49 protein-coding genes and 4 pseudogenes (1 of these 53 running past the window's edge) are annotated in these 46,024 nt (G+C 61.6%); 32 read left to right on the plus strand and 21 right to left on the minus strand.

Annotation, left to right across the window (positions count from 1 at the left end; all coding sequences use genetic code 11):
- The 4 genes in view from CO676_RS25350 to CO676_RS25365 are tightly spaced (at most 7 nt apart) and all read right to left on the minus strand, a layout consistent with a single transcriptional unit that may run on beyond the window.
- Window positions 1–591 carry the 5' portion of a DUF6602 domain-containing protein gene (locus tag CO676_RS25350; RefSeq protein WP_097523110.1) on the minus strand. Its footprint begins 132 nt before the window's first position, so the window shows 591 of its 723 coding nt (coding positions 1–591); it begins with the start codon at window positions 589–591; the stop codon falls past the left edge of the window.
- Window positions 588–1,526, minus strand: coding sequence for an AAA family ATPase (locus tag CO676_RS25355; RefSeq protein ID WP_097523111.1), 939 nt, complete (start codon window positions 1,524–1,526; stop codon window positions 588–590). The genes CO676_RS25350 and CO676_RS25355 overlap by 4 nt, the downstream gene beginning before the upstream one ends.
- Window positions 1,526–2,038 (minus strand): hypothetical protein, encoded by a 513-nt coding sequence (locus CO676_RS25360; RefSeq protein ID WP_097523145.1) that lies wholly within the window; start codon window positions 2,036–2,038, stop codon window positions 1,526–1,528. The genes CO676_RS25355 and CO676_RS25360 overlap by 1 nt, the downstream gene beginning before the upstream one ends.
- Window positions 2,039–2,045: 7 nt before the next feature.
- Window positions 2,046–3,011 carry a CBASS oligonucleotide cyclase gene (locus CO676_RS25365; protein WP_097523112.1) on the minus strand — a complete coding sequence of 322 codons (966 nt, stop codon included), beginning with the start codon at window positions 3,009–3,011 and terminating at the stop codon, window positions 2,046–2,048.
- Window positions 3,012–3,110: 99 nt separating this feature from the next.
- On the opposite strand from CO676_RS25365, the gene CO676_RS25370 reads away from it, so the two are divergent.
- The 4 genes and pseudogenes from CO676_RS25370 to panD all read left to right on the plus strand — a co-directional run bounded on the left by CO676_RS25370 (window position 3,111) and on the right by panD (window position 5,780).
- Entirely contained in the window at window positions 3,111–3,470 is a 360-nt protein-coding gene (locus CO676_RS25370; protein WP_097523113.1) for a helix-turn-helix transcriptional regulator, read from the plus strand.
- The gene (locus CO676_RS25375) at window positions 3,467–4,348 is read left to right on the plus strand and encodes an ImmA/IrrE family metallo-endopeptidase (protein ID WP_097523114.1); all 882 of its coding nucleotides are present in this window, start codon (window positions 3,467–3,469) and stop codon (window positions 4,346–4,348) included. The genes CO676_RS25370 and CO676_RS25375 overlap by 4 nt, the downstream gene beginning before the upstream one ends.
- Before the next feature lie 307 nt (window positions 4,349–4,655).
- Window positions 4,656–5,247, plus strand: a pseudogene (gene pmtA / locus CO676_RS25380) (phospholipid N-methyltransferase PmtA).
- Between the two features lie 59 nt (window positions 5,248–5,306).
- Window positions 5,307–5,780: an aspartate 1-decarboxylase gene (gene panD / locus CO676_RS25385; protein WP_097523115.1), complete on the plus strand. Its 474-nt coding sequence runs from the start codon at window positions 5,307–5,309 to the stop codon at window positions 5,778–5,780.
- Window positions 5,781–5,969: 189 nt separating this feature from the next.
- On the opposite strand, the gene CO676_RS25390 is transcribed toward panD, so the two are convergent.
- Window positions 5,970–6,173 carry a cold-shock protein gene (locus tag CO676_RS25390; RefSeq protein WP_097523116.1) on the minus strand — a complete coding sequence of 68 codons (204 nt, stop codon included), beginning with the start codon at window positions 6,171–6,173 and terminating at the stop codon, window positions 5,970–5,972.
- Window positions 6,174–6,603: 430 nt separating this feature from the next.
- Between CO676_RS25390 and CO676_RS25400 the strand changes: the two genes are divergently transcribed.
- The 5 genes from CO676_RS25400 (at window position 6,604) to CO676_RS25420 (ending at window position 14,336) form a co-directional block, all read left to right on the plus strand.
- Complete coding sequence (locus CO676_RS25400) at window positions 6,604–6,789, plus strand: hypothetical protein (protein ID WP_097523117.1); 186 nt, start codon at window positions 6,604–6,606, stop codon at window positions 6,787–6,789.
- Window positions 6,790–7,007: 218 nt separating this feature from the next.
- Window positions 7,008–7,973, plus strand: coding sequence for a DUF3991 and toprim domain-containing protein (locus tag CO676_RS25405; RefSeq protein WP_097523118.1), 966 nt, complete (start codon window positions 7,008–7,010; stop codon window positions 7,971–7,973).
- Window positions 7,974–8,113: 140 nt separating this feature from the next.
- Window positions 8,114–8,716 (plus strand): DUF1419 domain-containing protein, encoded by a 603-nt coding sequence (locus CO676_RS25410; protein ID WP_097523119.1) that lies wholly within the window; start codon window positions 8,114–8,116, stop codon window positions 8,714–8,716.
- A gap of 12 nt (window positions 8,717–8,728) precedes the next feature.
- Window positions 8,729–9,127 carry a DUF3085 domain-containing protein gene (locus CO676_RS25415; protein WP_097523120.1) on the plus strand — a complete coding sequence of 133 codons (399 nt, stop codon included), beginning with the start codon at window positions 8,729–8,731 and terminating at the stop codon, window positions 9,125–9,127.
- A 106-nt stretch (window positions 9,128–9,233) separates the two neighbouring features.
- Entirely contained in the window at window positions 9,234–14,336 is a 5,103-nt protein-coding gene (locus CO676_RS25420; RefSeq protein WP_097523121.1) for a helicase-related protein, read from the plus strand.
- 345 nt (window positions 14,337–14,681) lie between these two features.
- Here CO676_RS25420 and CO676_RS25425 read toward each other — a convergent pair whose 3' ends face one another.
- The 3 genes from CO676_RS25425 to CO676_RS34775 form a co-directional block, all read right to left on the minus strand.
- Window positions 14,682–14,975: a hypothetical protein gene (locus CO676_RS25425; RefSeq protein ID WP_348628076.1), complete on the minus strand. Its 294-nt coding sequence runs from the start codon at window positions 14,973–14,975 to the stop codon at window positions 14,682–14,684.
- Window positions 14,965–15,288, minus strand: coding sequence for a hypothetical protein (locus CO676_RS25430; RefSeq protein WP_097523122.1), 324 nt, complete (start codon window positions 15,286–15,288; stop codon window positions 14,965–14,967). Before CO676_RS25430 ends, CO676_RS25425 begins: the two co-directional genes overlap by 11 nt.
- A 105-nt stretch (window positions 15,289–15,393) precedes the next feature.
- Window positions 15,394–15,654 carry a hypothetical protein gene (locus CO676_RS34775; RefSeq protein WP_144340193.1) on the minus strand — a complete coding sequence of 87 codons (261 nt, stop codon included), beginning with the start codon at window positions 15,652–15,654 and terminating at the stop codon, window positions 15,394–15,396.
- Between the two features lie 184 nt (window positions 15,655–15,838).
- Here CO676_RS34775 and CO676_RS25435 point away from each other — a divergent pair, with 184 nt between their 5' ends.
- From CO676_RS25435 to CO676_RS25465, 7 genes are all read left to right on the plus strand, one after another.
- Window positions 15,839–17,608: a ParB/RepB/Spo0J family partition protein gene (locus CO676_RS25435; protein ID WP_097523123.1), complete on the plus strand. Its 1,770-nt coding sequence runs from the start codon at window positions 15,839–15,841 to the stop codon at window positions 17,606–17,608.
- A gap of 96 nt (window positions 17,609–17,704) precedes the next feature.
- Window positions 17,705–18,181: a hypothetical protein gene (locus CO676_RS25440; RefSeq protein ID WP_097523124.1), complete on the plus strand. Its 477-nt coding sequence runs from the start codon at window positions 17,705–17,707 to the stop codon at window positions 18,179–18,181.
- Window positions 18,178–19,071 carry a hypothetical protein gene (locus CO676_RS25445; RefSeq protein WP_097523125.1) on the plus strand — a complete coding sequence of 298 codons (894 nt, stop codon included), beginning with the start codon at window positions 18,178–18,180 and terminating at the stop codon, window positions 19,069–19,071. The genes CO676_RS25440 and CO676_RS25445 overlap by 4 nt, the downstream gene beginning before the upstream one ends.
- Entirely contained in the window at window positions 19,068–19,412 is a 345-nt protein-coding gene (locus CO676_RS25450) for a hypothetical protein (RefSeq protein ID WP_097523126.1), read from the plus strand. The genes CO676_RS25445 and CO676_RS25450 overlap by 4 nt, the downstream gene beginning before the upstream one ends.
- 4 nt (window positions 19,413–19,416) lie before the next feature.
- On the plus strand, window positions 19,417–19,737 hold the full coding sequence (locus CO676_RS25455) for a hypothetical protein (protein ID WP_245424450.1): 321 nt from the start codon (window positions 19,417–19,419) through the stop codon (window positions 19,735–19,737).
- Between the two features lie 480 nt (window positions 19,738–20,217).
- Window positions 20,218–20,826 (plus strand): hypothetical protein, encoded by a 609-nt coding sequence (locus tag CO676_RS25460; RefSeq protein WP_097523127.1) that lies wholly within the window; start codon window positions 20,218–20,220, stop codon window positions 20,824–20,826.
- 324 nt (window positions 20,827–21,150) lie between these two features.
- Complete coding sequence (locus CO676_RS25465; protein ID WP_097523128.1) at window positions 21,151–22,077, plus strand: zincin-like metallopeptidase domain-containing protein; 927 nt, start codon at window positions 21,151–21,153, stop codon at window positions 22,075–22,077.
- 51 nt (window positions 22,078–22,128) lie between these two features.
- On the opposite strand, the gene CO676_RS25470 is transcribed toward CO676_RS25465, so the two are convergent.
- Window positions 22,129–22,386, minus strand: coding sequence for a hypothetical protein (locus CO676_RS25470; protein ID WP_097523129.1), 258 nt, complete (start codon window positions 22,384–22,386; stop codon window positions 22,129–22,131).
- 732 nt (window positions 22,387–23,118) lie between these two features.
- Here CO676_RS25470 and CO676_RS25475 point away from each other — a divergent pair.
- The 4 genes from CO676_RS25475 (at window position 23,119) to CO676_RS25490 (ending at window position 25,133) form a co-directional block, all read left to right on the plus strand.
- A complete protein-coding gene (locus CO676_RS25475; RefSeq protein ID WP_097523130.1) occupies window positions 23,119–23,436 on the plus strand; it encodes a DUF736 domain-containing protein in 318 nt (105 codons plus the stop codon).
- 179 nt (window positions 23,437–23,615) lie between these two features.
- Window positions 23,616–23,870, plus strand: coding sequence for a type II toxin-antitoxin system prevent-host-death family antitoxin (locus CO676_RS25480; RefSeq protein WP_097523131.1), 255 nt, complete (start codon window positions 23,616–23,618; stop codon window positions 23,868–23,870).
- Window positions 23,863–24,291, plus strand: a complete 429-nt coding sequence (locus tag CO676_RS25485) for a hypothetical protein (protein WP_144340194.1) — start codon at window positions 23,863–23,865, stop codon at window positions 24,289–24,291. The genes CO676_RS25480 and CO676_RS25485 overlap by 8 nt, the downstream gene beginning before the upstream one ends.
- Before the next feature lie 524 nt (window positions 24,292–24,815).
- Complete coding sequence (locus tag CO676_RS25490) at window positions 24,816–25,133, plus strand: DUF736 domain-containing protein (protein ID WP_097523133.1); 318 nt, start codon at window positions 24,816–24,818, stop codon at window positions 25,131–25,133.
- Window positions 25,134–25,157: 24 nt separating this feature from the next.
- Here the strand turns inward: CO676_RS25490 and CO676_RS25495 are convergent, their stop codons facing one another.
- The gene (locus tag CO676_RS25495) at window positions 25,158–25,352 is read right to left on the minus strand and encodes a hypothetical protein (protein WP_144340195.1); all 195 of its coding nucleotides are present in this window, start codon (window positions 25,350–25,352) and stop codon (window positions 25,158–25,160) included.
- Window positions 25,353–25,465: 113 nt separating this feature from the next.
- On the opposite strand from CO676_RS25495, the gene CO676_RS35435 reads away from it, so the two are divergent.
- Window positions 25,466–25,636 carry a hypothetical protein gene (locus CO676_RS35435; RefSeq protein ID WP_179875644.1) on the plus strand — a complete coding sequence of 57 codons (171 nt, stop codon included), beginning with the start codon at window positions 25,466–25,468 and terminating at the stop codon, window positions 25,634–25,636.
- Between the two features lie 42 nt (window positions 25,637–25,678).
- Here CO676_RS35435 and CO676_RS25500 read toward each other — a convergent pair whose 3' ends face one another.
- On the minus strand, window positions 25,679–25,957 hold the full coding sequence (locus CO676_RS25500) for an HU family DNA-binding protein (protein WP_097523146.1): 279 nt from the start codon (window positions 25,955–25,957) through the stop codon (window positions 25,679–25,681).
- 139 nt (window positions 25,958–26,096) lie between these two features.
- On the minus strand, window positions 26,097–26,354 hold the full coding sequence (locus tag CO676_RS25505) for a WGR domain-containing protein (RefSeq protein WP_097523147.1): 258 nt from the start codon (window positions 26,352–26,354) through the stop codon (window positions 26,097–26,099).
- Between the two features lie 148 nt (window positions 26,355–26,502).
- Here CO676_RS25505 and CO676_RS25510 point away from each other — a divergent pair, with 148 nt between their 5' ends.
- Window positions 26,503–26,730, plus strand: coding sequence for a hypothetical protein (locus tag CO676_RS25510; RefSeq protein ID WP_097523135.1), 228 nt, complete (start codon window positions 26,503–26,505; stop codon window positions 26,728–26,730).
- Window positions 26,731–26,740: 10 nt separating this feature from the next.
- On the opposite strand, the gene traG is transcribed toward CO676_RS25510, so the two are convergent.
- The 3 genes from traG to traC are packed head-to-tail and all read right to left on the minus strand — an operon-like array spanning window position 26,741 to window position 29,172.
- Window positions 26,741–28,669 carry a Ti-type conjugative transfer system protein TraG gene (traG, locus tag CO676_RS25515; protein WP_097523136.1) on the minus strand — a complete coding sequence of 643 codons (1,929 nt, stop codon included), beginning with the start codon at window positions 28,667–28,669 and terminating at the stop codon, window positions 26,741–26,743.
- Window positions 28,656–28,871: a type IV conjugative transfer system coupling protein TraD gene (locus CO676_RS25520; protein ID WP_179875645.1), complete on the minus strand. Its 216-nt coding sequence runs from the start codon at window positions 28,869–28,871 to the stop codon at window positions 28,656–28,658. Before CO676_RS25520 ends, traG begins: the two co-directional genes overlap by 14 nt.
- 4 nt (window positions 28,872–28,875) lie before the next feature.
- Entirely contained in the window at window positions 28,876–29,172 is a 297-nt protein-coding gene (gene traC, locus CO676_RS25525; protein WP_097523148.1) for a conjugal transfer protein TraC, read from the minus strand.
- A gap of 257 nt (window positions 29,173–29,429) precedes the next feature.
- Here traC and traA point away from each other — a divergent pair, with 257 nt between their 5' ends.
- From traA to CO676_RS25550, 5 genes are all read left to right on the plus strand, one after another.
- The gene (traA, locus tag CO676_RS25530) at window positions 29,430–32,732 is read left to right on the plus strand and encodes a Ti-type conjugative transfer relaxase TraA (RefSeq protein ID WP_097523137.1); all 3,303 of its coding nucleotides are present in this window, start codon (window positions 29,430–29,432) and stop codon (window positions 32,730–32,732) included.
- On the plus strand, window positions 32,729–33,259 hold the full coding sequence (gene traF, locus CO676_RS25535; protein WP_097523138.1) for a conjugative transfer signal peptidase TraF: 531 nt from the start codon (window positions 32,729–32,731) through the stop codon (window positions 33,257–33,259). Before traA ends, traF begins: the two co-directional genes overlap by 4 nt.
- On the plus strand, window positions 33,252–34,469 hold the full coding sequence (locus CO676_RS25540; protein ID WP_280952048.1) for a conjugal transfer protein TraB: 1,218 nt from the start codon (window positions 33,252–33,254) through the stop codon (window positions 34,467–34,469). Before traF ends, CO676_RS25540 begins: the two co-directional genes overlap by 8 nt.
- Before the next feature lie 13 nt (window positions 34,470–34,482).
- Entirely contained in the window at window positions 34,483–35,109 is a 627-nt protein-coding gene (locus CO676_RS25545; RefSeq protein WP_097523140.1) for a TraH family protein, read from the plus strand.
- Window positions 35,110–35,421: 312 nt separating this feature from the next.
- The gene (locus tag CO676_RS25550; RefSeq protein WP_097523141.1) at window positions 35,422–35,724 is read left to right on the plus strand and encodes a transcriptional repressor TraM; all 303 of its coding nucleotides are present in this window, start codon (window positions 35,422–35,424) and stop codon (window positions 35,722–35,724) included.
- A 3-nt stretch (window positions 35,725–35,727) separates the two neighbouring features.
- Here the strand turns inward: CO676_RS25550 and traR are convergent, their stop codons facing one another.
- The 6 genes and pseudogenes from traR to CO676_RS37045 all read right to left on the minus strand — a co-directional run.
- Window positions 35,728–36,432 carry a transcriptional regulator TraR gene (gene traR / locus CO676_RS25555; protein WP_097523142.1) on the minus strand — a complete coding sequence of 235 codons (705 nt, stop codon included), beginning with the start codon at window positions 36,430–36,432 and terminating at the stop codon, window positions 35,728–35,730.
- Window positions 36,433–36,882: 450 nt separating this feature from the next.
- Window positions 36,883–37,414 (minus strand): annotated as a pseudogene (locus tag CO676_RS25560) (UPF0262 family protein).
- 392 nt (window positions 37,415–37,806) lie between these two features.
- On the minus strand, window positions 37,807–38,229 hold the full coding sequence (locus CO676_RS36295) for a DUF3422 family protein (RefSeq protein WP_348628077.1): 423 nt from the start codon (window positions 38,227–38,229) through the stop codon (window positions 37,807–37,809).
- On the minus strand, window positions 38,132–38,605 hold the full coding sequence (locus CO676_RS36300) for a DUF3422 family protein (RefSeq protein ID WP_245424456.1): 474 nt from the start codon (window positions 38,603–38,605) through the stop codon (window positions 38,132–38,134). The genes CO676_RS36295 and CO676_RS36300 overlap by 98 nt, the downstream gene beginning before the upstream one ends.
- Window positions 38,606–38,829: 224 nt before the next feature.
- On the minus strand, window positions 38,830–39,024 hold the full coding sequence (locus CO676_RS36305) for a hypothetical protein (RefSeq protein ID WP_245424464.1): 195 nt from the start codon (window positions 39,022–39,024) through the stop codon (window positions 38,830–38,832).
- Window positions 39,025–39,100: 76 nt separating this feature from the next.
- A pseudogene (locus CO676_RS37045) lies at window positions 39,101–39,301 on the minus strand (glutamate dehydrogenase); the annotation flags it as partial.
- Between the two features lie 122 nt (window positions 39,302–39,423).
- On the opposite strand from CO676_RS37045, the pseudogene CO676_RS25575 reads away from it, so the two are divergent.
- The 5 genes and pseudogenes from CO676_RS25575 to CO676_RS25590 all read left to right on the plus strand — a co-directional run.
- Window positions 39,424–42,113: pseudogene (locus CO676_RS25575) on the plus strand (Tn3 family transposase); the annotation flags it as partial.
- A 19-nt stretch (window positions 42,114–42,132) separates the two neighbouring features.
- Complete coding sequence (locus CO676_RS35440; protein ID WP_179875638.1) at window positions 42,133–42,384, plus strand: hypothetical protein; 252 nt, start codon at window positions 42,133–42,135, stop codon at window positions 42,382–42,384.
- 184 nt (window positions 42,385–42,568) lie between these two features.
- Window positions 42,569–43,441 carry a diaminopimelate epimerase gene (gene dapF, locus CO676_RS25580; RefSeq protein WP_245424458.1) on the plus strand — a complete coding sequence of 291 codons (873 nt, stop codon included), beginning with the start codon at window positions 42,569–42,571 and terminating at the stop codon, window positions 43,439–43,441.
- Between the two features lie 716 nt (window positions 43,442–44,157).
- The gene (locus CO676_RS25585) at window positions 44,158–45,255 is read left to right on the plus strand and encodes a D-alanine--D-alanine ligase (RefSeq protein ID WP_097523151.1); all 1,098 of its coding nucleotides are present in this window, start codon (window positions 44,158–44,160) and stop codon (window positions 45,253–45,255) included.
- A gap of 90 nt (window positions 45,256–45,345) precedes the next feature.
- On the plus strand, window positions 45,346–46,024 hold a 679-nt coding region (locus CO676_RS25590), incomplete at its 3' end, for a saccharopine dehydrogenase NADP-binding domain-containing protein (protein ID WP_179875646.1).

Here is a 46,024-nt window from a genome sequence, read left to right on the forward strand (position 1 = left end):
CGTCTCGCCTACGAGTTGGAAATGGCCATGGGCGGCCACGCAGCCGAGGTTCAGAGCCTCTTCGGCAGGTGACTTCTCCAAGGCGGAGATCAACGATTGGCCCAGAGGCGGATTCCAGTCGCTTTCGAATGTAAGCAAGCCTCCAAGGATGGGAATGAGCGGCTTGGCGGGATAGACGCCACCTGCATGGGGGATCGGTAGGCTTGTACGGTGCAGGCGCCGAACACTGGCGATCTTTTTCTGAGCGTACTCGATCTGCTCCGCATTGATCGACTGTTTGGCCTCGAAAACGGCGTAGACGCTCTCTGCAGGTACGATCAGCTGTTTCTGGTAGTTGAAAATGAACGGCGAATACTGTCGGTCGAAGACAACGATGTCGATCTGATCGCTGAACTCGCCGTTACTATCGACGACGTGTGCGGTTTCAGCCTGATATCGCTTTGGAAGATACTCTTGCAGCATCTTCAGCCATGCCTCTTCGCTTGCATCCCCCTTTGCGACGGGATGGCCGAAAGCCTGTCGAGAAATCTCCAACCTTTGCTGCACATCTCGGTGCAGGCCATCGAGAAGTGTAGCGAGAGACCATTTCATCCCTGTTTTCCTTCCTGGAACGGAGGGGTTGGCGACATCGCGTATGCCAGTTCAAGCATGCGGTCGGGCCGAACGGCTCCGGATGGATAGGCGTCAAGAATGATCGAGGGGAGCAGGCGCTGCGTCAGATCAGAGAAGGTGAAGCCGTAATCGATCTTGCCCCGAGGCCCCGTGATAGCGACGAGCCTATCAAGGTCGGCTTTGTTGAAGCCCAGTTCAGCCAGCGGGCCGGACAGCAGCGCACGCCGTTGGTCATCGTCAGGCCGACCAAATGCAAGGATGTCGGCTGCCCGGCGCTTTACCGCGGGGTCGAGCGCGCCGAGCCTGTTGGTGCACATCACCACGGCCATCGGCAGCGCACCATTGGCGACACGGTCGATCCCGCGAATAAAGGCGTTCACGCCCGCGCGATCCTCGTGATGCATCTGTGCATTCTCTCGGGATTGAGCAAGCGCATCGGCCTCGTCGACCAGCAAAATGATGCCGCCCCGCGCCCGTCCCGCTCCCTTGAGCTTCGCGGCCTCCGAGATCGCAAAATCGAAAGCCGACGTGATCAATTGCGTCATTTCCCCGACACGCCCCTGTCCTCGGGCGGAAAGGCTGAGAGGCAGCAGCGTCAGGTCTATGTCCTCCTGGCGGGCAACGGCGTCCCCGATCGTTTCCGCGAGCTCAGTCTTTCCAGATCCGACATCGCCTGCCAATACGACGAGCGGTGGGCGGCGCAGCACGGTCTTAAGCAGACCGTTAAGGTTAGGGTGATGCTTGCGCGCCCAGCTTTCGAGCCCCGCCGGGTTCACAAGCAGTGACAGGATCTTCACAAGGCGGGATTTCTGATCATCCAGGCCGACGAGCCGGGCGAGCCGGTCTTGGGCCGCAAAATCAGGATAGGTAATCCGGCGCTCGAAAAATTCGTCCGATCCAGTGCGTGTGTTCATCAGAAGCTCCTGACGCTTGCGCGATTGAGAGAACGGCCGCCGGCCGAATAGGTACGGTCGTCCGAAAAATATCCGGCGACGCTGGGCTCGTCAGCATCGCCACGGTTGAGCGGAAGGCCCTTCTTGAACTGATCGCGTTCGCTCGGCGAAAGCTTGTCCCAGGCCGGGTTATAGGTCAGATACGAATAGAAGGTAGCGCCGTTGACATTGGCTCCGGGCCGGATACGTCCGGGGTCGTCGTCTCCCATCCCGAGCGCCAGCTCGTGTGCGGTATATCGAACCGTCGGTTCGATCCATTCTCCCTGCCTCTTGAAGCCGTAGGTGACCGTGCCGAGATACCCTGCCTTGAGCAACTGAACGACTTCCTCCTCATAGGTGGAGATTTTGTCGTCGGAGGGGGCTCCGTACAGACGCTGCAGCCGCTTGAGGTCGGTCGCCACCTTGGCTGCCATATGCTTGGCATGGGTGAGCGTGAAACTCGTCGAAATTGAAACTGTATAGCTCTGGCTCATTGTCACCTTAGACCTGAAACGTGGAACCGAAGACCTTCTGCCAATAATAGATCGTGAGCTGCTTTGTCGGCGCGGCCAGGGCCGCGTCGATCGCGTCACCTGCGTCCAGCGCGGCCTCGACGATCATGTCTGCCTGCTGGCTGGTATAGAGCCGGCTAACGTTGTTTTCCGCGTTGACCGGGTCGATGATTTGCACTGGATCGGACAGTTTTCCGATTGAGCTCAGGGAATAGTAATCGCCGAAAGCGATGCGCTCGCGGAAATTGCTGGTCGCTATGTAGGTGAAGAACTCCTGCAAGGCGTTGGGATAGTCGGAGAAGTCGGCGCCCTTATCCTGCAGATGCGCAAGGACCATCTCGACCATGAAGGACTTGAAGCGGAACCCATCTCGCTCTCGCTTCATGATGCGCGTCCAAAATTTTGCAAGCCGCACAACCTGCGCAAAGTGAACTTTCTGCGCGGCTTTGCGCTTGGCGGCGAATTCGAGGTGGCGCGGAATGCTCGTTCTCAGAAAAGAGCCATCGTCCTGGCTGACCAGATTGCCGTACCAGTTCGGGTCGCCGTCGTAGAGGATCGGAACGACGTCGACATCGAGCCCGGTCCCCTTGAATGACACAGTCACGCTATACGTCTGCGGCTTAACCTGATCGGGAGAAAAATTTGGGAACGCGCGCCGGAGGCGCTCGGCCAGATATTCGAGAAGTTCGCTAACCTGGTGAGGTGCATTTGCCCCGCTGACATAGCATGCGACATCGATGTCGTTCAGCGAGCGAAGCGCCGTCCCTTTAGCCAGGCTCCCGGAGAGCAGCATTTTGCGAAGCGAGAAATCGGGGTGCTCCGAAAGATAGCTTTCGAGTCGCTCGCGAAGACGTCGAGCCTGCGCGCGGTATTCCAGTGCTTTATCGGCGGGAAGATTAACCCGATCTTCCGCGAAGCGGACAATATCCGCGTGATCCACGTGCAACCGGCTCATCAACTACGTCCTTGCGCTTGTCGGGTTAGACATGAGATAATTGTCTAACCATATAAGATGTGGTTTACAACTCGTCAAGTTTTACATGACGGAGTAGACATGGCAGAAGATCGAAACCCCTCTGAGGTATTTCAAGAGCGCCTGAAAAGTGCAAGGAATTTAAGGGGTTATAACCAAGAAGAGCTTGCGAAGAAAGCTGGGATGCCCGCGAGTTCGATAGCGCATTTTGAGACAGGAACGCGCAAGCCGTCATTCGACTCACTGCGCAGACTTGCCAACGCTCTGGAGATCACCACCGACTATCTGCTTGGTCGCGTCGACAACCCCGAGCTCGCAAGGGAGGGGGATCCGTTGTTCCGGCATATAGGCAATCTCTCGGGAAACGACAGGGAAATCGCCAATGATTTTCTGGAAATGCTCGCGCGTCGCGCTGCCGCCAAAAAGGAGTCTGACAAGTGAGCAAAGTCTTCAGCCTAAAGCTGGCGAAACAGTCGGCTGAGGCACTTCTGAAGGAGGACGGGCTCTTGGCACTTCCCGTAGATCCGTTTGCGATCGCCGCAAGCCGGGAAATCGTAGTCGAGGGAAAGCCCGAGGCCGTCGACGGAGTGTCAGGCATGCTTCTGCGTCACGGTAATGACTTCGGCATCGTCTATGCGACCCATATCAAAAGCAAAGGATTTCAGAGGTTCAGCGTGGCACACGAGCTCGGACATTATTTTTTGCCGGGTCACGTAGACCAGGTGATCAAGGGCGGTATCCACGTTTCCCGCGCTGGCTTTGTGACCAATGATCCTTTCGAGCTCGAGGCTGACCACTTTGCTGCCGGCCTGTTGATGCCTGAGCAACCATTCCGGAAAGAGGTTGATCGGTACGAACCTGGCCTCATCGCAATCGAAGCCATTGCCAGCCATTGCGTGACCTCGCTAACAGCGGCCGCGATTCGATACGCGGAAGTTGGCAGAATGGCTTCGGCAATAGTCATGAGCACTGGCGGAATCGTCGATTATTGCTTTGTCTCCGATATGATGAAATCTCTTCCGAGACTGCAGTATCTTCGAAAGGGATCTCGCCTACCCATTGGTTCGGTATCATCGGCCCTGGCGGCTGACCCAACACTTGTCGCCGCAGGCCAGCGATTTCGCGACGATGTCGACGTTCGAGACTGGTTTGGAGGCGAGACCAAGGCGACAGTTGTCGAAGAGGCTGTCGGTCTCGGTTCCTATGGGAAAGTACTCACGGTTTTGACGTCGTCGAAGATCGGCCAGGACCTGGAGCCTGATGACGATGATGAAGAACAGGAATTGATTGAGAGCTGGACCCCTCGCTTCAATAAATAGTCAACGTGGCCTTTCGCGAGGAAACGATGCCGAGCGGCCGGGTGACGGCGGCACCGATATTTCGAAATCGGAATAGCGATCGTTCCGTGTGGCAGTGAGTTCGGCCATGCTCGAGTCTTTGGCAGCCAAAAACCCGAAAATCTCCATCTCTTCAGACCGCTTGTCATTCACCACGCAAACAATTGCGCGACAAAGCGTCGTTTGGAGCAGAAACAGGGTCGTAAATGGGCTTGTAAATGTCGCAGCCATTCGACACAACGCGCTCGCGAATGTCCGCTGATACGCAGCCATAACATAGGGAGTGAGTATGGTATTCCGACTGAAGGAGCGCCTCGGCAAGAGGTTTGAGGAAGAGGTGCAATTCTTCAAGGGCTGGCAGAAGGACAAGAAGGGCGTTGGCGCCGTCATCCCAACCTCCATCCACACGGCGCGCCGGATGGCAAGCGTGGTCAATCCGCAGTCCGGGCTACCTGTCCTGGAGCTCGGCGCCGGAACCGGCGTCATCACCAAGGCAATCCTGGAGAGGGGTATCAAGCCTCGCCAATTGGTGTCCGTCGAATATTCCCGGCATTTCTACGATGGCCTGACGCGCCGTTTCCCGCAGGTGGACGTCCGGTTGGGCGATGCATTTGGACGAAGTTCTTGGCGATCGCGCAGGTCAGCAATTCGACTGCGTCGTCAGTGCCGTGCCGATGTTAAGTTTTCCGATGGACCGGCGGGTTGGCTTGCTCGAGGATCTGCTTGCCCGCATGCCGATCGGCCGACCGGTCATCCAGATCACCTATGGTCCGCTGTCGCCGGTGATCAAGATGCCCGACCGCTATGTGGTTTCACACTATGATTTTGTGGTCCGCAACATCCCGCCGGCGCAGCTTTGGACTTACCGGCGCGCGGTTTGACCCCATCCACCAGGCGAAATGGCGTCGGTGCGCAAACTTCCCGGAAAAGGAAACACACTTTGGAACAATATGTGAGCGCCAAACTTCACGGCATCAGGGTGACGGATGCGAAGCTCAACTATCACGGATCGATCACGATCGATGCGGACTTCTGCAGGGCCGTCGGGCTGAAACCGCTCGAATATGTCGACATCTGGAACAAGATGTCGGGCGCGAGAATCAGCACCTACGTGCTCTATGGAGACGCGGGCTCCAGATGTTGCATTCTCAACGGGGCCGCCGCGCGCACGTGCCAGCAAGGCGATGAGATCATCATCGCATCCAGCATTTTCGGCGAGGTCGACGACATCATCCGGCTCAAACCCCGCGTTCTCGTTTTCGGTCCGCAGAACGAGATCATCGACAGAATCTCCTATGAGGTGTTCCGCCGTCCGGACGGCTCACTCGACATGGCGGTGAACACCGAAACTGCCGACAACGACTACGGATTTCCCGGATCGTTGACCGCGGACCGGTGTGCGGCGGCAAAATAAGGCAGACCTGCGGTCGCTCATGCCGCCGCAGGTTTGTTTCGACCTTGTGCTTGGTGGCGTTCTCATGAGCAGTCGTGTTCAAGATCATCGGCGGCGCTTTGCGCTAGCCACTTTCCGATGCGTCTGGCGATGAGCTCCGAGGCGCCGGAAGCGAGCGACGCAAATGGCTAACCTTTGGCGTGTAACAGATCAAATTGATCTGACGCTTTCCGCCTTCGACTTTCCGGTTTTGCGGTCCTGGCCAAGCTCGTAGCTGATTTTTTGGCCGTCGCGAAGCGGTGCAGAGCCTTCGACCGCCGATACATGGACGAACACATCTGCCCCGCCGTTGTCAGGCGTGATGAAACCAAAACCTTTGTCCTGGTTGAAAAACTTGACGGTACCGGTTGCCATGAACATCCTCGTGAGCTGAGCGGCGTGGATGCCGCAGGCAGAGCTTATTCACCGCGGCGTCTTCCCGCAACCGGGCAGTCCGACCGGCATTCCTCGAAGCCGCGGCCAGAGCTTCGAACGCACGATCCGGTTCAGAACTGCGTGCATCTCCCCATCGCGTGATCTGCGCCATAAGGCGGATGCGGTGGCAGCGCGTCTCTTCCGGAAAGATCGGCCTGGCATAGAGGGGCTCCAGCGAAGGCAACTCATTCCCGCTCTTGATGGATGGCGTCCTGGACCAGCCCCGGATCTTCCACGATCAACCCGCTGCGGGGTCCGCTACGCCAAGCGTGCGGCCACTCGGCTTCGCCTTCGCGGTGATCGCGACCGTTCCCGGTCCTTCGAGGAGCCATCGAGCGGGAATGGCCTGCTCCGGACGGAGGTTTCTCACATGGCACAGGATCTTGCACTCGCTCAGTCTCACGCTTTCGCACTTTCCCGCACACTCATGGTTCCGGTCACACTGTTCAGGGCAGCCGGCGAGTACGGCGTCGTACCGAGCGACGAAATCGAAGCCGACGACGATCTGGACATCATTCACGAATTCGACCCGTACGATCGCCGGCCGGCTCATTGAGCCGGCATTTCCCCTTTTTGGGTGCCGCTTGCGAGCGGCAGGCGGCAAGGGAGGCTTCGCCGCGGCCGGCACGGACCGTCGGCGCGAAGGTGCAGATCTGCAGATTGCTAAGGCGCGCCCTTGCCCCCTTTGCTCTTCGCGGCCCGGGGCAGGCGGTCCCGCAAACTGTGGGAAGAGAAATCGGACAAGAAAGGCGGACGCGAAAGCGCGGCAAACAGATGAGAAAAGAAGAGCTGGAAGACCTCAGGAACCGGGTTCCGTGCGCCGCCGTGCTGGAGCAGGCGGGCTTTGCGGTGGACAGACAGGAAAGCACACGCAGGGCCATCAAATTCCGGCGCGGTGCGGAAATCGTCATCGTCATCCATGAGGGGCGGGGATGGTTCGATCCCCTCTCCGACGCGAAAGGCGACGTCTTCAGCCTTGCCGGGCATCTCGACGGCGTCGCTTTCGTCGATGCACTGGACCGCGTCGCCTCACTGGTCGGCTTCGTGTCCAGGGAGCCGGTCTGGATCCGATCCGCGGACCCGCCCATGCCGCTCAGAGCCATCGAGGACCGCTGGGAGCAACGCCGCCAACCATGGCGAGGCTCCATGACCTGGCGCTATCTGCGGGACGAGCGATGCCTGCCTGAGGCGATCATCCGCGAGGCCATCCGGCTCAACGTGCTGCGGGAAGGCCCGCATGGCAGCATGTGGGCGGCCCATGTCGATGATGACGGCGTCGTCACCGGCTGGGAGGAACGTGGCCCCGACTGGCGTGGTTTTGCAACCGGCGGCTCGAAGGTCCTCTTCCGGTTCGGACAGCGAGACGCCTTGCGACTGTGCGTGACGGAGGCGGCGATTGACGCCATGAGCTTGGCTGCGTTCGAAGGGTTGCGGGAGGGCAGTCTCTATCTCAGCACGGGCGGGGGATGGTCGCCGACGACAGAAATCGCAGTTCGCCTGCTCGCCGCACGTCCCGGCGCCCAGCTCGTCGCCGCGACGGACGCCAACGACCAGGGCGAGACCTTTGCTGGCCGGCTGCGCGACATCGCCGATGCGGCCGGTTGCGACTGGCTGCGTCTGATGCCGCCGGTCGAGGACTGGAACGACGCGCTCAGGGCGCGGGAGAAGGAAAAGAAGACCCGGAGCAGGGAGAGAAGCGGAAGAGGCCTGCCGCATGCCCGCCGACCGCGTCAAGGGTGAAGCTTCGCCCGGCCTTGCCGGCCCTTGACCCGTCCGGACGGAGAGGCGGCCTGGGGGAGGGGTCAGGAAGGGCTGAAGATGAATGGCGACCATGAGGATCCGCCGCGCCTCGGCCCGGACGAGGCTGAAGGAGCCCGCTCATGACCCTCTCTCCCATCCGCAAAGTCTTCCAGGGCATCGCCGACCGGCATCAGATGTTCCGCATGTTCGACCGTCATGCCGGGCGCCCGAACCGGTGGGAGGGCGACGACGGCGCGCTCTATCGCGGCGAGTGGTTCGAGCTCGGCGAGCGCGAACATGACTATATGTTCGAGATCCTGCCGCCGCTCTTCATGCGCGGCGAGATGTTCGCCATGCGCGAATTCCTCACCGGCTCGATCACCAGCATCTTTTTCACACTGTCGATCGACGGGCGGATCCGGCACTTCCATGGGTATTGCGACCTTTCCGACAAGGGGTCGTGCGAGCGCATGCGCGCCGCAATCGTCGAGCGCGAATCCCGTCCCGTCCGCGCGATGACGCGGGAGGAGCGTCTTGAGCATATCTGGTCGAGCACGGCTGACGATTATCGCGGCTATGCTGGCGAGCGTTGGCCGGAGGCCGATCGCGGCAAGCGCACGGTCATGTTCTTCGCCAAGCCAGGCGGCAAGACGCTGAAGCTGCTGGATACCCTTACCGACGCTGAGATCGCGGCAAAGCTGCCGGTGCATCTGCGTTACCTGCCCGACGCCATCGCAGCGTGAGGGAGGCTGACCATGTTCACCTTCTCCGTCACCGACATTCGCGCCGTGCTCGACCGCGGCCGCGCCGACGCCATGACCAATGGCGGATATCGCCTTCCGTACCGGGGGATATCTTCGGAAACGGACGCAAGAGCCGGCCTGTGGCTGGTCGGCGACGAAGGCGTCTATGTGATGTCCTCCGGCAAACTCGCCGAGGGACAACGTCCGCTCGTCGTCTACGCCGAGGAATGCGATCCGAAAACCAATCCCGACTATTGGCACTACAAGCGCCGATATTTTGGAGGCGATGACGGGGTCGAATTCATCGACGCCGTCGAACTCGAACGGCTGACCGCCGCCGCGCCCGACGCGGCGCATCTTCAGATCACCGTGGACGATACGTCCCTGTCTCTCCGCCTGATGCGCCGCTGACAGCGGCGTCTTGACTTCACCCAACCAGCACCACGCGCGACCGAACCGCCTGCAGATCATTGCCGGCGGGCAAGCCGGCGCGCCTTCACACAGGAGAACCTTGCAAATGGCGCATGACGATCCCTTCACCCTCGACATGTTCGGCTCGAGCGCGCTCACCGCGGGTCTCGGCCTCGGTGCCACCGGCTTCGGTGGTTTCGCACCGGAGCCGGCGAATGACGACGATCCCGATCCGACGCCGCCGGCGCCCGCACCGGCGATGCCGCACGCCGCCCCTCGAAGGCCTGCCGCACGCAAACAGGGTGATCGAAACAACTTCTACCTCGACGACGATGAGGATCGCGGTCTCGCCGCATCCTGGAAGGAACGGGCCAGAGCGAATGTCGCTGCGATTCAGCTGGCCAATGAGATCGGCAAGCAGGAGCGCCCCGCAACGCGAGAGGAGCAGGCGAAGCTCCTCCGCTTCACCGGCTTCGGCGCCTCGGAACTCGCCAACACCATGTTCCGCCGGCCGGGCGAGGTTGATTTCCGCGAGGACTGGGACGATCTCGGCTCGTCATTGGAGGCGGCCGTCACGGATCGCGACTATGCGAGCCTTGCCCGCTGCACGCAATATGCCCACTTCACGCCGGCATTCATCATCCGGGCGATCTGGTCCGGATTGCAGCGCCTAGGCTGGCGCGGCGGCCGCATTCTGGAGCCGGGTGTCGGCACGGGGCTGTTTCCGGCGCTGATGCCGGAAAACTATCGTGACAAGGCGCATGTCACCGGCGTCGAACTCGATCCCGTCACCGCACGCATCGTCAAGCTCCTGCAGCCGCAGGCGCGGATCATCGAGGGGGATTTCGCGCGCACGGACTTCTCACCGATTTACGATCTTGCCATCGGCAATCCACCCTTTTCCGATCGCAGCGTGCGTTCGGACCGGCAATACCGGTCGCTTGGTCTGCGCCTGCATGACTACTTCATCGCCCGGTCGATCGACCTGCTGAAACCCGGCGCCTTTGCGTCCTTCGTCACCAGTGCCGGCACGATGGATAAGGCGGATACGGCCGCCCGTGAGCATATCGCCAGATCCGCCGACCTGATCGCGGCGATCCGCCTGCCCGAGGGCAGCTTCCGCCGCGACGCCGGGACGGATGTCGTGACCGACATCCTGTTCTTGCGCAAACGCAAGGCCGGTGAGCCCGAGGCGGACCTTTCCTGGCTCGACGTCGATGAAGTCCGTTCTGCAACGGAGGACGAAGGCGCTATCCGCGTTAATCGCTGGTTTGCGCGCCATCCGGATTTCGTGCTGGGTGAGCACGCTTTGACCTCCGGACCGTTCGGCGAGACCTACACCTGCCGTCCCCGCGCCGGCGTCGATCTCGAAACGGCATTGAAGGCCGCCATCTCTCTTCTTCCGGAAGACCTCTATGACGGCGAGCCGACCGAGATCGACATCGACCTGCAAGACGAACTCGGCGACATCGTCGACCTTCGCCCTGGAAACGAGAAGGTTCGTGAAGGCAGCTTCTTCATCGATAACCGTCAGGGTCTGATGCAGATGGTCGACGGGTCGCCGGTCCAGATCAAGGCCCGCAAGGGCCGGAGCGGCGATGGCTTGTCCGAGAAGCACATCCGCATCATCCAAAAGCTGATCCCGGTCCGCGACGCGGTGCGGGAGGTCTTGAAGGCGCAGGAGCTGGATCGCCCATGGCGGGATGTCCAGGTTCGCCTGCGCATTGCCTGGTCCTCATTCGTCCGCGACTTCGGTCCGATCAACCACACGACGGTTTCGATCTCGGAGGACGAGCAAACCGGAGAGGTGCGCGAAGTCCACCGCCAGCCGAACCTTCAACCGTTCCGCGACGATCCAGATTGCTGGCTGGTCGCCTCGATCGAGGATTATGACCTCGAGACCGACACGGCGCGGCCCGGTCCGATCTTTTCCGAGCGGGTGATTTCGCCGCCGGCGCCACCGGTGATCACGAGTGCGGCCGATGCGCTGGCCGTGGTTCTGAATGAACGCGGCCGCGTCGATGTCGACCATATCGCGGAACTGCTGCATCGGGATAGAGAGGCAGTGATTGCGGAGCTGGGCGACGCCATCTTCCGCGATCCCGCCGATGGCTCTTGGCAGACCTCCGACGCCTATCTCTCCGGCCCGGTCCGCACGAAGCTTGGCGTTGCGCAAGCCGCAGCCGATCTCGACCCGGCGTTTCGGCGCAATGTGGTGGCGCTTGAGGCGGTGCAGCCGGCCGATCTCGGTCCATCCGACATCACCGCGCGTCTGGGTGCGCCGTGGATCCCGGCGTCCGACGTCGTTGCCTTCGTGCGTGAGATGATGGGCGCGGAAATCCGCATCCACCATCTGCCGGAACTGGGGTCATGGACGGTCGAGGCAAGGCAGCTTGGTTATACGGCCGCCGGCACCTCCGAATGGGGCACCAGCCGTCGCGATGCGGGCGAGTTGCTCGCCGATGCGCTGAATTCCCGGGTGCCGCAGATCTTCGATGTGGTCAAGGATGCCGGAGGCGAGCGCCGTGTGCTGAACGTCGTCGACACGGAAGCGGCGCGCGACAAGCTCCAGAAAATCAAGGAAAGCTTCCAGACCTGGGTCTGGACCGATCCGGATCGCACCGACCGGCTGGCGCGGGTCTATAACGACCGCTTCAACGATATCGCGCCGAGGAAATTCGACGGCAGCCATCTCCAGCTACCGGGCGCCTCTGGCGCCTATACTCTTTATGGCCACCAGAAACGCGGCATCTGGCGGATCATCTCTTCCGGTTCGACTTATCTTGCGCATGCCGTCGGCGCCGGCAAGACCATGACGATGGCAGCGAGCATCATGGAACAGAAGCGTCTCGGCCTGATCGCCAAGGCGATGCTCGTCGTGCCCGGCCATTGCCTGGCGCAGGCGGCGAGAGAGTTCCTGGCGCTCTATCCCTCTGCGAACATCCTCGTCGCCGACGAAACCAACTTCACCAAGGAGAAGCGTCAGCGGTTCCTGAGCCGTGCGGCCACCGCCGTCTGGGATGCGATCATCATCACCCACTCTGCGTTCAGGTTCATCGGCGTGCCCTCGGCCTTTGAGCAGCAGATGATCCACGACGAGCTGCAGCTCTACGAGGATTTGCTGACAAAAGTCGATGCTGAGGACCGCGTGTCGCGCAAGCGGCTCGAACGTCTGAAGGAGGGTTTGCAGGAACGGTTGGAAGCGCTTTCCACCCGCAAGGAGGACCTGCTGACCATTTCCGAGATCGGCGTCGACCAGATCGTTGTCGACGAGGCGCAGGAGTTCAGGAAACTCTCCTTCGCGACCAATATGTCGACGTTGAAAGGGATCGACCCGAACGGCTCGCAAAAGGCCTGGGACCTCTATGTGAAGTCGCGCTTCATCGAGACGAAGAACCCGGGCCGGGCGCTGGTGCTGGCGTCGGGCACGCCGATCACCAACACGCTCGGCGAGATGTTCTCGATCCAGCGGCTGCTCGGCTACGAGGCTTTGCACGAACGCGGGCTGCACGAGTTCGACGCCTGGGCGAGCAATTTCGGCGACGAGAAGACGGAGCTGGAACTGCAACCGTCCGGCAAATACAAGCCGGTGAGCCGCTTCGCGTCCTTCGTCAACGTGCCGGAACTGATTGCCATGTTCCGCGCCTTCGCCGACGTGGTAATGCCGGAGGACCTGAAGGCCTATGTGAAGGTGCCTGACATCGCCACCGGCAAGCGGCAGATCCTCACAGCCGCACCGACACCCGCCTTCAAGGCCTACCAGCAGATTCTCGAAGGTCGCATCAAGGCGATCGAGGAGCGCGACCGTCCACCCGAGCCCGGCGATGACATTCTGCTTTCCGTCATCACCGACGGACGCCATGCAGCGATCGACCTGCGCCTGGTGACGCCTGACATGGATGACGAGCCGGAAAACAAGCTCAATCTCCTGATCCGCAACGCGCATCGCATCTGGCAGGAGACCTCGGAGAACAGCTATGTCCGCCCGGACGGCAAGCCTTACGAACTGCCGGGCGCCGCGCAGATGATCTTCTCCGATCTCGGCACGATCAATGTCGAGAAGACCAGGGGATTTTCAGCCTATCGCTGGATCCGCGATGAGCTCATCCGCATGGGCGTGCCGGCATCCGAAATCGCGTTCATGCAGGACTTCAAGAAGACCGAGGCCAAGCAGCGGCTGTTCGGCGACGTTCGCGCTGGCAAGGTCCGCTTCCTGATCGGCTCATCCGACACGATGGGCACAGGCGTCAATGCGCAACTCAGGCTGAAGGCGCTGCATCATCTCGATGTGCCATGGCTGCCCTCGCAGATCGAGCAGCGCGAGGGCCGGATCGTCCGCCAGGGCAACCAGCATGACGAGGTCGATATCTACGCCTACGCCACGCAAGGCAGCCTCGATGCGACGATGTGGCAGAACAACGAACGAAAGGCGCGGTTCATCGCGGCGGCACTTTCAGGCGACACCTCGATCCGCCGGCTGGACGACCTGAACGAAGGCCAGGCCAACCAGTTCGCCATGGCCAAGGCGATTGCCAGTGGCGACGAGCGGCTGATGCAGAAGGCAGGCCTCGAGGCCGATATCGCGCGTCTGGAACGGTTGCGGGCCGCCCATAATGACGACCTCTTCGCCGTGCGCCGGCAGATCCGCGACGCCGAGCGCGAGATCGAAACGGCGACCCGGCGGATTGGCGAAATCAGCCAGGACATCGAACGGCTGGTTCCGACGTCAGGCGACGCCTTCGCGATGATGGTGACAGGCAGGCCATTCTCGGAGCGCAAGGATGCCGGCCGCGCGCTGATGAAGGAAATCCTCACCCTCGTCCAGCTCCAGAGGCAAGGTGAGATTCACATCGCCTCGATCGGCGGCTTCGATCTCATCTATGAGGGCGAACGTTTTGGCCGGGGTGACAATTACCACTATCAGACCCTGCTTAAGCGCACCGGCGCGACCCAAGAGATCGATCTCGCCGTCACCGTCACGCCGCTTGGCGCCATCTCCAGGCTGGAACACGCGCTTGACGGCTTCGAGGAGGAGCGCGAACGTTATCGCCAGCGGTTGGCGGAGTACCAGCGGCGGCTTTCCTCCTACCAGTCGCGGCAAGGTGGCGCCTTCGCCTTCGCCGACGAACTGGCGGAGAAGCGTAAGGCGTTGCGGGAGGTGGAGGAGGCGCTTGCAGGCGACGCGCGTGGTGAACTGAAAGCGGCCTGAAGGCCCCGTGTTTGAATGCGCCGCAGCATTTGCATAGCTGCGTTGCACAAAAAGTGGTTTGCGATTGGTCATAAAACAGGCATTGTGCCCATAGCTGATGCACATGGCGGTCACTCCTCCCAGTTCCGCCGCACCAGCTGTTCCCCTCTGGAGGTTTATTGACCTTCACACTTCAAAGGGCCGCGGCTTCCGCTGGCCCTCTTTTTTTGCCCATGCCGAATTCAGGCTCATCTCCAACTAGGTGACGTATTCGCGACCGGAGCGTTCGCCGCTCTTCCTGACATTGCCGTTCAATGCATCGTGGCTTCACGCAGCGGCAACAGCTTGATGGCCTTGTTGATGACCTTACGCAACTGGCGCCAGTCGGGGGAGGTCGCGCTCGTTCACCCGCTCCTGGATCGCGGTCAGAATCCAGCCGACGCAGGCGACGTCGTCTTCGGCGCGATAGGCATCGGACCGGGCAAAGCAGGCGAGGATGCGCGGCCTTGCATCGCCGTCGTCCTTCGGGATGCCAGCGACCAGATCTTGCGCCTCGCCATAAGCGAGCGCAATACGCTGGCGGTCCTCAGGCCGGCTTTGCACGATCATGCCGCAGGTCCAGGCAAGCGTCTTCGATAATTCCTCGGATTCATCTCGCATCTCGGACCGGCTCCCCCATGATCATGCCGAGCGTCTTGACGACGGCAGGCGATAGTTGGAATTGCCGGGCCAATCCGCGCCCCATCGAGTTGTTCCCCATGGTTTCGATCAGAAGCCCTCTTTGCACGAGCGCGTTCACGTCCTGAGCAAGGACGCTCCTGGTGAGGCCGGTCAATTCCATAATCCGGGTCAGCGTGATGGTTGGATCTTCGCTGTGCAGGACGCCGATCAGCGTCATCAAACCGATCAGCTTTACGCGGGCCGTCGGCGTTTCGCTCTCAAGCGGATTGCCAAGGATCTGGTTGGTCATCATGGTCACGTAGGCCTGCGCAAGCCCCAGGGGCCGCCTCGAGCTTGAAGCGCAATCATGAGGCTCGCGCTTTCGCCCAATGCCATCGCCATTGGTAGACAATCCTCATCATCTCCTTCTCAAGCGATCACCGATGGCGCAGACGCACAATCCGAGCCGTGAGGGGGTGATTCTCGATGCAATCAGCCCGCGTTCTTTTGCCATCCTCAAGGCGATGATTTCAACCGCCGGGCGACGATCTTCCCGTCGGGTGTGCGCCGATCGGTGGCCTTGTGCCGCTCTGTGAGCGATATGAAACACAGGGACGGAAAGGAAAAAAGAAGGGAAAGCTGCTCGCAGATCGGCCTTCCCGGCGATGCTTTCGCTCAACCGCCCCCTCCTCAACCCGACCCGTCGTTCTCGCAAGGCTTTGCCCCGCTCGCCCTGACGGCCAGGGCTGCTCGGGCGCAGTTGCGCCGTGTCGTAGCCCTGCGGTCCGGGAAGTGTCTTCGGAAAAACTGAAGACGGAAGGGGCGGCAACCGCCGCTCCGGAACCCTTAAAGGAGCAAATCCCATGCAGATCCTCAAACTCGACCCGCGCGCGCTGAAGGACAATCCCGATGACGCCCGCCGCTCGAAATCATCGCCGCAGGCGGATGCGCTGCTGCTGGCGACGGTCAAAGCCGTCGGCATCATCCAGCCGCCGGTCATCTCGCCCGAAACCGATGGCGGCAACGGCTACATCATCCAGGCCGGCCACCGCCGTGTCAAACAGGCGATCGCCGCCGGCCTCGAGGAGATCGAGGTGCTGGTGACCGACGCCGCCGACGACAACGGCGCCATGCGCTCGATGATCGAAAACATCGCGAGAGAGCCGCTCAACGCGATCGACCAATGGCGCGGCACGGAACGGCTTGTGGCGCTCGGCTGGACCGAGGAGGCGATCGCCATGGCGCTGGCGCTGCCGGTTCGACAGATCCGCAAACTTCGCCTGCTCGCCAACGTGCTTCCCGCCATGCTCGACCAGATGGCGAAGGGCGACATGCCGAACGAACAGCAGCTGCGCACCATCGCGGCTGCCGCACTCGATGAGCAGAAGGAAGTCTGGAAGGCGCAGAAGCCGAAGAAGGGTGACACAGCCGCCTGGTGGCAGATCGCCAATGCCCTGTCGAAGACCCGCATGTATGCCCGCGACGCCAGTTTCGATGAGGATCTGCGCGCCGCCTATGGCATCGAGTGGGCCGAGGACCTGTTCGGTCCGGCCGACGAGGACAATCGCTACACCACCAATGTCGAGGCCTTCCTCGGCGCCCAGCAGGAATGGATGACGGCGAACCTTCCGAAGAAGGGCGCGATCGTCGAGGTCAACAGCTGGGGCCAGCCGGAACTGCCGAAGAAGGCCGAGCGCGTGTATGGCAAGCCGGGCAAGGGCGACCACACCGGCCTCTATCTCGACCGCGACGGCAAGGTGCAGAGCGTGCATTACCGGATGCCGGAGCCGAAAGCGGCCAAGGGCCAAACCGGCTCGGCCGTCAATGACGCGACCGCTGACGGCGATGATGCCGATACCGTCGCCAAGTCCCGCCCCGAGGTCACCCAGAAGGGCCACGACATGATCGGCGATTTCCGCACCGACGCGCTGCACGAGGCGCTCGGCCGGGCGCCGATCGAGGACGACACGCTGATGGCCTTGCTCGTGCTCGCCTTCGCGGGCCTCAATGTCCGGGTCGACACCGGCGCCAGCGACCATGTGTTTGGTCCCAGGCGGTTCAAGCGCCATGCGGCGCGGCTCCTCGACGAGGACGGACGTCTCTGCTTCGACCTGCAGACGGTGCGGGTTGCTGCACGCGCCATGCTGGTCGAGGTTCTGTCATGCCGGCGCGGCATGTCGAACAGCGGTGTCGTCTCGCGCATTGCCGGCGCGGCGATCGGCGCGGACGGATACCTTCCGAACATGGGGACGGAAGACTTTCTCCTGTGCCTGTCGCGACAGGCGCTCGAGACCGCAGCCAGGGAAGTCAGCCTGCAGCCGCAGCCGCGGGTGCGCGGCACGCGGACAGCGCTTGTCGAGCACTTCAAGGGCGAAGCGACCTTCATCCACCCTGCCGCTCTCTTCGCGCCCGACCCGCGCGAGATCGTCGATCTGATTGGCCACGCCGATGAGCCCGATGCGGATGAGCCGGACGCCGATGGCGCCTCCGGCCAGGGTGGCGCCGCCAATGATGGCGCCGACAGCGTCGACACCGGGCCGACCCCTACCGTCGACACCGACGACCCGTCCGGCGACGTGCCCGATGAAGCGCCTGATGAGCTTGAGGCGGCCTACGGCATCGCGGCGGAATAGCTCCAACGCACCTCCCTCCCGAATGACGATCGCCGCCGGCCGCCCCGGCGGCGCTTTCGTTTCCATCAACGCAAAACCGGAACTGGAGGCTTTCTCATGTCCGCGTCCCTGATCTTCGATCTCGTCCCGATCGGCTCCCTCGTGTCCTGGTCGGACGGCACACCCCGCCCGCCGGAGCGTTTCCACAAGAAGCTCGCCGCCTGGCAGACCAGAAACAGCCAGGGCCGGCTCATCCGCAAGGAAGGGCCGCGCAAGCTCGGCAGCTACACGTCGCCGGGGTATTTCACGCTCCATCAGGAGGACATCGGCGGCAAGTCAACCATCCTCGTCACCCTCCACCGGACCTTCGGGCTCGACTCCGATCTCACCTTCAAGATCCTCGAGCGCCCATCGCACGGCGCGGTGCGCATCTTCGACCGCGCCGGTGAAGCGCGCGAGCTGCTCCATCTCGCCGAAGACCGGCAGGCCGCCGAGACCTGGTTGCGGTCTCATCGCTACCCGAGCGCCGTGCTCGAGGAGGTGACGCCCGGCGAGGCAGACGCAAAGGCTGATGACGGGAGGACCGCACCATGAATCCGATCTCCATCCCCTCGCAAACTCGCAAGGTCTGTACCGACAAGGTTGCTGGCGTGGAATTCGACCGCGCCGCCGACGGCATCGCCGTTGCGCGCGTCGGCGATCTCGTCTTCGCCATGCTGCCATCGCGCGATGGCCGGCATCTGCTGGCGAGCGCCTGGCGCGTTTCGCGGCCGCTTGCCGCGCTCAGCCGCGACGATTTCTATTCGTACCATGGTTCGATCGAGGATGAGGCCGCCTTCAGCGCCCGCATGATCGAGCAGGCCGAGCATTGCCGCGAGCTCCGGGCGCTCGCACGCCGGACCGTCCGCATCGCCTGCAGTACGCCGTGGGGTCCGTCGCAAGGCGCCACCCTCTATGCGGAGGGCGTTGTTGCCCACACCACGGCAGGCCATGGCGGCTTCTCGCTTTCGCCAGAGCGTAACGAAAAAGTCCATCCGCTGCTTCGTTCACAGGACGGGTTCTATGAGGAAGATTCGTCCTGGGCGGCCGTCGCCATCACCTTTCCCGACCTCTTCACCAGCATCGAGCGGCGTTCGGCGGAAGCAACGCTCAAGGATTGGCAGCCCGATGCCTGGGAAACGATCACCGGCACGGTCCTTGCGGCTGGTGAATCTCATGTGAAGGACCGGCGCGCCTTCGAACGCGAACATGCCGGCGACTGGGTCGTGATATCCGCACTTCGCTCTGATCATCATCCCGGCATGACCGAGGTGATTGCGACGCGCGGCGGAAGGCGTGATGCTCATGTCGAAGAACGGCGCTTCCTGGTTGCGTCCACCGAATACCAGGTCGGGCGGTTCGGCTTCGTCATCGACGAGGCGCGGCATGCCGCCTATGACGGCCGGTCGAGCTTCGTCACATGGGTGGGGAGGAGCACGCCATGATCCCCTCCATCGATCGTCAGGCGCGGTTGCGCCGCATGGAAGAGGCCTGCCGGCAGACCCGGCACCAGCTCGACATGGTCGAGCGCCAGATCATCCGCAAAATGACGGCCCTGATCCCGTCGCTTGGGGCTCGCCGGCCGAGATATCGCCGTGGCAGGCCGCCCGAACCGGACGCCTTCCTCGCCCGCTATCGATCCAATCTCGCCGCCATCACCGCCGAGCGCCAGCCGGAGATCGATGCACTCTCCCGCAAGCTCGCACGACAGGAGGCCGCGATAGGCGCCTTTCGTGAAAACTTCGGCGCCGCAAAGCATCAGGCTCAAAACCGGGGGGAGGCCTAGCGCCATGGCGACGATCGGAGATCTCGAACGCGAGGCCGGTATCGGTCCGACATCTCAGGAGCGCGCCGCCTTCTGGCGGCAGTTCCATCATCTGGAGGGTAAGGCCTGCCTCGACGCCGGTGTGGCCGAGCTCAAGCGATTGATTGCCGCGAAAGTCGCTCGTACCGACGGCGTGCCGGAAACGCGGCGGCGCCTGCCGAAGCGCGATCGGCTTCCGCCACTCACACCCGGAGCAGCAGACGGCGCTGCAGGCCTATGCCGCAAGACACGGCCGGCGCTGGAAGAACGTTCTGAGCAATGTCTGGATGGGCGGCGCGCCCCATGACGATGGCGGGATCCTTCGCGGTCTGCGCAATTCCCATGGCCCGACCTGGCTGCAGTCCTATCGGCTGCCCGGCGCGGGTTCGGCGAAAGCTGCGACCGCGGCGCCCCCACAAAACGTGGCCGGCGTCGGGGATGACAAGGTGTAGCGCGTTCACGACTGGTTTCCTTGTCCCCCATGGCATCTGGACCCGATTACCCCTGGCCGGTCTGTCCTTCGGTTTTGCTGCGGTCTGAACCGGCGCCCGTTCGGTTCAAGGCCGCTTGCGCGCCGCGAGGCGGCCGGTCATGCCGCTCGTCGCAAAGCAGGCCCGCGGGATCGGCGCAGGACCGTTGGTCCCGCTTGCCCGCATACCGTCTTCGCTCGATCTGGCCCGCCCGGACCCTGAACCGCCCGGCTGGCGCCGGTTCTCTTCGACCGCACCGAAGGACAGACCGGCCAGGGGGCCGGAACCGCTTCGGAAAGCCAGAAAAGGAAACCGCCATGGCAAAGCCCGCAAGCGCCTCCCGTCAACCGAACCGGCCGACTGACCGCTCTTCAGCGCGCGTGGTCCAGCTCCGCAAGGGCGCGACCCTCGAAATGGTCCGCCTCACATGCCCCGACGAGGGCCAGGCGCTCCGCATCGCCGAAAGTTTCGGGACCGCGATCCTCGACAGCGACGGTATCCGCGACATGCATGAACGCCTGATCGTCGCGACCGCCACCGGTCTCTCCGAGGGGCTCGGCGAACGGGCGATGCAGATCCATCTCCAGCGTATCGTCGGCGCCTATGTCGGATCGGCCCATGGCGCCGGACAGTTCTATTCCCGCGCCGTCACCGAGGCGCGCGACGCCACCGCCAAGGGTGCGGGCGACGATCGCGAGGACGATCTCGGCCCGGTCGGCTACGACAGCAATGCGCAGCGCAAACGAGAATTCGCTGCCGACATGGGCATTCAGGCCCATGCGCTCCGGATGGCTGCCGAAGGTGCCGTATCCGCCTACGAGCAGATCGTTGGCGAGGCGTGGAAGCCCTTTGACCGACCGGTCGACAATCCCGGCGACAGGCTCGACCGCAAGGCGGCCGAAGCGCAGATGTCGGCCTTCGACTGAGGCGATATCGGCGGAGCTACGGCTCCGCCCTGACCCATCCGCATCGAGGCCGTCTTCTTCCGAAGGCGGCCTTTTTCGTGGCCGTTATTGCCGGGCGCCGGGAAAACAAACGCAAGAAGGGAAAAAGATGAACGAGACACGCGTATCGCGTCCCGTCCCGTTCGCCGGTCCTGCAGGAGCCGGCGGCAAGGCGCAACGGCTGTCGCCGTCCTCCACATGCGTTCCGGCCGTTCGGTGCGCCTGCCGCCCGATCGCTCCTGCTTTTGGCCCTTCGCGACGGGGCCGCGATCGGCGCGGCCTCCCCGACACGGAGGTATGAGAACCATGAGCAGGAAATCGGAAAACACCCGCACAGACATCTACGCGCGCATCACCGACAGGATCGTTGCCGATCTTGAGAAGGGTGTGCGCCCCTGGGTCAGGCCCTGGAGGGCTGAAAATCTGACCGGCCGCGTGAGCCGGCCGCTCCGGCATAACGGCCAACCCTATACCGGCCTGAATGTCCTGCTTCTCTGGTCCGAGAGCGTCGCCAGCGGTTTTGAGTCGACAACATGGATGACGCTACGCCAGGCAAATGAGCTCGGCGCCCACGTGCGCAAGGGCGAAAGCGGCGCGACGGTCGTCTATGCCAGCCGCTTCACCAGGACCGAAAAGGATGCGAGCGGCGGCGAGATCGAGCGCGATGTCCCGTTCCTGAAGGCGTACACTGTCTTCAATTGCGATCAAATAGAGGCCCTGCCGGAGCACTACTACCGTCATCCGGAACCGGTCGCGAAACCGCTCGAGCGCATCGAACATGCGGATCGCTTCCTGGATAACACAGGCGCAGTGGTTAGATATGGCGGTGACAAGGCGTATTACTCCCCCTCCACAGACCACATTCAATTGCCGAGGCCAGAACTGTTCAGGGATATGGCCTCAATGGTCGCGATCAGATCTCATGAGACTCTGCATTGGACTGCGGCTCCTGGCCGGCTGAACAGGGACCTCAGTCGCTACCACAAGGATCGCCGGGAGAGGGCCTTCGAGGAAATGGTGGCCGAGCTTGGGTCGGCGATGCTTTGCGCCGATCTCGGGATCGTGCCGGAACTCGATCCGCGTCCCGACCACGCCGCCTACATCCAGAGTTGGGCCGCCATCCTCGGCTCCGACAAGCGCGCAATCTTCGCCGCAGCCGCCCATGCCCAGCGTGCGGTCAACTATCTTCACGCGCTTCAGCCGAATGAAGAGACCAGCCGGGATGCGGCCTGATCGGATATCGAAGGGGGGGCTCGGGTCCTCCCTGATACGGTCGACCTCCTGTTAAGGACGCTCCCGCACCGGAAACATGTCCTCGCCATAGTGGTGGAGCCTGGTGTGATGCCGGCGGCACAGCCACCGAACCTTCAAAGGCTCGTCGTATTGATCGTGGTGGGCATCGACCGCTTCCAGCCCGCAGACCTCGCATGTCTGCTTCTCCAGTTCGCCCGCCTTCACGGCGCGCTGCACGGCAAGGTGGGCGTCGTATTTTGCCGGATTGGCGCGCCGCCAGTTCGCCTGGCGGGTATCGGTGTTCAGCATCGCTACATCCTGCTTCGCCGGTTCTCGTCTTCTGTCGCCGAGACTTTTATCACGATTCTTGCGTCTTTTGACCGGTTCCGCGAGCCGGTTGATACGGCACCGCGAGCGGCCGCCGACACTGACCGGGTGAGGCCCGGCTTTTGGCGGGCCGTAGCGGCGCTTAAAGCCGTCTCCAGAGGCGAGACGCTCTATCCCGCTTGGCTGGCCGGCATGAGGATGAAGCTGCAGTGAACGGCTGTTTCGCCAGCGAACCCGAGAGCCTCGCCGGCCGAGGGAGCTATCGTCGACCATGCGCCGTTTTCGATCCTGGTGCGATGGTGATGCGACCGAGGATGCCGGCGATGGCGTCGAGGGCGGGAGCGGGGCCGCGACGTGACAAGGGCGTGAGCATGGCGCCAAACGTTGCGCAGCCTGTTGGCGGATGATCGTCAATCCCGGTTGCCGGTATCGCGTTCCATCCGGCAGAGAACCGGCCACACCGACGCGGACCTCGATGGATCTGGTGTGACCGAAGGACGCCTTCGTCTCGATCGCCTTGACCGCAACGACCGCTCGCAACTTTCTTCCCCTGCGAACAGGTTCGCATTCCTCGCGCGACCAAGAAAGCCGCTCCCGGCCGTCCTCCACATGCGTTGCGGCCGCCAGGCGGTGCGGCGTCAATCGCCCCCGGTCTTAACACCGTCATCGAGGCCGCGATCGGCGCGGCCCGAACAACCGGAAAGGAACGCGACCATGGCAGTCATCGGCGAATTCACCACCAACGGCAACAACTCGATCGTCGGCACGGTGCGCACGCTCACCGTCAGCATGAAGGCCCGCCTGAACCCGATCGAGCGCGTCTCGCGCGACGCCCCGGACTTCCGCATCACCGCCGGCAATGGTGTCGAGGTCGGCGCCGGCTGGAAGGCGGTTTCCAATGACGGCGAGGAATATATCTCGGTCAAGCTGGACGATCCGAGCTTCAATGCCCCGATCACCGCGGCCCTTTGGCCGAGCGAAAGGGAAGGCGAATACGCCCTCATCTGGAACCGCCCCAAGCGCGAGGCCTGAGCCCGCATCCCGAAGAGCTCCGCCGCATCACACGGCGGGGCTCTTTTCCTTGTGCCGCATGGCGAAGCCGGCCGCGGGCATTGAGCCCGCCTCCGGCTTTTTCGGGTCTCGCTCCGGGCTGGATATGGAGGTGACTTTCGACTATATAGATATTATGGATATTCTGGATCGAGGCCGCTATGAAATCATTCACCACCGCTGATCTCAACAAGCATGTCGGCGACGTGACCACCGCGGCACGGCGCGAGCCGGTGTTTATCACCCATCACAAGAAGCCGAAGTTCGTTCTCATGGCGATCGAGGATTATGACCGCCTGCGCGGCGAACAGGATCAACGCCGTGCCTTCTCTCTCGACACCATGCCCGACGATATCGAGGACGGGCTCTTAGCACTTGCCGATTCCATCGAAAACGATGGCGCAAACGATGATTGATCCCGAAACCGGCCTCGTCATTTCCTATCATTATCTCTGGACACATCAACATGACCGCGGCGAGGAAAGCGGCCGAAAGGCGCGGCCCGCCTGCGTCGTCGTCCCGGTCACATCCGACGGCAAGAGCGTCGTCCTCTTCCCTTTGACGACGAAGGAGCCTGGACCGGACCGGCTGGCAATCAAGGTACCCGATACCGAGCGCAAGCGTCTGGCGCTCAAAGGTCGTGGCCCAACCTGGCTCATTCTCGATGACGCCAATGCGGACGTGCTTCCGGGGTCCTTTCACGTCGAACCTGTCAGCTACGACCCGCTGACGATCACCTATGGCAAGTTCAGCAAACCGTTCATGGACCTGGTCATCAAGACGGTTGCCGACGCAATCCGTGCCAGGAAGATCCAGATCGCGAAACGCAAGCGCTGAAGTCGGCCGTTCTGAACGAGCCTCTTCAACGCCACGCCAAGCCCGTGACTGACCTCGCGACCTGTTTGGCGAATAATCCGTCGAGCATGCGCGGTTTGGTTTCCGGTGCAACGATGATGCGGCCGAGGACGTCGGCGATGGCATCGAGGGCGGGAGCGGGCCTGCAGCGCTGACGAGGGCATGAGCATAGGCACGAATGTTGCGCAGCCTGATGGCGGATGATCGTCAATCCGGCTGACGTCGTCGCATTCCATCCACCCCGAGCTGGCCACACCGACGCGACCTCGATGGATCTGGTGTGACCGAAGGACGCCTTCGTCTCGATCGCCTCGTCCGCAACGGCCGTCCGCTGCTTTCTTCCCCTGCGAACAGGTTCGCATTCCTCGCGCGACCAAGAAAGCCGCTCCCGGCCGTCCTTCACTGACGTTTCGGCCCGGCGGGTGCAGTGTCGATCGCCCCCGGTCCTTACACCGTCATCGAGGCCGCGACCGGCGCAGCCCGAACAACCGGAAAGGAACGCGACAATGGCAGTCATCGGCGAATTCACCACCAACGGCAACAACTCGATCGTCGGCACGGTGCGCACGCTCACCGTCAGCATGAGGGCCCGCCTGAACCCGATCGAGCGCGTCTCTCGCGACTCCCCGGACTTCCGCATCACCGCCGGCAATGGTGTCGAGGTCGGCGCCGGCTGGAAGGCGGTCTCCAACGACGGCGAGGAATATATCTCGGTCAAGCTGGACGATCCCAGCTTCAATGCCCCGATCACCGCGGCCCTTTGGCCGGGCGAGACCGACGGCGAATACGCCCTCATCTGGAACCGCCCCAAGCGCGAGGCCTGAGCCCGCATCCCGAAGAGCTCCGCCTCACACGGCGGGGCTCTTTTCCTTGTGCCGCATGATGAAGCCGGCCGCGGGCATCGAGCCCGCCTCCGGCTTTTTCGGGTGCCATACGGAGAGGAGAAGTCTGCTCAGATTGACCGATCGTGCCGGAGAGCCGGGAAAGCGTCGAAGCACGAGCGGTACCCCCAATTTCGCATTGACGGCCAAAGCCGCCAACACGAAATCGGCTCCCCCACTCGCCGGCTCCGCCGGTCGCCTTTGGCGATGCTTGACCCTGTCCCGTCTCCCCGACCGCCGATGTCGTCTTTCACGAAACGTCAAGGAGACGAACGATGACGATGTCCCTCGAAATGCAAATCGAACAGCTTCGGGCTGAACTGCGCAATGCCGTCGACGCAGGCGAACGCCGCCAGATTGCGGCGGAGCTGGAGATGGCGTGGGCAGAGCTTGCGGTCATAGAGGCCGAGCAGGACGGCCGCTTGAGCGCGGAGCCTCCCTTCTGAGGAGGCTTCCTTCATGCTGCCGGAAACGGCAGCGAATTCGCCTCAGCCGTTCAGCGCGTCCTTGACCGCCTTGCCCGGCGCGAACGTCAGCTTCTTCGACGCGGCGATCTTGATCGCAGCACCTGTTGCCGGGTTGCGGCCTTCGCGTTCCGGCGTTGCCTTGAGTTTGAACTTTCCGAACGAAGGTATGGACGTCTCGGAGCCTGCCAGTGCCGCATCGGTGATCTGCTTGAACACGCTTTCGACGATCGCCTTGGCCTGCGCCTTGGTCAGGTTCTGCTCGGATGCGATCTTGTCGGCGATTTCGTTGGTGGTCGTCAGGATTGGATGGTTCCCTCCTTCTGGTTTATCCATCCGGTATGACGAAGAAGATGGTCCGAGGATAGGGGTGAAGCTCGAGGCGTGCCCGCAAACGCCCCGAGAACCACAGGAAACATCGGGTTTGGCTGTAACGGCGCGGTCAATCAGCGCGGACGACGTCGCGATAGCCACGCTTTCTTTTCGTCCGCTCGAGGCGTGAGAACGCCTTGTCGGCGTCCTTCTGGCTGTCGAATGTCTCCATCATCATCTGGCCGTTCGCTCCGATCCGGCCCCAGTTCCTGATGACCGAGGCGCCGCCAAAGAGCGTCGGCTGGATTGAGAGCGCATAGAAGCGGCGCATGTTTTGTGTTGCGTCGATACGATGAAGATGCACCGGGTTTGTAGCCTTTTTCTCCATGGCCGGATTGTCGCTTCCCGACAAAGCGGCGTCCAACAACTTATTTGAATCGCTCAGGGCTCATCGATTCATCTTCCTGATGTGTTTTCCGTGGCCTTCGGCTCGACAAAACTGTAAGTCGCGCGGCAGATATTTTTGGGAGAAGATCGTGGAAGAGACTGTACAAATCGGCAGCCGCGGCGACTTCGGCCTCTGGGCGATTGAAGTTGCCAAGCAGATCGTCGGCGAACAAGGCTTTGAGCTCGCCAGGGCAGCGCGTGACGGTACGGAGGACGATGTACGGGCGGCTGGCAATGCACTGGGGCAGGCGATCACAAATGCGCTTCTCGAAGTCTTTGACGGGCTCCTCGAAGACGCGCCTGCCGACGCATCCTGAAGCTGCGGCACTACTGCTTGTCTCTGCTGTCGCGGAAGAACCGACCCGGATTGACGCAGGCCTTCATCTCCTCGCGCCTGAACCAAATGGCGCGTCCGCACTTAAGCGGCGGATTGCCCGATGTGAAGACGATCTGCTCGTCGGCGCGCATGCGCAGGACCTCGTGCGGCAGGATCAACGGCCGTCGGCTGAGCTGCTTCGAGCGCGACCGCGACGACCCCTTCATGCCGGACGAACGATTGGTCTGGTCGACCTCGACGGTGGTGTCGCCGCAGCGCTTCGAGATGTAGTCGGCGGTCTCGGGATCGTTGATCGCCGAAAACGAAATCCAGCTGGCGCTTTCGAACCATTTCGAGGTTGCGTCGCGGCCGCCATAGGCCTCGCGCATCTGGCCGATCGACTGGAAAATCATCGCCAGCGTGATGCCGTATTTGCGGCCGGCGTCGCGGGCGGTTTCGAGAATGCGCAGGTAGCCCAGACGCGCCACCTCGTCGAGCAGGAAGAGCGTTCTTCCTTTCACGTTTCCGTTGCGATTGTAGATGGCGTTGAGCAGCGCGCCGATGACGACGCGGGCCAGGCCCGGATGGGCTTCGAGCACCTTGAGATCAAGCGCGATGAAGATGTCGGTTTGGCCGTCGGCGAGATCGTCGGTCGAGAATGTGTCGCCCGACACCAGCCCGGCATAGTTCGGGTAGGAGAGCCAGTGGGTTTCCTTGACCGCATTGGCATAGACCCCGGAAAACGTCTCCGGCGTCATGTTGACGAAGACGGAGACGTTCTCCTTCACGAAGTCGGCTTGCGACTGTTCGTAGATGCGCGTCAGGCGCTCGCGCAGTTTCGGTTCCGGCTCGGAGAGATTGGCGCGCACGCGCCTCAGCGTCTGGTCCTTGTCGTCGGTATGGCCGGACAGGCAGACGTCGGCGATCAGCGCCGTCAGGAGCTGCATGGCGGACGCCCGGAAGAAATCGTCGCGGGCGGACGCGGTGCGCGCATTGTCGGTCATGATCCAGGTGGCGACGGCGACGATATCCTCTTCCCTCGTGTTGCCGTGACGGCCGATCCAGTCCATCGCGTTGAAGCCGACGCCGGACGTTGAGGGATCGAGAACGATCACCTTTCGGCCGGCCTTGCGTCGGTGCTCGGCGACCATCGGCGCGACCTCGCTCGACGGATCCAGGACCACAAGCCCGCCGCCCCATTTGAGCGCGGTCGGGATCGTCACCGATGTCGTCTTGAAGCCGCCGGAGCCGGCAAAGACGATGCCGTGCGAGGAACCGAAGGAGCCATCGAAGCAAAGAAGCGGCGCCTTGCCGCCCGTCCCCCAGCCTTGCGGTTCGTCGGCGCGAAACGGCATGGCGGCAACGCTGTCGCGATCGACGCGGTAGCGCTCGCCGATGACGATGCCGCCGGCGTCGGGGAAGAGCTTTGAGGCCTCGGCCATCTTCATCCAGTCGGCCTCGCCGTGCACGGCACGTTTGCCGACGATGCGGCGTAACCCGGCTTGCGCGAAAGCCGCATTGCCCTTGATTGCAACGCGCAGGGCGAAGATGCTGCAAAAGAGTGCCGCTGCAGCACCCAGCATCGTCGCCGGATCGGTGTAAGTGAGAACCGATTGACCCGCCGGCACGCTGCCCGCGATGCCCGCAAGCCGCATTGTCTCGCGGACCGCCGCGATGGCGATCACCGCGCCATTGCCGGCAAGCACGCTGAAGCCCGCCGCCTTGATGTTGGCCGATCCGTTCGCGGCGAAGAGAGCGATGACGCCGATCGCGGCCGCGGCGACATAGGGCAGGGCGATCCCGGCGCGTCCGAGCATCAGCCTTGCCTCAGCGTTGGTTCCGAGGCCCGCGAGCTTGTGCTCCATGCCTGACGTTGCGAACATCGCGATGAGCATGATCGTGCCCGGCAGGATGAGGAGCAGGGTTCTATTCGCCGTCATGACCGAAGGCCTCCGCGCCGATTGCGGTCAGGCGTGACCGCTCCGCCTCATTGCCCCGGATCCTGCGCCCGGCGTCGATCAGCAGGCCGAGCAGCAGCGCGCGCTTCTCGTAGCGCAGCCCTGCCTTGACGATCAGCCCGCCAAGCTCGATTTTTTCGCGCGTGTCCTTTTTCCGCGCATCTGATTTCATCACCTTCGCCATCCGCTCAAGCCTCGCCAGGCCTGCCCGCAGCCGCGCCAGGCGCGAACGTCGCGGGCGAGCCGTGATCCGGCTTGTCGCCACCGCCATGTCTCTTCCCGGTCGCATCACCCTTGCCTCCGCGAAAGCGTTTTGCGATCTCCTCGAAGGCGGCCTGCAATGCGGCCTCCTCGATCTCGATGTCGCCGAGACCGGCCTTCAGCGCCACCCTGCCGATCCGCTCGGCCTCGCGCGTCTCGGCGGCTTTCAGCTGGTCCTGCAATTTTGCGATTTCTTCCCTGATTTTCGATGACGGCTTTTTCATTCCGGTGGCATCTCCTGATGGTTGCGGTGTTGCTTCAGCGACGCCCAGTCTCTCCCGAATGCGCACTTGAGGAAATGTGCAGATCTGCACATCGGCAAAGCCGATCCTTTGGAGCATGATCCCGGCCGTTCCGAAGGAGCGGCATCCAAGGGCGCAATTATACGTCGCGGTTGCGACGTGCTTGCTTTCCAGGCCCTGGCGGGCCGCTGGCCGCCGCTCCGGACGAACGTGGTTCCAAACCGGGAGTTTGTCGCGCCGTGGCCATCGCCCATTTCTCAGCCAGCATCGTCAGCCGCGGTTCCGGCCGCAGTGCCGTGCTGTCTGCGGCCTACCGGCATTGCGCCAAAATGGATTACGAGCGCGAGGCCCGCACCATCGACTACACCAGGAAACAGGGCTTGTTGCATGAGGAGTTTTCGCTTCCCGCCGATGCCCCGAAATGGGCCCGGATGCTGATCGCCGACCGCTCGGTCGCCGGAGCTTCGGAAGCCTTCTGGAACAGGGTCGAGGCTTTCGAGAAGCGCTCCGACGCACAGCTCGCCCGCGACCTGACGATCGCGCTGCCGCTGGAGCTCTCGGCCGAACAGAATGTCGCGCTGGTGCGGGATTTCGTGGAGAGGCACGTGCTGGCGAAGGGCATGGTTGCCGACTGGGTCTACCACGACAATCCGGGAAATCCGCATATCCACCTGATGACGACCTTGAGGCCGCTGACAGAGGAGGGCTTCGGGGCGAAGAAGGTCGCAGTCATCGGCGACGACGGCCAGCCGGTCCGCACCAAATCCGGAAAGATCCTCTACGAGCTCTGGGCCGGTTCGACAGAGGATTTCAACGTCCTGCGCGACGGATGGTTCGAGCGTCTGAACCATCATCTGGCGCTCGGCGGCATTGAACTCACCGTCGATGGCCGCTCCTACGAGAAGCAGGGGATCGATCTCGAACAGACCATCCATATCGGCGTCGGCGCCAAGGCGATCGAGCGCAAGGCCGAGAGCCAGGGTGTTCGGCCGGAGTTGGAACGGATCGAACTCAACGAGCAGCGCCGCGCGGAAAACGCCCGCCGTATCCTTCGCAATCCCGCCATCGTGCTCGACCTGATCACGCGCGAAAAGAGCGTCTTCGAGAACCAAGACGTCGCCAAAATCCTCAATCGCTATGTCGACGATCCGGCGATCTTCCAGCAGTTGATGGCGCGCATCATCCAGGATCCCATGGTGCTGCGTTTGCAGTGCGACACGGTCGAGTTTGCCACCGGCGCCAGGGTGCCGGCGCGCTATACGACGCGGGCGATGATCAAGCTGGAAGCGACGATGGCGCGCCAGGCGATCTGGCTGTCGGACAAGGAGACGCATGAAGTCTCCAGGACGATACTCGATGCGACGTTCCGGCGGCATGAGCGGCTCTCGGAAGAACAGAAATCCGCGATCGAGCGCCTTGCCGGACCCGCCCGGATCGCCGCGGTCGTCGGCCGCGCGGGTGCGGGCAAGACGACGATGATGGAGGCGGCGCGCGAAGCATGGGAACTCGCCGGATACCGCGTCGTCGGGGGCGCGCTCGCCGGCAAGGCAGCGGAAGGTCTGGAGAAGGAAGCGGGCATTCAAAGCCGTACGCTCGCCTCCTGGGAACTGCGCTGGAAACAGCAACGCGATACGCTCGACGCGAAGACCGTCTTCGTCATGGACGAGGCCGGCATGGTCGCCTCGAAACAGATGGCGGGCTTCGTCGATGCGGTGGTCAGAGCAGGGGCGAAGATCGTTCTGGTCGGCGATCCCGAACAGCTCCAGCCGATCGAGGCGGGGGCGGCCTTCCGCGCCATTGCCGACCGCATTGGTTATGCCGAACTCGAGACGATCTACCGCCAGCGCGAGGACTGGATGCGGGTCGCCTCGGTCGATCTCGCCCGCGGCAATGTCGACAAGGCGCTGGCCGCCTATCAGGGCGAGGGCAGGGTGCTCGGATCTCCCCTGAAGGCGGAAGCCGTCGAACACCTGATCGCCGACTGGAACCGCGATTACGATTCGAAAAAGTCGATGCTGATGCTCGCGCATTTGCGCCGCGACGTGCGCATGCTGAACGACATGGCGCGGGCAAGACTGGTGGAGCGCGGCATCCTCGGCGAAGGACATGTGTTCAAGACCGCTGAGGGGACACGCCGCTTCGACGCCGGCGACCAGATCGTCCTCCTGAAGAATGAGGGATCGCTCGGCGTGAAGAACGGCATGATCGCTCATGTCGTCGAGGCGAGCCCAAATCGCATCGTCGCGCTCGTCGGAGAAGGCGATCGCCGCCGTCATGTGATGGTCGAGAGCCGCTTCTACAACAATCTCGATCACGGCTATGCGACGACGATCCACAAGTCTCAGGGCGCGACCGTCGACAAGGTCAAGGTGCTCGCGTCGCTCTCGCTCGATCGGCATCTCACCTATGTGGCGATGACCCGCCACCGCGAGGATCTGCAGCTCTATTACGGGCGCCGGTCCTTCGCCTTCAATGGCGGTCTTTCGACAGTTCTGTCGCGAAAGAACGCCAAGGAGACAACGCTTGATTACGAGCGCGGCCAACTCTACCGCGAGGCGCTTCGCTTTGCCGAAACGCGCGGCCTGAAGATCGTCGCGGTGGCGCGCACGCTTGCGCGTGACCGGCTCGATTGGACGCTGCGGCAGAAGACGAAACTGGCCGATCTCGCGGCGCGGCTCGCCGCCGTCGCCGAGCGACTCGGCCTTCGCCAATCCCCGATCATCCGACAGAGACAGGAGGAAAAGCCCATGGTCGCCGGCATCACCCGGTTCGAGAATTCCGTTGCCGACAGGATCGGCGAGAGGATCGACGCCGATCCGGCCTTGAAGAAGCAGTGGGAGGAGGTGTCCGCCCGCTTCCGTTATGTTTACGCCGATCCCGAGACAGCCTTCCGGGCGATGAACTTCGATTCGGTTCTGGCCGACAGAAAAAGCGCCAGAAAGATCCTCCAAAAGCTTGAGACCGCGCCGGCGTCGATCGGACCGCTCAGGGGCAAGACCGGCATTCTCATCGGCAAGGCGGAGCGTGAAGCGCGCCGTATCGCCGAACTCAATGTGCCGGCGCTGAAACGCGATCTCGAACGGTATCTCAGCATGCGCGAGAGCGCGCAGCAGCGGCTTCGTGTGGACGAGCAGGCGCTGAGACAGCGCGTGTCGATCGACATCCCGGCACTGTCACCGGCGGCGCGCCTCGTGCTCGATCGGGTGCGTGATGCGATCGACCGCAACGATCTGCCCGCGGCGCTTGGGTTTGCATTGAGCAACCGCGAGACGAAACTGGAGATCGACGGGTTCAATCAGGCCGTCACCGAGCGCTTCGGTGAACGGACGCTCCTCACCAACAGCGCCCGCGAACCCTCGGGGAAACTCTTCGACAAGCTATCCGAAGGCATGCGGCCCGAGGAGAAGGAACGGTTGAAGGAAGCCTGGCCGGTCATGCGCACGGCCCAGCAACTCGCCGCTCATGAACGCACCGTCCAGTCGCTCAGACAGGCGGAGGACCTGCGTCTGACGCAACGCCAGTCGTCGGTCCTGAAACAATGAGACGGTTCGGTCCGATCCTGTTTGTCGGTGCGTCCATCATCGTTGGAGCCGGCATGGTCACGGACGCCATGGTCGGCGGTTATCGCGTCAACCTGACGCCGAGCGAGCCGCTCGGGCTCTGGCGCATCGAGACGCTGGGACGTCCGGTCAGGACCGGCGATCTCGTGTTCGTCTGCCCGCCGGGAAACGCAACATTCGCCGAAGCGCGACGGCGCGGCTATCTCCGGCGCGGCCTTTGCGCCGGCGGTTTCGCGCCGCTGATCAAGACGGTCGCGGCGCTTCCCGGGCAGCGCGTCGAGATCACCGATCACGTCATCATCGATGGGCGCCCGATCGCAGCCTCGTCCGTCCGGGAGAGTGACGGCGAGGGCAGGCTGCTCATATCCGATCCCGGCGGCGTGGTGCCATCAGGCTATCTGTTTCTTCACTCATCCTTTGCGAGCTCCTATGACTCCCGATATTTTGGTCCGGTTCCGGCAAGCGGCCTTCTCGGTCTGGCGCGGCCCGTTCTTACCTTCGATCCCTGATCGTCCCGGTGACCGTCCATGGGATCGCTGGCGATCCGCTGTGCTCGTCGCCGCGTCCGTCGCCTGCGGCGCAATTGGCTGGAGCGGTCATGTCCTTCTCCTGCCGGTCGCCATACTGTTTCCGGCGCTCTGGGCGATGGCGCCCTCACGTCTCATTGTGGCGTTTGTTTCGGCGGGCTATTTCCTTGCCGCCTCGCGCGGCTTGCCGCAGGGCGTCACCAATTTCTATGCCGCCGATCTCTGGCCCGGCCTGCTGCTCTGGCTGGTCGCCTCCACGTCCTTCGTTACCGTGCATACGGCATTGTGGACGCAACGTCGTCGCGAAGATGCCTCCGGGAGACAAGCGGCGGATGCGGCAAGGGCGGCGCGCTATCTTCTGGCCCTGGCGCTGATGGGGCTGCCGCCCTTCGGCATCACCGGCTGGGCAAGTCCGTTGACGGCGGCCGGCGTGCTCTTTCCCGAATGGGGCTGGTGGGGGCTTGCCGCCACCGTCGCCGGCCTCGCAATGATGACATCGCGAGGCCGGCTCGCCGCAGCACTGGTGCTGGGAGGCTTCTGGGCCTGGTCCGCCGCAACCTGGACAGCGCCGAGACTACCGGAAGGCTGGAGAGGCGTCGACCTCGAACTGGGCGAAACTCTGGGGCGCGACACGTCATTTGCGCGCCACCGAGTCCTGATTACCACTGTTCTCCGCAACGCTCACCGCGACGACCGCGTCATCGTCCTTCCCGAAAGCGCCCTTGGCTTCTGGACGCCGACCGTCGAGCGTCTGTGGCGCGAGGCTTTGCGCGGTCACGATATCGCGGTCATTGCCGGCGCCGCCGTTATCGAACGCCAGGGTTACGACAATGTCATGGTCGCCGTCTCCGCCGACGAGGCGCGGATCCTCTATCGCGAACGCATGCCGGTCCCAGGATCCATGTGGCAGCCATGGTTGAGTTGGACGGGGCAGGGTGGCGGCGCCCGCGCCCATGTCTTCGGCAATCCCGTGGCCGGGATCGGGGAAGAGCGGATCGCGCCGCTGATCTGCTACGAGCAGCTCCTCCTCTGGCCGGTGCTGCAATCGATGCTGTATTCCCCCGCGGTCGTTGTCGCCACCGGCAATGGCTGGTGGACCAAGGGCACGGCGATCGTTTCGATCCAGAAGGCGAGCGTGATCGCCTGGGCCAAACTCTTCGACATTCCCGTCGTCATGGCATTCAACACATAAAGGAGAAACCGGGATGGTCGATGCCGCCCTCATCCAGCAATGCGCCGATCCCGGTCTGAAGCCCGCGATCGTCGGTGAGTTCATCGCGCGGGCGGGATCGCCGGACCCGCTTGCCGTCACCGTGCGCTCCGGCAACCGCGTCGTGCTCGTGCCGAAACCAAAGTCGGCGGACGAGGCGATGGACGTGATCCGCAAGCATATCGGCCGCAATGCCACCCGCGTCGGCATCACCCAATACCCGGCCGGCCTCGGCATTCTCGAGGCCGGTCAACTGAAACCGGACCTGGTCGAAGCTTGCGCGAACATCCGCATGGGCACGGCGCTCTTCGCCAAAGTCTATCGCATCGTCCTCAAATGGTACGGCAACCCGACCGGCGAGGAGGCTGCGCGCCAAGTTCTCGACGACGCGATCATCGCCTGGCAGACGGGGTATTTCGAGGGGGAGGCGGTGTTTCGGACGCCGGACCCTGACGATGAAAAACGCGCCGAGCCGGAACCGCTCGCGAGCGAGAACGCCGACGAAAGGTCCCGCGATGGTGAACAAGAGGACGAGGCCGAAATTCCTGCCGATGCGGTCGCCTCCGATCCGAACAAGGCGGGCATCCGGATCGATCTCTCCGGGATCGGGGCAACGCGTTGACGTCATGCACGTGCAGATCTGCAGCGGGGTTCTTCGACTGTTCTACTAGCGAAGACAATATCGGCCCCTTATAAGGGCGGGCAGGACAGTACGCGCTGTCCCGGGGTGTGGAAACCTCTCGTAGCGGTTGGCGCCGGCCGAAACGGCGCCAGGATCCTCTGACCATTTGGCCGGGGGCCTGTGACGCATGTCCAGGCGCCTCGGTGCTAAAGGTCGCAGGACTGTCTACGACGGTTTCCAACCCCCGGCTTGGGTTCAGAAGATTAACGTTGGCGGGGGCGCACCGCGGACAGGAAGAAGAGTGGAAGTGGGATGGACGCCTTAAAGCCTGACGAGAAACTCGAAATTCGTGCCATCTTCGGACTGACGCAAGGGCTCTCCAAGGCCGAGGTGGAAAGCCTCGCGGTGGATGCCATCCGAACCCACCGCGTTCTGGTCGACGGAGCCGACAAGCTCTACCAGGAGCTTCCCGAGGAATATAAGTCGGGAGAGGCGAAGGGCGGCCCTCAGCATCTGACCTACATCAAGGCCTGCATGGAAATGCACGCGCAGATGTATACGGTGAACACGCTGATCACCGTCCTCGGCTATATCCCGAAAGTCATGGTCAACTGATCGTCAGATCAGTTTCCTGCGAATGGCGACCGACGACATATGCGTGTTCGAGTGGATGTCGAAGGGCTTTCGTGCCTCCTGAAGCTTGACGCGGACGGTGTTGTATTTGACGCCCTCGATGGTCGCGATCTCTCCCATCGACTTTCCAACCGCAAACCAGCTCAGATAGGTGGCGGCCTTCGGGTCGAGGGAAAGGCCGTCGTTGACGGTCGGTGTCGGATCCGTAAAGACGATGCGGGCATGCAATTGCCCCACCGCCGCCGCAGCCTCGACCGGGTCCAGCTCGTGCGTCAGATCGATCGCCGGCTTGTCCGAGGCGAGCGTAAACATTGCTATCGTATTCTGCGCCGCCTTGATCGGGATGGTGATGCCGGACCGGATCCCGAACTCCGCGGCGTCGGAATAAAACGATCGCTCCGCTTTCGAAAGGCGGTGCCTTTCCCGTTCGCCGCTCCAGGTAAACGCTCCCTTGAGCAATCTGGCGCGGCGAATGACGGGATCGACGGCCGCATGATTCTTCTGGAAATAGGTGCTTTGCCATCCGCCGCTGTAGTTGGAGATGACCATCGTGTAGCCAGTCCGGAAAGATACATAGGCATATGCAGAGTAACCGGCATCCTCCGTAAACGTCGCAAGTCCAGCCTTCAGGCTCTCCTCGTTGCCCGGAATTGCCGCGAGATCGGTCATCTTGTCCAGCAAGTGTCGCATTCCAAATTCTCCATGTAGTTCGGGCCCCCCAGCCCGGTGACCGGTGGGCCTAGCGAGTTCTCCAGATTGTGTTGTCGACGCGACGATGGTCGTGGGGACAGTGGCTGGACTCGGCATCAGATCTGCCGTACGGCACTCTTCGAAACGGCGACTGGTTCGGGCCAGTCTCGCTGTTCATGCTCATCGGCATTGGGTCACTCACTTCTTCGCCACATGGGGAAAGGGCGGGGCGACTCGCGGGCTGCGCCGGGTCTGTTATACCGGAACGGTTGCCCCGTGGCGAACGAAGCTGCTGAGTAAGTCCAGGACGTTCCTGGTCCAGCCATTGATCGCGGTTCGTCGTTGCAGTCATTGCATTCTTCACTCTGTTTTATGCTCGTTCAGATCATAAGACTGCCACCGCAAGACGGGACCGCGGACGGAAATCCTCGCCGAAATGCTTGCCCATCGTCATGCCAGCCTCCGCAAATGTCCGCCATGCTGCTGGCTGCTCATCAAAAGCACATGGATCAGGGTGAACAGCCGCCGCGCGGTGTCGATGTCGACGGTGACCTTTGAGGCGAGACGGGCCTGCAACAGGTCGGCCGCCTCGTTGTGGATGCTGCGACGCCCCATGTCGATCGCCTCGACCTTCTCCGGGCTGGCGCGGCCGGCGGCGTTGTTGAAGCTGTCACAGATGAGCGCATAGTCCTTGAGCTTGGCGAAACGGTGTCAGCGACAGATGATGGCTGACGACATGCTCGCCGCCATCAAGCGAGATCGTCATCACCAGGCGGCGCTCGACCAATGCGAGCTCGAGGCGGTAGGGGCCGCCGTCATGGCCGACGGGAGCGAAACTGTTCTCGTTCAGGAGATCGACGATCGCAATCGCCTGTTCCCGCTTGAGATGTGGATCGTCCTGAACACGAAAGGAGCCATCGAGCGAGACGGCGCAGAGCCGTGCGCCGGATGATGAGGCTTTGGAGACCGTGGCCGCTTTCATGTCGCGCCTCCACAGATCGGCGGCACACGTGTTAAACACGGTCGGGATAAAGGTGGCTGCCGCCGGGACACGCCCAACGACAGCCAGGCCGCCCCGGGAGGTTGGGCGGCGGAAGGGCGCCGATGAGGCGCCGAGGGTCCATGTCGTCCTCTTGACACCATTGTCTGGGCGCTAGTCGCTCTCGTAGGTTTGGTTGCGCTGGCGCCAATCCCACCAACGACCCTCGTCATTCACAGCCTCGCTCCGGCTGGGTCGGCTGGCAACAATAGAAATCTTGCATGCCGCTGCTACCGCTCTAATGCCGATGGATCCGTAGTTTTGCAGGATTTCGTCTTGCTTTTGAGAGTTTGCGGCTTCTGGTGGCATGGGCGTTCCTCATTTGGTTCACTGTTCTATTCATGGGTCGCGAGTGCGTCCTTCACGCGAAGCACTGTGGCCGTGACGGCCAGGAACACGAGCGGGATTGATCCCAACATCAGCAGCGGACTGACGTCCCATCCAGCGTGCTGGCAGGCCTCGAAGGCGGTCTTGATGAGGCCGATGAGGTAGTAACTGATGCCGATGATCGAGAACCCCTCAACCGAGCGCTGGATCTTGACCTGTGTCGCCGCCCGTTCAGCTACTGACTTGATCTGAACGGCGTTCTGGAACTCGATCTCGACCTGAATGCGGGTTTGCAGCAGGTTCAGGAGATGCATGGTGGCAGCTGACAATTGCTCAAGCCGACGGGACGCAGCCTCGCACGTACGAACCGCTGGTTTGAAGCGTCTTGTGAACCTCGAACTCGGCAAGGCGCGGCGCGAGGCCCCGCGCAAGCGGCAGGCCCAGTAGCGCCATCGAACGGTAGGTCTCTATCTCGTAGATCCTGCGGACCATGCGGCCGAGACGATAGGCGTTCAAATCCTTGTTGAAGAGCAGGGTATAATTCCACAGGTTTGAACGAACGCGGAAGTCTGAACATACCAGACCAGCACCTGCTGCTACCGCCGACGCAGCAGTGTCACCGAAGCCAAATTTCGATAGGACGTCTCCCAGCTGTTCCGGGGCGGGACCCATTACCAAAATACTGACCTGGCCAATGACGGAGGCCGATTGTAGTTCCAGCATTTGGAGAATTCCGGAAGTCGCCAGCGTCGGCTTCGGCCATTCTTCCGGTTCTTGGTCGAGCATCGTCACGCGTGTGACCGTCACGAACTCTGTGTGATATTCGACGCGCGTCTTGATACGGTCGGTCTCAGTTTGCCGAAAGATATCGAGCCGCCCATCTGTCTGGCAGGCGGTTGAGACGGCATCAGAGCAACATGCTCGACCAGTGCTGGTCCCGAGAAGTAGATGGACGGCCGTGCATGGAGCTCAGCCGTAAAGTTTGCTGTCGGCGGTTGATCTATCTCGTCTCTCAGCACGGACCACCCCACCTAAATCCCAATTGCCTCATAGGCGTCGGCGACCTGCCGAATGGAGGCGACATAGGCTGCGGTCCGATAATCACCGAGTTCCGGCTGCGCCTCGAGAAGATCGCCGATGCGGGCCCAGGTGCTGCGCATCACGTCTTCGAGGCCCGAGCGCACGAGGTCGATCTCGGCGCCACCTTCGAGGAACTCGTCGCGCATGTCGGCCGGAAAGTCTTTGCGCCGCGAGTGCCTCGACCTCCTCGGCATCGGCATTTGAGGCATAACGAATGCCGCCCTTGACCGGTTCGCAATGCTCACTGTGCAACGATCGCCAGCCGATGAAGCTGTACATGCGTCCCCTCAGCCGAACGCCGGAGCGAACCGTATAGGTCGAGTTGCATTGGATGATCCTCTCCGCCAGTCCCTCGGGTACCAGGAAGGACATGGCATGGCGGAAGTTCTGGTCGACGCTTTCGAGGAAATTGGCGGAATTCATTGCAATGCTCACTGTGGTCTACTGGTGTTGCAAGTGACGACATCGCCGAGACCACCTTCGGTCGGTGATCGATGAAGGTGTTAAGAGCGAAACGACCATACTTCAATAGGGACAGTTGCGGCATGCCAAGGCGACATATTCTCACCGAACGACAGCGCTCGGTGCTCTTCGCTCTGCCGACCGACGAACTCTCGTTGCTCAGGCACTACACGCTGGCCGACGACGACCTTGAACATATCCGGGAACGGCGCAGGCCGAAGAACCGGCTCGGGTTCGCTTTACAGCTATGTGCGCTTCGCTATCCCGGTCGTGCGCTCGCGCCAGGAGAGTTGATCCCGCAAGAAGTCTTGTCTTTATCGGAGCTCAACTCGGCATCCCGGCTGACGCGCTTCTCACCTATGCCACTCGCCGCCAGACCCGCCAGCAGCATATGGAAGCCCTACGCGAGATCTACGGCTACAAGGCGTTCGCGGGCCGTGGCGCACGTGATTTGCGAGACTGGCTTTTCGATCAGGCCGAAGATGCGAGGTCGAACGAGGATCTGGCGCAGCGCTTCGTCGCGCAATGCAGGAGAATGGTGACCATCCTGCCGGCGGTGTCAACGATCGAGCGTCTGTGCGCCGATGCTCTCGTTGCGGCCGAGCGACGCATCGAGGCACGGATAGCGGAAAGGCTCGATTTTAATGCGCGCGGGCGACTGGACGGGCTTCTGACCGAAATGGTGGACAGAAACATCAGCCGTTTCATCTGGCTTCGCCACTTCGAGGTCGGCAGCAATTCCGCGTCAGCGAACCGCTTGCTTGATCGGCTGGAGTTCCTGCGCGGTCTGGAGATCGATCCTCAGATCCTCATAGGTATCCCGCCACACCGCATCGCGCGTCTCCGTCGGCAGGGCGAGCGTTACTTCACGGATGGCCCGCGCGACATCAGTTCGGATCGGCGATGGCCGATCATCGCCGTCTGCGCCGTGGAATGGGAAGCCGGATCGCCGACGCCGTTATCGAGACCCGCGACCGTATCGTCGGGAAAACCTGGCGAGAGGCGAAACGGCTCCATGACGAGCGGATTGCCGGTTCCAAGGTGGCGGTCACGAATACCCTGCGCGCTTTCACGGCCTTGGGTGCCTCTTTGCTGGAAGCTCGCGACGATGGCATTCCGCTGGAAAATGCAATGGCACGATCGGCAGAATGGCATCGGCCTGAACAACTGGTCGCCGCAGGGACGCAACTCACCAATACATTGGCGGATGAACCATTGGCCCACGTCGGACAAGGATATCATCGGTTCCGCCGATACGCGCCGCGGATGTTGCGATGCCTGAAGCTGAAAGCTGCACCCGTGGCCGAGCCATTGATTTTAGCCGCAAAAGCCATCGGCGCGATGCGCATATTGCCCTCGGCCGACGCATCATTCCTTCGGCCAAATTCGAAATGGCAACGCCATCTCCGCGCGCAAGATGGAAGCGACAGTCGTTTTTGGGAAGTCGCGGTCCTGTTCCATCTCCGCGATGCTTTCCGATCGGGAGACATATGGCTGGATCATTCCCGCCGATACGGTGATCTAAAGCAGGTCCTTGTACCGTTGACCTCGGCGCAGGCGAACGCCAGACTGGCAGTTCCTCTTGATCCTCAGGCCTGGCTGACTGATCGCAAAGCCCGTCTTGCGGACGGCTTGAAGCGCTTAGCGCGTGCCGCTCGCGATGGGACTATTCCCCATGGCAGCATTGAAGATGGAACGTTGCGGATCGACCGGCTGACCGCAGACGTTCCCGAAAACGCAGAGGAACTGGTTCTCGATCTTTATCGTCGGATGCCGCCGGTGCGGATCACATCTTGCTGGAGGTTGATAAGGCGATCGGTTTCTCCGACGCCTTCTCCCATCTGAGAACCGGAGCGCCATGCGCCGACCGGGTCGGCTTGTTGAACGTCCTGCTTGCGGAGGGACTGAACCTCGGCCTTCGTAAAATGGCGGAAGCCTCGAACACGCATGATTACTGGGAGCTCTCACGCCTCGCCCGCTGGCATGTCGAGAGCGAGGCTATGTAACAGGCATTGGCAATGGTCGTAGGCGCGCAGGGGAAGCTGCCGATGTCCCGGTTCTGGGGCATGGGGACGACGGCATCGAGCGATGGCCAGTTCTTCCCATCGGCACGACAGGGCGAGGCCATGAACATGATCAACGCCAAGTACGGCAATGAACCTGGCTTGAAAGCCTACACCCACGTCAATGACCAGTTCGCGCCCTTCACGTCGCAGACTATTCCCGCAACGGTCAGCGAAGCACCGTACATCCTCGACGGCTTGCTGATGAATGAGGCAGGTCGGCAGGTTGGGGAACAATATGCCGATACGGCCGGCTTCACGGATCACCTTTTCGGCATCAGCGCCATGCTTGGCTATCGCCTCATCCTGCGCATTCGTGATTTGCCATCGAAACGGCTCTACGTGTTCAATCCCGCAGCAACGCCGAAGGATTTGCGCGGCCTGGTCGGCGGCAAAATCCGGGAAGAGCTGATCGTCGCAAATTGGCCCGATCTATTCCGGTGCGCCGCCACGATGGCTGCCGGCAAGATCAAACCGAGCGGTTAGTCCGCAAACTCGCATCCTATCCCCGACAGAACGATTTGGCGGCGGCACTGCGCGAGGTAGGACGCGTCGAACGTACTCTCTTTATCATAGAGTGGATCCTCGACACCGATATGCAGCGCCGCGCCCAGATCGGCCTCAACAAGGGCGAGGCTCATCATGCACTCAAGAATGCCTTGCGCATTGGCAGGCAGGGTGAAATCCGGGATCGAACCACGGAGGGGCAGCAGCGCATTGGGGGCGCCCATGACTTGTCAAAAGTCCCAAGCGCCCCGCCTCCACCGCCGCCTCGATGGTGATCGCAAACTTCGAGATAACCGCACCAAGGCTGTGCAGCAGGTGAACCTTTTCGATGCTGTCGCCGTCATGGGAGCCAATCGCGACACCGTGGCGGCGCGCCAGTTGCGCAAGACCTGTAACGATATTGAGCGCATCACCGCGCTGATAACCCCTGAGCTGATGGTCACAACAGCCTCTCGGGTAACAGAGGTGTCTTAATGAAGACAAAGCTTTGTCGCTGTGCCGACGCAATCTTCCCCGGCATCGAAGTCACAATTGAGCAGCTGTAGAGCGAGAAATTGGTTCGGTCTCAGATTGTCTGGCCAGTCTCGCGAGACTTGGCATAATCTTTGAAACTCATTCGGGGGCCACCTCACCATTCGCTGTGGAGACCGAAGCAATCATGTACGACAATGTCTTTAAGGATTACCCCGGGATGGCTGAAGCAAGCCGCCATGAAATGTTCATCAAGATGCACAGTTTAGAGAACCACTTCGTCATCTTCGATCGACGGGAGAGCGATTTCTCTTTGAGTACCGAAAGGATCACCCAGATTTGCGACAGCCGCAGAGGCGTGGGAGGAGAGCAACTTCTCACGATCGAGAAGCCGCGTTCCGCCGATGCGCATGCCGCCATGAGGATATTCAATATCGACGGCGAGGAAGTCGGAGCATGCGGAAATGCGACGCGGTGCGTCGGGCATCTCTTGCTGCAAGAAACGGGCAAGAGCGAACTGAAGATAGAAACCAAAGCTGGCACCTTAACCTGTAGAAAGGAGAGGATGGGACAAATAAGCGTCGCGCTAGGCCCCATAAGCTCTCGTTGGACCGATATTCCCTTGGCCAAACCAGTTGACACGCATCATCTTCCGATTGCGAATGGACCGCTCACCGACGGAATCGCGCTCAGCATTGGCAATCCGCATGTCGTATTCTTTGTACCTCAACTCGATCGTGTCGATATCGCCCGTTACGCGCCGCTTGTGCAAAACGCAAGTCTATTCCCCGTGGGGGTTAATGTCGGTGTCGCGGAAGTGGTTGACGACCATACGCTTCGCCTACTTGTTTGGGAAAGACCCGGCATTTTGACAAAGGCATGTGGGACCGGGGCATGCGTGGCCGCCTTTGCCGCTATCATGAGAGGTCACCTAAAGCCTACAACGATCACGGTGCGAGTGCCCGCAGGGGAGTTGGCGGTCCAGATCACCGAAGGGTCCATGGCTATCTTAGCTGGGCCGGTCGCGATTAGTTTCCGGGGAACAATCGAAATACCGTAACTCGCCTGCAGCGTTTCAGAGGCTGGCGGCGAATACGATACTTCACACCATTTTCCTCAATCCGTCCATTGGACTTGCTAGCCGCCAGGCGCCGCAATGGCGGGGCTGAACGGAACCAGAGGAATTCGACGCGGCTTTCGCCTGACGAAGCCGCAGAGCACCCCAACACGCCGTATTTGGCAGACTTTTGGACGCGCTTCCTTAGTCCGCGTGTGGAGAATGGTCGGGAATGGAACCGTCGATCGGTTAGGTATCTGACAAAACGTGGGCGATGCGACAGTTCACATCCTTTGAACCCTGGCCTTTACGGTTGGCACACGAATTGCTGCAACCATCATTACCATCCGCACAGAACATCAGGGCTTTACCATGACCAGTTTGAGAAAGCGCCGAGGCACCGCGAGCGAGCCTTCAGTTTGTTGCAGCGAAGCCACTGAGCACGCCCGGGGTTGTAGCGCTTCAATTGTTGAGGTTTGCAATATTTCTGGAGCCCTCAAGACATGGATGAAGTTGATGGCGGTGTGTTGCCGGCAGGTCCAATGATGGGACTGCGTAAAGAAATGGCTCTAAGTGGTTGGCACAGTGTGTGCCTTCGGACGAATTAGTGACCGTCTTCGGCCAAATGCTAATCGATATGAACGGAAGCGTGTTTCCAGCAGGTCGAAGTCAGGGCAAACAAGACCGACAATCCAGCAATGGTACGGGAGTATTGCACAATGTCCATCAATATATCAATTTTAGCAGGAGGCCTTTCCGCAGAATATGAGGGGTCTATCTCTTCCTTGATGAACGTCTTGTCAAAATACTGGGAATATCCGCCTGCGTTGCGGCCATTCGATATCAAAAACATATATCACGTTTCTCGAAAGACTGGCGATGTTCAGGTGATAGCGTTACACGAAAACTCCTCTATCGTCGACGTGAAACGCCAACTCTCAGGCTGCGACGACCTTCCAGGGCGTCCGCTTACAGAGGTCCTTCAATCTGCGAAAGAAGAGTATCTCATAAACTTGCTGCACGGCCAGTTTGGAGAAGACGGCGGTGTCCAAGCATTAGCAGATTTGTTGAAACTCAATGGAACATTTGGAGACCCCTGTGTCGCAGCCTTGACTATGAACAAGTATGCGATGTCCAGTTTCGTTTCATCCGCGTTGCCCGCAAGTGTTGTGAAAATCCCGCAGATGCAATTGTTGAGACCTCGTTCATCGACTGCTGCCGTCGAGGCTGCTAAAGCATCAGATCGTCCTATTGTGATAAAGCCGAATTCGCTTGGTTCATCATTGTGCACTCGCCTATTCCCGAGCCCTGAAGCTTCAAAGACGGAGATATCCGGCCTGTTGGCGACCATATTCGAGCGCGATAGTGCCGCTCTCGTCCAAGAATTCATCCCCGGAGATGATTACTCATGTGGCCTGTTTATGGTCCATGCGGAACCCATCATTCTTCCGGTCGTAAGAATTGAGGCAAGCGGGAACTTTCTCGGATACGAGGAAAAGAAATTCACATCGAAGAACAGAAAAGTTGTCCTCAAGGATGCCGACAGCATCTCCCTTAGAATAAAATCCGTCACTCGTTCAATATTGGAGTTTGTCGATGTATACGCAACGGCGCGCTTTGACTTCCGCGTATGCCCAGACGGAGAAATATGGTTTCTCGAGTGCAATTACGTTCCTGGACTTGCGGAGGATAGTATCTTTCAGGCCATGCTCAAGGGGTACGGCATAAGCGTCATAGATATGCTATCTCAGTTGTGCGCCGCAGCCCCAAAATACAATCGGAAGCCCCATATCATCAGCCTGGAAGAGTCTGCTTAGCTGGCTTCGCCCGTCGCCAGCTTTCTGCGAATTCGGCTGAACAGCGCAAATGGCAAATTCGGCGACGCTCGCCAACCGCGGAGAAGATTAATGAAGGACGTAGTAGTTATTGGCGCAGGCAAGATCGGTGGCGCCATCGCATTGATGCTGGCCGAGACCGGCGATTACAATGTCGTCGTAACCGATCGTGACCAGGCGCAGATCGACAAACTCGACAAGCATCCCGCGATTTCGGCAAAGGTCGTCGATGTCACTGACGATGCGGCACTCGTCGGGCTGCTTCGTGGGAAGTTCGCGGTTCTCTCCGCGGCGGCCTTCAGCCTGACCGGCAAAGTCGCAGAGGCTGCACTGGAGGCCTCGGTGCATTACCTTGACCTCACGGAAGATGTGGCAACGACCAAGAATGTCGAGGAACTCTCCAAGGGGGCGGATGTTGCCTTCATCCCCCAGTGTGGTCTCGCGCCAGGCTTCATCTCGATTGTCGCCAATGATCTGGCAAAGCGCTTCGACACTTTGGATAGCGTGCGCATGCGTGTTGGCGCACTGCCGCAATATCCCTCGAACGCCCTGAATTACAATCTGACCTGGAGCACGGACGGGCTGATCAACGAGTATATCGAACCCTGTGAAGCGATTGTTGAGGGCAAGTTCGTCACGGTTCCGGCAATGGAAGAGCGCGAAGAGTTTTCGCTCGATGGCGTCCCCTACGAGGCATTCAACACGTCCGGTGGTCTCGGTACGCTTGCCAAGACGCTGGAGGGCCGCGTTC

It is taken from the genome of Sinorhizobium sp. BJ1 (genome assembly GCF_002531555.1).
Taxonomy (GTDB): domain Bacteria; phylum Pseudomonadota; class Alphaproteobacteria; order Rhizobiales; family Rhizobiaceae; genus Sinorhizobium; species Sinorhizobium fredii_B.

Bases quoted from the DNA above. Each gene is read 5' to 3' on its own strand.
- CO676_RS25360 (WP_097523145.1), bottom strand. From the start codon at position 2,038: ATGAGCCAGAGCTATACAGTTTCAATTTCGACGAGTTTCACGCTCACC.
- CO676_RS25420 (WP_097523121.1), top strand. From the start codon at position 9,234: ATGGCGCATGACGATCCCTTCACCCTCGACATGTTCGGCTCGAGCGCG.
- CO676_RS25550 (WP_097523141.1), top strand. From the start codon at position 35,422: ATGGACGCCTTAAAGCCTGACGAGAAACTCGAAATTCGTGCCATCTTC.
- CO676_RS25470 (WP_097523129.1), bottom strand. From the start codon at position 22,386: ATGCTGAACACCGATACCCGCCAGGCGAACTGGCGGCGCGCCAATCCG.
- CO676_RS35435 (WP_179875644.1), top strand. From the start codon at position 25,466: ATGACGATGTCCCTCGAAATGCAAATCGAACAGCTTCGGGCTGAACTG.
- CO676_RS25440 (WP_097523124.1), top strand. From the start codon at position 17,705: ATGTCCGCGTCCCTGATCTTCGATCTCGTCCCGATCGGCTCCCTCGTG.
- CO676_RS25585 (WP_097523151.1), top strand. From the start codon at position 44,158: ATGTCCATCAATATATCAATTTTAGCAGGAGGCCTTTCCGCAGAATAT.
- traC (WP_097523148.1), bottom strand. From the start codon at position 29,172: ATGAAAAAGCCGTCATCGAAAATCAGGGAAGAAATCGCAAAATTGCAG.
- CO676_RS36305 (WP_245424464.1), bottom strand. From the start codon at position 39,024: ATGCGCGACGAGTTCCTCGAAGGTGGCGCCGAGATCGACCTCGTGCGC.
- CO676_RS25355 (WP_097523111.1), bottom strand. From the start codon at position 1,526: ATGAACACACGCACTGGATCGGACGAATTTTTCGAGCGCCGGATTACC.
- CO676_RS25475 (WP_097523130.1), top strand. From the start codon at position 23,119: ATGGCAGTCATCGGCGAATTCACCACCAACGGCAACAACTCGATCGTC.
- CO676_RS25460 (WP_097523127.1), top strand. From the start codon at position 20,218: ATGGCAAAGCCCGCAAGCGCCTCCCGTCAACCGAACCGGCCGACTGAC.
- traF (WP_097523138.1), top strand. From the start codon at position 32,729: ATGAGACGGTTCGGTCCGATCCTGTTTGTCGGTGCGTCCATCATCGTT.
- CO676_RS25485 (WP_144340194.1), top strand. From the start codon at position 23,863: ATGATTGATCCCGAAACCGGCCTCGTCATTTCCTATCATTATCTCTGG.
- CO676_RS25465 (WP_097523128.1), top strand. From the start codon at position 21,151: ATGAGCAGGAAATCGGAAAACACCCGCACAGACATCTACGCGCGCATC.
- CO676_RS25490 (WP_097523133.1), top strand. From the start codon at position 24,816: ATGGCAGTCATCGGCGAATTCACCACCAACGGCAACAACTCGATCGTC.
- CO676_RS35440 (WP_179875638.1), top strand. From the start codon at position 42,133: ATGACTTGTCAAAAGTCCCAAGCGCCCCGCCTCCACCGCCGCCTCGAT.
- traG (WP_097523136.1), bottom strand. From the start codon at position 28,669: ATGACGGCGAATAGAACCCTGCTCCTCATCCTGCCGGGCACGATCATG.
- CO676_RS25455 (WP_245424450.1), top strand. From the start codon at position 19,417: ATGGCGACGATCGGAGATCTCGAACGCGAGGCCGGTATCGGTCCGACA.
- traR (WP_097523142.1), bottom strand. From the start codon at position 36,432: ATGCGACACTTGCTGGACAAGATGACCGATCTCGCGGCAATTCCGGGC.
- CO676_RS25400 (WP_097523117.1), top strand. From the start codon at position 6,604: ATGGCACAGGATCTTGCACTCGCTCAGTCTCACGCTTTCGCACTTTCC.
- dapF (WP_245424458.1), top strand. From the start codon at position 42,569: ATGTACGACAATGTCTTTAAGGATTACCCCGGGATGGCTGAAGCAAGC.
- CO676_RS25410 (WP_097523119.1), top strand. From the start codon at position 8,114: ATGACCCTCTCTCCCATCCGCAAAGTCTTCCAGGGCATCGCCGACCGG.
- CO676_RS25365 (WP_097523112.1), bottom strand. From the start codon at position 3,011: ATGAGCCGGTTGCACGTGGATCACGCGGATATTGTCCGCTTCGCGGAA.
- CO676_RS25520 (WP_179875645.1), bottom strand. From the start codon at position 28,871: ATGGCGAAGGTGATGAAATCAGATGCGCGGAAAAAGGACACGCGCGAA.
- CO676_RS25450 (WP_097523126.1), top strand. From the start codon at position 19,068: ATGATCCCCTCCATCGATCGTCAGGCGCGGTTGCGCCGCATGGAAGAG.
- CO676_RS25405 (WP_097523118.1), top strand. From the start codon at position 7,008: ATGAGAAAAGAAGAGCTGGAAGACCTCAGGAACCGGGTTCCGTGCGCC.
- CO676_RS25545 (WP_097523140.1), top strand. From the start codon at position 34,483: ATGGTCGATGCCGCCCTCATCCAGCAATGCGCCGATCCCGGTCTGAAG.
- CO676_RS25390 (WP_097523116.1), bottom strand. From the start codon at position 6,173: ATGGCAACCGGTACCGTCAAGTTTTTCAACCAGGACAAAGGTTTTGGT.
- CO676_RS25370 (WP_097523113.1), top strand. From the start codon at position 3,111: ATGGCAGAAGATCGAAACCCCTCTGAGGTATTTCAAGAGCGCCTGAAA.
- CO676_RS25415 (WP_097523120.1), top strand. From the start codon at position 8,729: ATGTTCACCTTCTCCGTCACCGACATTCGCGCCGTGCTCGACCGCGGC.
- CO676_RS25445 (WP_097523125.1), top strand. From the start codon at position 18,178: ATGAATCCGATCTCCATCCCCTCGCAAACTCGCAAGGTCTGTACCGAC.
- CO676_RS25425 (WP_348628076.1), bottom strand. From the start codon at position 14,975: ATGCGAGATGAATCCGAGGAATTATCGAAGACGCTTGCCTGGACCTGC.
- CO676_RS25430 (WP_097523122.1), bottom strand. From the start codon at position 15,288: ATGATGACCAACCAGATCCTTGGCAATCCGCTTGAGAGCGAAACGCCG.
- CO676_RS25505 (WP_097523147.1), bottom strand. From the start codon at position 26,354: ATGGAGAAAAAGGCTACAAACCCGGTGCATCTTCATCGTATCGACGCA.
- CO676_RS25435 (WP_097523123.1), top strand. From the start codon at position 15,839: ATGCAGATCCTCAAACTCGACCCGCGCGCGCTGAAGGACAATCCCGAT.
- CO676_RS25480 (WP_097523131.1), top strand. From the start codon at position 23,616: ATGAAATCATTCACCACCGCTGATCTCAACAAGCATGTCGGCGACGTG.